The following is a 57,030-nucleotide window of genomic DNA, read 5'->3' on the forward strand; positions in this document are numbered from 1 at the left end:
TCCGTGAGAAGGATCGAGGCGTTGACCGTGTACGTCATGGCGTTTCCCTTCCAAAGTATTTCGTATCTTGGAATTTACTTTCTACTGCATGAAAGTCTAAACGGCGATGGGGGCCGCGTCAACCACGCAGTTTCACGGGCACGCGGATCTGAAGTACCTCCGCTACGCGGTCTCGCGGATCGGCGAAGCTGGATGCCCCCGCCCCACGTCGCTGACCCGCGACGCCACCGCCGCCAATTGGGGACCAATTTTTAACCCCAATTTCATAGTGAAAGTTGGTCCCCAATTCAGAAGTGCGGCGAAGCGAAGAGATATGTGAGGCACCAGACGGCGTCGCGGGCCCGTGGCGTACGTCTCGTCGCATCGTTGCGCCATACGCGGGCCCGAGCGCACAATCGAAGATGACACGGCGAGGTGCAGTGGCATCAGGTCCGCCGCCGCGTAGCGCGCCCGCGAGCCACTGAGCTCAATCAGGAACGAGACCACGAGGAAGCACGATGACATCGGTGGCGATGCTCGCTCCCCGGGGGACACGCGTGCTCCACGGGCTCGCCCTGCTCTGCTGCACCCTCGTTTTCGGGCTCACACTGACCCACGTGCTGCAGTCGCCGGGCAGCCGCACGCTGGACGGGCCCGAATGGCTCGATGTGATGCACACGTTCTACGGCGGATTCGCTGCCGTTGGCGGGGTCACGGAGGTCCTCGGGCTCGTGCTGACCGCAGTGCTCGCCGTGCTTGCGCTGTCGCGACGGCTCGTCTCCCCCGGCATCGCGTTCCTCGTTGCCGCACTCTGCCTGCTCGGGACTTTGCTCGCGTACTGGTTCGGCAATCGCCCGGTGAACGCGCTAGTCGCGGTATGGACGCCCGCGACGCTTCCCGACGATTGGAGCGCATATCGCACATCGTGGGAGGCCGCTCATGCCGTGTCGACAGGACTCAGCGCTCTCGCTCTCATCTGTGTCGCTGTCGTGCTGCTCATGCGTGCGTACCCTCGCCGCAGCTGACGCCCTCGCCCTCAACCGAGCTCAACCGAGCTGCTGTCGCGCTCCTCGTGCCTACTTGCCCCGGGGGGGGGGAAGCCCGCCAGAGATGTGCGCAATTGCGAGCAGGTGTCCCAGGTTGCACTCTGGAGCCCACGCTGCATTCAACGATGTGTGCCGGGCGTCGTCGCGACCCGACAACGGGCTGCCCGTGCCCTGCAGCAGCTTCGGCCCCCGTTGCAGGTTCGTTCTCACAGCCACCGCCCACGCGATACCGCTTACGTTTCGCGCGCCCGATGGCCGCGAGCACCGCCTCGCGCGTCTGCCACGTCGAGTGCCGTCCAGGCCAGCGCGGTGGCGCCGTCGCGCAATGCCTGTTCAGCAACGGGGCCGACGCACGCCTCGGCGAAGCCCGGCTGGTGGTTGCTGTACTCGCCGCCGACTCCGATGAACGGGTGGATCGCGTTGACGATCTGCGACACATTGCCCATGTCGGTCGAAGCGCGGTTCATGCTCGCTTCTTCGGGCGGGATCTCGAAGCGGCGCCCCACAGCTTCGGCGTTTCGTACGTAAAACGTGTTGGCCTCAGCATCCGGTCTCATCTCTTGGTACCTGCCGCTCTCGGGAGTGATCGTGAGCTCGGCCCCAGTCGCGAGCGCACCTGCCTCGAAGCAGCGCCGCACGCGCTCTTCGACGTCGAGAAGAAGATCTGTCGTATCCGCGCGCACGTACCAGCGGCCCTCGGTGCGCTCGGGAATCGCGTTCGGCGCTTCGCCCCCACGGGTCTGGATGCCGTGCACACGCACTCCGGCGGGCAGCTGCTGTCGCAGCATCCCGATTGCCGTCTGCGCGATCACGAATGCGTCGTTCGCGTTGATGCCTCGATCCGGATACGCGGCGGCGTGTGCGGACCGCCCGTCGTAGGCGACGTGCCAGTGTGCGACGGCGAAGGGCTGCGCCTCGGCGACGTCTTCGGGAGCCGGATGCGCCATGAGGGCAAAGTCCAGTTCAGTGAAGGCGCCGCGGTCGATGAGTTCGACCTTGCCTCCGCCGCCTTCTTCGGCCGGGGTGCCGATCACCTCGACAGTGATGCCTGCCTCGGCCGCCACCCGGGCGAGCCCAATCGCGCCGCCGACAGACATCGCCGCGATGAGGTTGTGTCCGCAGGCGTGGCCGAGGCCGGGCAGTGCGTCGTACTCGGCGAGGAAGCCCACGGTGAATGGGCCATCGCCGAGGGTGGCACGGAAGGCGGTGTCGAGCCCGAGATACGGATGCTCGATGGCGAAGCCATGCCGGGCGAGCACATCAGCGACGGATGCTGCGGAGCGATGTTCTTGCCACGCGGTCTCGGGGTTGTCGTGCAGTGTGTTCGACAGGCGGACGAGTTCGTCGTCGACCTCGGCGATGCCTGCCGCGATCTGCTCTTTGAGTGCGTCGCTCATCGGGTGCCCCTCCGTCATCGTCAGTGGTTGTTCCCACCGTACCCAGCTTCCGCGCGGGCGGACGGAGCAAGGGCGCGTCAACTATCGGCTCAATCAGGTGCCTGTGCCACACAAGTCGGTCGATTGCTGACCCCCCAGTTCACGGGTCACGATGACAGGTCGACCGACTCACGGGGCAATACAGAGACGGGTGTACACCGTATACCTCGACGCACGGGCGCCTCTAGCCGCGGGTGGCCAGGGTGCATAGCCTGGCAACGACGCGCGAAGTTCACGGAGACATGGTGTCCCATGCACCGCTCCAGGGTTCGCCCACGAATGAGGGAAGTCATGACAGAGCAAAATCAATGGTCGAACGGCACAGTCCGACCGACACGACGCGGAGTTCTCACCGCAAGTGCCTGGGCCGTCCCGATCATCGCCGTCGCTGCAGCAACTCCGGCGGCCGCCGCATCAGCCACTTCCGGGTTCTCCATCACAAGCTTCGACGCGGGCATCGCCGCGTATCCGGGCGCAGATTTTCTCATGCGCGCCTACATCACCACGGCGGCTGGAGATCCAGCCCCCGCTGGAACGACGATCTCGGTGTACGTGAGCGGCACGTTCGTCCTCTACACCAACTCGAATCAGGATGGTTACGCGGACCTCCCCCTTGATTATGAGAACTTCCCCCGGGACACCACCTTCTTCATCGTCCTCAATGAAAGAGACGGTAATGCGTGGACGTCTCAGACCTACGAGACGAATATGATCCTCGACAAGCTGTGAGCTGTCGACTTCAGCACGCTCGGCCCGCAGACACGTGGTGATGACTGGTGGCCCCACGAGGTTACGAAGAGTCGTGGAGCGATCATCATGTTTCTTCGCTATGCGCTCGACCTGCTGATAACAAAACACCGTCCCGCCAGCGACGACGTCTTTGTATCTGATGGCGAATACGTGACGATGGCAGCTCGAAGACGCGATGGGGGATGCAACCTGACGATGAAGCATCGGCGGCAACGGACGCCTCTAGCGCGCTCAGGTGCTCTGACTGCTAGCTCTACGCGGCCGGAGCGCCCGAAACCCGCGCTTAGTACGGTGGTTTTAGCCTCGGGAACATCGGGAAGTGTTTGACATTGCGCGTCAAGAGCGAGGCATGGAGTGATTGAGCGGTTGCGGCAATGGCAAGATCCGCAGAGTCGATTCCTCGATTTCCTGGAAGCCACCGCCGGCCGAGCCCACCGGCGATCTCGGCAATGTGCTCGTCGACGGGATGCCACATCACCGCGCTGAAGAGCATTCAGGTCTGCACTTCTTCAGACGCTTGCATTCCCGCAAGCACCTCGACACGCGTCGCCTCACTCGCATGAAAGTGACAAGTCGTGCGAGCTACGCGAAGCACGTCCGCGGCGGGGCACCCGCCTCGCAGGTCGTCAATGAGAATCGACGTATCGACAACGACAGTCATCGATCGACGGCCTCGGCCAAGCGAGCACCAGAACGCATGCGCTCAACGTCCTCCGCACCGTCGACGTCGCGATCGCTCCACGCACCTAAGGCATCCTCTATCGAACGAAGGTCGGACTCGGAATCCCGCTGCGAGCCGTACACGCTTGAGACGGCGCCGCGAATGAGCGCCGAGATCGAACGCCCGGTTCGTGCAGCCTCCTCGTTGAGAAGTCGTCGCTCCTCAGCTGTCAAAGAGATCTGCGTCCGAAGCATGATGTAATCATCCGTCACATGGACCCGTATTGAGTCGCCCTATGGCGCTTCTTCAGTCAGTGTCCCCGTCACTACCTGCGAACCAATGGTCAGCGTGTATGAAAGGTCTGCAATCGCGTCGGCTTTTGTCAGAAACTGCACGTTGAGATAGCCACCGGATATATCTGGATACCAAAGCTTTGACGTCGGTGTCGACATCATGATGCCCCCGAGAACTGCTGAGGCGTTCGGGGGCGCAGGGTCAGAGTTCGCACCTTGGTAATACACGTCAGCCCAAATCTCTAACCAGAACTGCCCCGTCGTTATGGGCGACCACCTGGCTGATGTTACGTCAATCTCCCAGGCCTCGGCTGCTGATGCCGCGGCGGCGGGAGTTGCGGCAGCGAGCGCGACCACGGGTGCCGCCCACGTACCCATACGCAAAACTGTACGCCTCGAGGGGCTCTCGGTTCGTTTCATCATCTCGTCAGTCATCGCTCATCGTCCTCGCTGTCAGGCACACGTCATGATCTGGACCTATGCCTCTCGCGACAGCCGAAGTACACCCCGAACGGGGGACAAATCATGGTCACATGTCGACGAGAACGGTAAAAAACTGGGGCCAAGAGTCACCTGTACGCCGTATATCGGTACATCAAAATAGTGCGGGCACCGGCCAAACGCCAGGTGCCCGCACACAGCGCAAAAGCGTCAGCTCTTCAGGATGCTGCCGGTCAGCGACACTTGACGGTTCACGTCCTTGTACAACAGGTAGCGGAACTTCGACGGTCCGCCCGCATAACAGGCTTGCGGGCAGAACGCGCGCAGCCACATGAAGTCGCCCTCCTGCACTTCGACCCAGTCGCCATTGAGCCGATACACGGCCTTGCCCTCGAGCACGTAGAGGCCGTGCTCCATGATGTGCGTCTCGGCGAACGGAATCGATCCGCCCGGTTCGAACGTGACAATGTTCACGTGCATGTCGTGGGCCATGTCAGCCGGGTCGACAAAACGCGTCGTGGCCCACGCGCCATCGGTGTCAGGCATGGGCGTCGGCTCGACAGCATCGTCGCTCGTGACAAACGCCGCCGGCGCAGCCACGCCAGCGAGCGGCTCGTACTCTTTGCGCACCCATTGGAACGAAGCCACATCGCCCGAGCGGTTGTGCAGCGTCCAGGAGCAGCCCGCGGGAAGATACGCGTACCCACCAGCATCCAGTGTGTGCTCGGTGCCATCGATCGTCGCCACGAGCGAGCCGCGCAGCACAAATACCACGCTCTCGACGCCGGCCTCCGGCTCGGGGCGATCGCTGCCGCCGCCCGCGCCCACCTCGACGATGAGCTGCGCGAATGTGGTCGAGAAGCCCGCGATCGGCTTCGCGAGCACCCAGGCGCGCGTGTTTTGCCACTCGGGCAGGTTGCTCGTGACAATGTCGCGCAGCACGCCGCGCGGCGTTACCTGGTACGCCTCGGTGACGATCGCGCGGTCGGTCAGCAGGTCGGTTTGGGGCGGCAGCCCGCCCTCGGGCGCGTAGTAGGTGCGGTCGCTCATACGTGGTCCTCCAAAGTGTGGTTGGTGCGCAGACCTGATCGGTTGCTCGTCAGCGGCGATAGCGACTGCGCAAGCAGGCTAGTCGCTGGAACGTAGGAGGTGCGGTTGCTCATACGTTCTCCTCAACAGCCAGTTTGGGGTGCGCGAGCTGCGTCAACTCGCGCGTGGTGGTGCCGGCAGCATCCTGAATCTCAGCGGACGTCACAGCACCACACTGCAGGCCGCGCAGCACAAAGCGGGCCAGGGCGCGGGCGGTGGCGGGTTCGTCCATGATGCCCGCGTCGGCGTGGTGCAGATAGTTGTCGAGACGGGATGCCGCCGCGGCGAAGCCCTCGCGATAGAACGCATAGCTGGCGATGAACCGCGTGGGCAGTTGCGCCGCGTGCAGATCCCAGCCCTGATAGAAGCCGCGCTCGAGTGAGCGGCGCACCAGCCGGGCGTGCAGCCGCCACGCGCTCAGCACGGCCGCGGGCTCGCCCACTGGGATGATGTTCGTCGAGCCATCGCTCAGTCGCACGCCCGTCTCGGCGACGGCGACCTGCATGACCTGTTTGGCGTAGTCGGCGGCGGGGTGCTCCATCGACTGGTGTTCGGCGGCGATCTGCAGCGCTGCGCTGTAGTCGTAGGTGCCGTAGTGCAGCGATGTGATGCGGCCCTGCGCCCGGTGCAGCAGCTGCGCGACCGGCACTGTACCGTCGGCGGCGAGGATCAGCTGCGGCGTCTCCATCTGCACCTCGAAGCGCAGGCGCCCGGCGTCAAGCCCCAGCGCGCCCTCGAGCCGCTCGCAGACCTCGACCATGGCGGTGACCTGGTCGATGGTCGTCACCTTCGGCAGCGTCAGCACGAGGCCGTCGGGCAGCGGGCTGGCCTGCGCGAGCGTGGTCACGAAGCGGTCGAGCGTCGCGAGTCCACGGTGCCGCGTCGCCGCCTCAAGACACTTGAACCGGATGCCGATGAACGGCGGCGCCTGCCCGGCGCTCACCGCGGCGGCGACGTTCGCGGCGGCTGCCTCGGCGGCAGCATCCTCAGCGGCGTCTCCGCGGTCGCCGAAGCCGTCCTCGAAGTCGATGCGCAGATCTTCGATGGGCTCGGCGGCGAGCTTGGCGTCGACGAGCGGCGCGATCTGCGCGGTCAGGTCGTCGTCGAGGCCGAGGTCGGCACAGAGGGCGGCGGTTCCTCCTGCGGCGGCGACGGCGGTCGCAGCATCCGCGCCCCACTGAGCGGGAAGCTCGGGGGTGTACCGGTCGCCCGGAACGTACACGGTGTGGATCGGCTGCCTGCTGCCGTCATCCCCGGGGTACGCGGTCTCGAGCAGGCGGTCCGTGGGCGCGAGATGCGCGTCGGCCCGGGCAATGTCGTCGGCCGTGAGCGACAACCCCGCGGGCACTCCGCCCTGCGGTGCCTCGCCGCGCGAAGGATCGATTCCGGATGCTACCATCAGCGCACCAGCTTGTAGGCCGGGGTCGTCAGGAAGTCCTCGTAGTCCTCGGAGAGGCAGATGTCGCGGATGAGCGTGCTCGCCGGCTCGTAGAACTGCGTGAACGCCTCGGCGTCGACCTCGCAGCGGAGCCGGTCGGTCTCTTCGCCGAGCAGCCGTGTCACAAGTTCTGGCGTCGCCTCGTTTCCGGTATCGGCGTAGCGCACGCGGTTGTGCAGCTGCTGCCACACCTGCGAGCGCGAGATCTCCGCGGTCGCGGCATCCTCCATCAGATTATGGATCGCCACGGCGCCATTGCCCGAGAGCCACACAGCCGTGTAGGCGACGGCCACGTAGAGGTTGAGCCGCAGCCCCTCCTCCGTCACCTCGCCTGGCGTCGATGCCACATCGAGCAGGTCGGCGGCGGTGACGTTCACATCGGGGCGCTGCCTGTCGATCTGGTTCGGCCGCTCGCCCAGTACTGCGTCGAACTCTTCGCGGCAGATCGGCACCAGATCGGGGTGCGCCACCCACGATCCGTCGAAGCCGTCCTTCGCCTCGCGGGACTTGTCGTCGCGCACCTTCGCGATCGCGGCCTCGGTCACCTCGGGGTCGCGGCGGTTCGGAATGAACGCCGCCATGCCGCCCATCGCGAAGGCGCCACGCTTGTGGCAGGTCTGCACGAGCAGCTCGGTGTAGGCGCGCATGAACGGCGCCGTCATCGCCACACTCGCGCGGTCGGGTATCACGAAATCGCTCCCGGCGTCACGGAAGTATTTGATGATGCTGAACAGGTAGTCCCAGCGCCCGGCATTCAGCCCCGAGGCGTGGTCGCGCAGTTCGTAGAGGATCTCGTCCATCTCGAACGCGGCGGGAATCGTCTCGATCAGCACGGTCGCGCGCACGGTGCCGTGCGGGATCCCCAGCTCGGCCTCGGCGAACGTGAACACGTCGTTCCACAGCCGCGCCTCAAGGTGGCTCTCCATCTTCGGCAGGTAGTAGAAGGGCCCCTGGCCGGATGCTGCCAGATACTCCGCATTGTGAAAGAAGTGCAGCCCGAAGTCGATCAGCGCGCCGACCGCGTCAGAACCGTCGACGTCGAAGTTGTCGTCGTTCATGTGCCAGCCGCGCGGGCGCACGACCACGACGGCGAGCGGCTCGTCGTCGCGCAGCGTGTACTGCTTGCCCTCGGGTGAGGTGAAGGCCAGGATGCCGCGAGCGGCGTCCTTGAGGTTGAGCTGCGAGTCGATCACATTGAGCCAGTGTGGGGTGCTGGCATCTTCGAGGTCGGCGAGCCAGACCTTGGCGCCAGAGTTGAGTGCGTTGATCGCCATCTTCGCGGGCGTTGCCGGCCCGGTGATCTCGACTCGGCGGTCACGAAGCGCTTCGGGGGCCGCGGCGACGGTCCAGTCGCCGGCCCGCACGTCGGCGGTCTCGGGCAGGAAGTCGAGTTTGCCGGTGCGTGCGACCTCTTCGCGGCGCGTGCGGCGGGCGGCCACGAGCTCGTCGCGCCGGGCTGCGAACTCGGTGTGCAGCTTCTCGACGAAGGCGAGTGCGTCGTCGGTGAGAATCTCGTCTCCGCGCGGCGCGGTTTCGGAATTTTTCGCTGTCAGTGACACGGGCCTCTACTCCTTGTGTGATTCTGCTGCTGTGACGATGGCTTCCGCGACGTCTGCCGCGACGAGCGGATCGAAGACGCTCGGAATGATGTAGCTCGCGTTCAATTCGTCCCCCTCGACGCGGTCGGCGATCGCCTGTGCGGCTGCGACCAGCATAGGTGCCGTGATGTCCGACACGCCCGCATCGAGCAAACCCCGGAACACCCCGGGGAACGCGAGAACGTTGTTGATCTGGTTGGGGAAGTCACTGCGTCCGGTCGCGACGACGGCGGCCGTGCGCGCGGCGACGACCGGGTCGATCTCGGGCACCGGGTTCGCCATCGCGAAGACGATCGCGTCGTCAGCCATGGCCGCGATGTCGTCTCCGGTCAGGATGTCCGGTGCGCTCACGCCGATGAATACGTCGCTTCCGGCAACAGCTTCTGCGAGGCTGCCTGAGAATCCGTCTGGGTTCGTCGTCTCGGCGAGCTGCCTCCGGTGCGGGTCCTCGTACGTCTCGCCCTCGTGAATCGCCCCACGGCTGCCGCACGCGATGATGTTGCGGGCGCCTTGTGCCTGCAGCAGCTGCACGATCGCGTTCCCGGCCGCCCCAACGCCCGAGACGACGATGCGCACGTCCTCGATCTTCTTGCCCACGACCCGCAGCGCGTTGGTCAGGGCGGCAAGTGTCACGATTGCTGTGCCGTGCTGGTCGTCGTGGAACACGGGGATGTCGAGTTCTTCGCGCAGCCGTGCCTCGATCTCGAAGCAGCGCGGTGCCGCGATGTCTTCGAGGTTCACTCCCCCGTACACGGGCGCGACAGCCTTCACGACCTGGATGATCTCCTCGGTGTCTTGCGTGTCGAGGCAGACGGGCCACGCGTCCACGCCGGCGAACTGCTTGAACAGCGCTGCCTTGCCCTCCATCACCGGCAGGGCGGCGGCGGGCCCGATGTTCCCGAGGCCCAGCACGGCCGATCCGTCTGTGACGACGGCGATGGTGTTGCGCTTCACGGTGAGCGCGCGGGCGTCAGCGGGGTTCTCGGCGATCGCCATGCAGACGCGGGCGACACCCGGTGTGTAGGCGCGCGAGAGGTCGTCGCGGTTGCGGATCGGCTCGCGCGGCACGACTTCGAGTTTGCCGCCGAGGTGCATCAGGAAGGTGCGGTCGCTCATCTTGCGCACGTCAACGCCGTCCAACTCGTTCAAAGCGCCCCGCACTTCGTCGGCGTGCTCGGTTCCCGACGTGTTGCAGGTCAGGTCGACGACCATGCCTGAGTGGTGCGATTCCACGACATCCAGTCCGGTGACGACAGCGCCGACGCGCGCGGCAGCCGCCGCAAGCTCGCTGGTGGCGGTGTAGTTCGCGGGAGCGTCAAGGCGCAAGGTGATCGAATTCCCGGGACCGGGGTTCGCCATGGGGTCCTCCTCTATGAGGGTCTGCTCGAAAGCTCATCGATTCTTTTCGTATTATGGATAATAATATTTGCTAGATGGAATCACAAGTCCACGCGACACGACAGGGGTCCGGATGCTGTCTCACACCGCAACACTCCGGCCCACCCATTGCGCGCACGACAGATTTCTCGCATGATGGAATGAAACATTCACGGAAGAGGGAGCAGATGCCGACCAAGCAAGCGAAACCGTCCGGAGGCGTGCAGTCTGTCGAGCGCGTGTTCGAACTTCTCGAACTCATCACAGATGCCGGGGGCGAAGTGACGCTCAGTGAACTGTCGTCATCGACCGACCTCCCCCTCCCCACGATTCACCGCCTGCTGCGCACGCTGGTCTCGCTTGGCTATGCCCGCCAGCTGCCCAACCGCCGCTACGCTCTCGGGCCCCGCCTGATCCGCCTCGGCGAAGGCGCCAACAAGCAGCTCGGCGCCCTCGCACGCCCGCAACTCGCGTCGCTCGTGGCCGACCTCGGCGAGAGCGCCAACATGGCTGTGCTCGACGGCGACATGGTTGTCTACATCGCACAGGTGCAGTCAAAGCACTCGATGCGCATGTTCACCGAGGTGGGCCGCCGCGCCCACACGCACGACACGGGCGTCGGCAAGGCAATGCTCGCGGAGCTGCCGGAGGAGCGCGTGCGCGGAATCGTCGAGCGCGCGGGTATGCCCACACCCACCGAGAACAGCATTGGTACGGTCGACGACCTTCTGGCCGAACTCGAGCGCATCCGAGAACGCGGGTACTCCATTGACGAGGGCGAGCAGGAGCTCGGGGTTCGTTGCTATGCCATGACGGTTCCGGATGCTCCGACGCCCACGGCGATCTCGGTGTCTGGCCCCAACAGTCGTGTCGACGAAGCGTTCGCCGCACGTGCGATTCCGCTGCTCACGGAAGCCGCGCAGACGATCTCCGACAATCTCACGCTCGCGTGAGTCGCGTCGCCGTCGTCACGGGCGCGGCCTCGGGCATCGGTCGGGCCTCCGCTCGCGCGCTGCTCGACGCCGGCTTCTGTGTCGCGCTCGTCGGTCGTCGCGAGCAGCCGCTCGTTGAGACAGCATCCGGAACCCCGAACGCACTGGTCATCCCGGCCGATGTCACCGATCCTGTGCAGGTCGACACCGTCTTCGAGCGCACCGTCGCCGCGTGGGGTCGGGTCGACGTGCTGTTCAACAATGCGGGGGTCTTCCCGGCGTCCGCTGCCGTCGACGACCTTGATCTCGACGAATGGAACCGCGCCCTCTCGGTCAACCTCACGGCAGTGATGCTGTGCAGTGCGGCGGCCGTGCGCACGATGAAGGCGCAGTCGCCGCAGGGCGGTCGCATCGTCAACAACGGGTCGATTTCGGCGCAGACGCCGCGCCCGCTCTCCCCCGCCTATACGGCGACGAAACACGCGGTCACCGGGCTGACGAAGTCCATCGATCTCGACGGCCGCCCCTTCGGCATCACGTGCGGGCAGATCGACATCGGCAATGCGGCCACCGACCTCACGCGCTCCATCGGTCTCTCAGACGGAGCACTTCAGCCGAATGGCGAGCGCATCGTCGAGCCGAGCTTTTCGGTTCAGGATGCTGCCAGGGCAGTCCTGCTCATGGCCGAACTGCCGCCGAACGCCACGGTGAACTCCCTCACCATCACAGCATCCGGAATGCCGTACATCGGCCGCGGCTGACGCCCGAAACGCCCCAGCGCGCTCAGACGAAGACGGCGCCCTGGTGCATCGCCTCACCGGAGAGCCGCCCGCGCGCCAGATCGCCGTTGACCACGTCGACGCAATCGACAGGCAATGGCATCTCGTCGTCTGCGCTCGTGAGACGTTGATGAACGGCCCACTCCCACACGTGGGCCCAGCGCCAAATCTGGGAGTCGCCGATATCGCCATACGGGGCGGGGAAGTCCGCACGCCGACGGCCTAAAGACCAGAGACGCACCGTCTCACGACTGACGTTCAGTCGACGAGCGATCTCACTCGTACTCACCAAATCTGGATCTATCCTCACCACGGTGACATTGATCGCGTCGAGGTCCTGGGTCAACTGCCGAACCGCCTCCGTGGCGGTCGAGCCTTGCACAGAGGCATCGATCGTCATAACGCCGAAGGTCTCTCCGACGACGGTCACATAGCTGAGTGCGTCCAGGTGGGCGTTTTGGACAGAGCTCTCGAGGTCAAAACCCTCGATGACCGCAATGATGCCGTAGATGTTCATTACCCCCCCCTCCCCAATGTTGTCATATGCCAACATATTTGTCACCAGTGATTTCGATTCGGTGCGCAACCGTGATGGCATCGTCTCGCGCGCTGCCACGTCTTCTTTGCCGTGTTGAGGCCGGTACTCGCAATGCTGATTCGACAGCCAGAAACGCCGCGTTCGGAGCACATAAGAATTCCAGCCGGATGGGCCCGTGATCCGGACTCGCGATACGTCCATCCGAATTCTTTCAGTAGAACGTCAATACACTTCCGCGCATCACGATCCCTCGGCAACCCGCCCACAGTCTCTCCGTCTCCCTCCGCAACATCGCGAAAAGACACTACTCAGACACACCGACAGCCGAGCCAGTTATCCACAAGCGGTCACGCCTCACGTCACTGGATCACGCCACATGTGACTCTCAGGGAATCCGCTCGCAAGAGCGCATCGTCGAGCCGAGCTTTTCGGTTCAGGATGCTGCCCGGGCAGTCCTGCTGATGGCCGAACTGCCGCCGAACGCCACGGTGAACTCCCTCAGCATCACAGCATCCGGAATGCCGTACATCGGCCGCGGCTTACGCCGCAGCGGCCTGGCTTCTCCCACCTGATCTGGGTGACGACGCGGCCGCGGGCGCGGCACGCGTCCTCTACGGTTCCGGTTCCGTCCGTGACGGTCCGGACGCGTCGGAGTCCGACAGGGGCACATTGTCGCCGGCGGGGTCGACGAGCACGACCTCATTGTCGTCAGCATCCACGATCTTGCCGTCGACGCAGCGATCTCCATCTTCCAGACACTCGATCACCTGAATTGGAATCTGCCGCGTCGGAGCCGCGCCGAACACCGACTGGTTCTTGGAGTTGCCCACGGTGAACACGTTGAACAACAGGTTCAGCAGCAGGGCCATCACCGCAGCCGAGCTGATGCCCGAGTCGAAGATCACCTGGAACCACGCAGGGAAGTTGCTGTAGAAGTCTTCGTTCACAACGGGGAGCACACCAAACGTGATCGCCGTCGCGACGATGATCAGGTTCATGTTGTTTTTGTAGCTGACTTTCGACAGCGTACGGATGCCGCTGGCGGTGACCGTTCCGAACAGCACGATCCCTGCGCCGCCGAGCACCGGCATCGGAATCGCGGCGACGAGTCGCCCGAGCACCGGAAGCAGACCCAGCAGCACCATGATCACGCCACCCGCGGCGACAGCCCAGCGGCTCTTGATCTTGGTGACGGCGACCAGACCGACGTTCTGTGCGAAGGCGCTCTGCGTGAACGAGTTGAACACGGGCGAGACCGCACTCGAGAGCATGTCGGCGCGCAACCCTGCGGCGATTCGCTTCGAGTCCACCTTCGATCCGGTGATCTCGGCGACGGCGATCAGGTCGGCCGTCGTCTCGGTCATGATCACGAGAATCACGATGAACATCGAGAAGATCGCCGCGGGTTCGAAGACGGGCAGGCCGAAGTGGAACGGGTTGGGGAACGCGACGATGGCGCCGTCAAAGACGCCGTCGAACGAAACCTTGCCCATGAGCGCGCCGACACCGGTCCCAAGCACGAGCGCGATCAAGATGGACAGGCGCGAAATCGTGGCGTTGCCCACTTTGCTCAGGAGCATGATGATCGCGAGGGTGATACCCGCAAGCGCCACGTTGCTCGGGTCGGCGAAGTCGGGAGCGTCTGGATCATTTCCCACGATCCAGCCGGCCGCCACGGGAACGAGAGTGAGCCCGATGGTCGTGATGATGATGCCGGTCACGAGCGGCGGGAAGAACCGGACGATCTGCGCGAAGAACGGCGCGATCACCAGGCCGATGATCGACGCGACGAGCACGGCACCGAAGACCGCTTGAATTCCGCTGCCTTGATTGAGGATCGACAGCATGGTGGCGACAGCGGCGAACGAGACTCCCTGAACCAGCGGGAGCTTCGAGCCGAAGAACGGTATGCCGACGGTCTGAAGCACCGTGGCGAGACCACCGATAAAGAGGCAGGATGCCAGCAGCACGGCGATCTCGCCGCCAGTCATTCCGGCGGCACCGCCGATGATGATCGGCACGGCGATGATGCCGCCATACATGGTGAGAACGTGCTGCAGCCCATAGGCGAACGCGCTTCCGACCGGCATCCGCTCGTCTTCGGGGCGCTGCGGGTCAATGGGGCGCTTTGTACGTGTGCGTTGTGCTCGAGACATGTGGACCTCCTCGTCCAGATGCGGGGATACGTTCGACCAGGAGTTTCGATCGAACCCACGGCTTGGTGTCGATGATCGACTGGGTTGTTTTTAATGATTAAAGAAATGAATCGGGTGCACGAATCGGCGCTCGCCTGGCGGCGGCGAGACGTGCGGTCAGTGTGCAGTTGTGAGTGAGCCGAGATGGCCCCGGAGCGGACTCCGGGGCCCACGGATCAGCAGAAGCCGGCGATGCCCTCCCAGGCCTTCTCGTTGAGCGGCGCGCCGTCGCGGAGGACGGTCGCCTCGATCAGGCCATACGGGCGGTCGGCCGCGTAGAAGACCTCGTTGGGGTTGTCGAGGCCGAACGGCGAGAGGTCGACGACGAAGTGGTGCTTGTTGGGCATCGAGAACTTCAGCTCGTCGATCTCGGGGTGGGCGTTGATCACTTTCTCGCCCATCTGGAAGAGCGTCTGCTGCAGTGCCGTCGAGTGCTTCTCGGCGAACCCTTCGAGCAGCAGTGCTTTGACGCTCTCGTACGTCGCATTCCAGTCGACGTCTGTGGTGTTGTACCGCCAGCGTGCGGCAACGTCGGTGGCGAGGATCCGATCGGTGGCCTCCGCCAGGGTCGTGTACTTGTCTTTCTCGTACCCGACGAACTCGCTGCCCGTCGACTTCAGCACGGTGAGGCTGTGCAGTCCGCCGATGACGGTGCGGTTATCCCCGTCACCCACAACGACGGCCGTGCGCATCTCGGTGCCGTTGCGCACGAACGAATGATCGTGCTCGGCTCCTCCGACAAGAATGCGATCCCACTGAGACTGCTCGGCCTCCCAGCGTCCGCCATCGACCCAGCTCCAGCCGCCGATGAAGTGGTCGGCCAGCCCGAGCAGAAACTGCTCGGGTGAGTCGATGCCCTCTTTGGCAAAGGCGAAGACCGTGTTCTTCTGCGTGTCGGTGGGCAGGCAGTGGGCGTTATTCCCCGTGCTGTGCACCTCTTCGAAGTCACCACGCAGCTGGCTGGTGACGTTGAGATCCTTGATCTCGTGGCGGTCGGTGTCGCGCTTGACGCGGACGACGTGGACCTCGGCTTTTCCGTACTGGTTCTTTCCGAGAATGGCGTTGCTCATCTCAGCTCCCTCGATATGTTGAATAGGCGAACGGACTGAGCAGAAGCGGCACGTGATAGTGCTCCTGCTCACTGTCGACGCTGAACGTCAACGAGACCTCCGGGAAGAAGGTGTCCTGGGAGATGCCGGCGAAGTAGGCGCCCGTGTCGAATCGCAGCCGGTAGGTGCCGGAGTCGAGTCGCGCGGGGCCAAGGTCTTTCACCCGCCCGTCAGCATCGGTGAAGCCCGTGGCTACCTGGCCCCAAGTCTCGCCGTTCTGGGCTTCGAGAACGACAGAGACCCCGGTGGCCGGTTGCCCGACCATCGTGTCCAGAATGTGGGTGGTCACGTGCGAGACGCTCATGCGCTCACTACTCCTTCTAATCTCAGCGTCGCGATCTCGCGCAGCTGGTGGTCGACGATCGCCCGCTCCTCCTCGGGGGTATGCCCGAGTCTGGCATTCAGTGCGGCGAGGATCTCTTCGGAGCTGCGCCCGGCAGCGCGGATGAGGAAGACACGGTCGAATTTCGCTTCGTAGACGCGGTTGCCTTCGACGAGGGCGTCCGCGATCTCCTGTGAAGAGTCGAGACCCGCCTGCTCAGAGCGAGACAGGGATGCTTCGGTGCTCTGCCCCGACGCGCGCTCACCGATGCGTGGGTGGTGCGAGAGCGCCCGCTCCAGCTCCGCGTCAGTGAAGGGCGACGCGGCTTCGGCGGCGAACGCGGTCAGCTCCTGACGGCTTGCAAATGGGCGCGCATCGATGATCGCACTGACCCATCGCTCAATGTCGAGACAGGGGCGCAGAACGTCAGCGGCCTCCTCATCGGGAAGCTGGTTGAACTGCTCGAGTTGCATCGTTGATCCTCTGGCGAATAATTCCGTAGTTTGAAATATCTATTTCATTTTCATTTATACAAGCCTGAAGCCCCGGCTCTGTCAAGGACAGGCCGGAGTGTCGTTAGGCGTCGATCCCGAGTTCCTGGCGCAATGCGGCAACGTGTCCCTCGGCGCTGACGTTGTACTCGGCACGCGAGACGACGCCTGCCTTGTCGACGACGATCGTCGAGCGCAGGACGCCGACCATCGCGGTTCCGTTGATCACCTTCTCGCCCCAGGCACCGTACTCCTTCGAAACCGACGCACCGGCGTCCGAGAGAAGCGGAAACACCAGGTCGTGGTTCTTGGCGAAGGAGGCGATGGCCTCCACCGGGTCGGCCGAAATGCCGATGACCTCGTAACCGGCACCGCGCAGAGACGCCAGGTTGTCGCGGAAGTCACACGCTTCCGTCGTGCATCCAGGCGTCTCGGCCTTCGGATAGAAGTACACGACAACGTCGCGTCCGCGAAGCTGACTCAGCGTTACGTCCTCCCCCTGCGCATTGGGCAGAGTGAAGTCGGGCGCGGTGTCACCTACGGTGAGTTGTTTCGTCATTGACATCTCCTTTATGCGTCAGCGAACGCAGTCTTATGTTGAGGGCGCCGACACGTTGAACGCCTCGGCGAGCTCGGCGATCTTGCGTGCGCGCCCCAGTCGGGGCAGGTCGCTTCCGTCACGGATGACGCAGCCGCGTGCCTCGAAGTCGGCGAGGAACCCGTTGGCCCAGCCAACATCGGTCGGCGTGGGGCTGATGACCTCGTTGATCACGGGGACCTGTTCGACGTCCAGGCACAGCTTGCCGGTCATCCCCATGCTCACCGTCGTACCCGACTGCTCACGCAACACGGGGTGGCTCGAGCCGACAGTCGGTCCGTCGATGGGTCCGGGCAGGTTGCCGCAGCGGCTGGCGACGACAAGTTTGGCACGCGGGTAGGCCATGGCCTCGCGGTCGGCAGACATCCCGGTGTCGCGACGGAAGTCACCGCTGCCGAAGGCGAGGCGGAACGCGCCCTCGGCACGTGCAATGTCCGTCGCGGTTTCGATGCCGATCGCCGATTCAACCAGCGCGATCACAGGCAGGCGCTCACCGAGGTGCTGAAAAGTGTCTTCGACCTGACGCGGCGTCTCCGTCTTGGCGAGCATGATGCCCTGTAGCCCGGGGACGTCGCGCAACGCGGCAAGGTCGTCACCCCAGAACTCGGTTGAGGCATCGTTCACGCGCACCCACGCCTCGCCGCCGCCGCTCAGCCAGTCGACAACGGCTTCGCGGGCTTCTGGCTTGCGTGAGGGGTCAACGGCGTCTTCGATGTCGAGGATGATTCCGTCGGCGGCGCTGGCATCAGCATCACTGAATACTTCGGGCTTGGTGGCGGGAACGAGCAGCCATGATCGCGCCAGCTTGGCCGGCACGGTGCGCGTCCGGCGCGATGGCGCCGCCTGCGTGCTCGCACGACTCGTGCTGACTGAGTCAACCTGAGAACTCATCCTTGAACCCACCTCGCTACTTCCACAATGTGAAAGCTTATTATTGCTTACTGAAAAGATTAGGATGCCGCGGGGTCAAAGTCAATCGCGCGAACCAGGTTCGCGCGAAAGGATGCTGTGCCGCCGCGTTCCTCCCTATAAAGGGTACGACGAGGCGTTCACGCTGCGGGCGGGAGGCACTCAGCTCTCACCGGATTCTGCAGGCGGGTATCCATACACGTTTTAATGACAGTTACTGTCATAAAGAGGTAGACTGAGGCCATGCCTCGCACGCAACTCCCCCAGTCGACCCTCGTGGAAATCTCCCGCAGGTGCGCCCTGCACGTGGCCGACCCGAACAGCACACCCGACACGAAGTCGCTTGTTGCAGCATCCGGTCTGTCTGAGCGCACCTTCTTCCGCTACTTCCCCACCAAGGCCGACTGCGTGCGCCCCCTGCTCGACGAGGGAAACCACCAGTTCGTCGACGGTGTGGCACGGCGCATCGAGGCCAGCAGCAGCGCGAGCCTGCTCGAGATGGTTGCGGACGCATTCGTGGAGTCGTTCGAAAGCGCAGGCGTGGGCGAGGATCTCTCGCTTCTGCGAGCGATCCTGTCGGTCCCCGAATTCCACCGCGTGTGGCTGTTCACCAACGACCAGATCACCGAGCGGCTCAGAGCGATCATCGCCGTGCCGCTCGATCTGCCCGCAGACTCACTCGCTGTCCACGTCGCTGCGGCGCAAGCCACGCTACTGGCGACCACGGCGCTTCATCACATGGCAGAGCATTCGCTGGATGTTGCGACAGCCTCGCGTCTTGCCGCCGATGCGCTGTCGATCAACCCGCTCGGTCAACCGATCGGGCAGCAGAAAACACCACAGTAAGAAGGAGACATCATGGATCTCACTGGGAAAGTCATTTTCGTCTCGGGCGGAGCACGCGGACTCGGAGAAGCCTACTCACGCGGCATTGTCGCGGCAGGCGGTCGGGTCGCCATCGGTGACCTTCTGGACGACGACGGCCGCGCCGTCGCCGCAGACCTCGGCGACGATGCGCACTTCGTGCATCTCGACGTCACCGACACCGCATCGTGGGAGGCCGCGATCGCCGAGGCCGAGGAGCACTTCGGCCGCCTCGACGGGCTCGTGAATAACGCGGGCGTCTCGGCCTCGGGCACGACGGTCGCGGATGAGCCACTCGAGACCTTCCAGAAGATCATCCAGATCAACCTGGTCGGCGTGCACACGGGTATGCACTTCGCCATTCCCGCGCTGCGTCGCGCCGGTGGCGGTTCGATCGTGAACATCTCGTCTGCAGCGGGTCTCATCGGTCTGGCGATGACGAGCGGATACGGTGCGGCGAAGTGGGGCGTGCGCGGCCTCTCCAAAGTGGCTGCCGTCGAGCTCGGTCGCGAGAAGATCCGCGTCAACTCGGTACACCCGGGCATGGTCCTCACACCGATGACGGAGTCGATCGGCATCACGACCGACGAGGGCGCGTTCCCGAACAACCCGTTCCAGCGCGTGGGGTCACCCGACGAGCTCGTCGGTGCCGTGCTCTACCTGCTATCGGATGCCTCGTCGTACACGACCGGCGCAGAGATCGCTGTCGACGGTGGCTGGACGGCCGGTCCGTCGATCGAGTACGTCATGGGTCAGTAACCACAGACGCGCAGTCAGTCATCACGCGACGAGCAGTGTGGCGACGGCATCCGTGTCATGAACCGTCGTCACGCTGCTCACCGTATTTCCACTCGCACGCTCGCCCGACAGATCCTTCATCCCCAGCTGCGCGATCACAATTGTTGCAAGGCACAGCAGGACGGCGACCATGCAGCCTGCGGCGACCACGAGTGTCTGTGACTTCGTCAAGATGCTTTCCCCTGTTCTCTCGTGAGCGGTTCACAATGCTGTTCCACTTAAGAGAGGGCGAAAGCCTCAACTTATGACGCGACTTTTCGCGGCGAAATAGGTTCCCAGCGATCGGCCGGAGAGAACACCAGGCGGATGCCGCGGATGCACCCTCTCGAGTCGGCGATCAGCCACCGGGAACGAGCCGCCGAGCCAGTCATCCTGCACACACGAAAAACGCCTTGGAGCAGTGCTCCAAGGCGTTTTCACAATGTCGGGGTGGCGGGATTCGAACCCACGACCTCCTCGTCCCGAACGAGGCGCGCTACCAAGCTGCGCCACACCCCGATTGGCGTCAAAGCCTCAATCATCTTAGCCGATAAAGAGGGGTGCTCGTGACACCGGGCGGCATATCCCCGTGACATCGAGCCCCGCGAGGCAGTCGCACTGGGGCTTCATTCGCTCCGTCGGTCGCTGCCCACCAGCTCGAGGGCGCCCTCGAGTTCGGCGCGCTTGCGCCGCGCAGCATCGCTGACAGCATCCGGAGGCGAAGCCGTCACGCGCTCGGTGAGCTCTTCAGCTGCCTGGGCCAACTCGGATGCTGTGACCACACCGCCCGGCTCACCCAGATGTTCGCGCATCGCCGCCGCCGACGCCGGGCTCAGCCCGCCATCGATGACCGCGAGCGAGATCGCGTGCCACCACGGAACGTCGATCACGATATCGAGCGACTCCGCCTCGACGACGCTGCACGCGTCGATTACCCGCTCGGATTCTTCGATCATCTCCCCCACCCGTGCCAACTGCTCGGCATCGCTCTGCGTGACGCCGACAAGTTCGCACGCATCGTCTCCGTCACGCGCCGCGTTCTCGGCCGCCGCAATTGCAATCACGGCGTCGGCCGCGCGGCGCAGCTGCCCCGCCTGCCACAGCAGCTGGTTAACGGCGTCGTCGGGCATCTGCTGCACGAGTTCGGAGACGCTGCCCACGGCCGTCCTGCGCCGCACACCACCCGGGCTCCCGAGGCCAGCCACGGCGGACGCCTCTGCCTGCGCATACACACGAGACACCTTGTGGGCTGCGCTCTCAAGCCGACTGAAGAGTTCCATGCCGAGATAATATCGAACACATCTTCGTAGAACAAGTATTCGACCTCAGGTTTAACCTCACGCTCTGACCCGGGTCAACTAGCATGGAGCGACAGCGAGCGAAGCGAGGAGCCGATGTCCGCACAAACCGATCCCGCCTTCAGAATCCTGGCGTTCAGCACTGACGGCGAGGCAGAGGCACGGCTCCGCTCCGCATTGCGCGACCGCATTGACGCAGCATCCCTCCCCGCGCAGGTCGTCGCCGAGAAGGGTGTCGTCACGGCCGCCGTCGACCTCATCATCGGCATGAGCGCCGCCGACGTGGATCGCGCCGCACGCTTCCTCCCTGAGGGCGCCACTGTTGCCTTCACCGTTGCCGATCTGGCCGACGCGCTCTCACCCACCGCGGGCATCGATGCGCGGTGGCTGGTCACCGATGTCAGGCCCGTCTCGAATGGCGAGCCGCCCACGGTCGGCAGACTCACGGATGCCGTCGCCCGCGCCCGCCGCAACGCTCCACGGCCCGGTGGGGACAGCCTCGGCGAGCGCGATCTCGGCGAAACGTTGGATCGGATCGTCGACGGGCTCTGCCGCTGAACGACACGGGGTGCTGGCGTCACCACACGCCGCCTATGCGCTCGCGAGCTTAGAATCCGCAATTGCGATAGCTCCCCACCGTCCTCCGGGACTGGTGGGGTTTTTCGACCGGTGCTGCCACCGTTCGCGCGAGTTGAGGGCCATCGCACCGAGGCGTGAACAATTCCAGACCCGCGAGGCTGAACGCTGCCTCACGATGCTCTGAATACCTCTTTCCCACCGCGGCGCAGAGACGTAGAGTCCGGACTATGGGCGTACACAGTGCGAGCGATTCCATCCAGACGCCGCCGGCCGGGGACCTCGACGCGGTCGACCTGTGGTGGCGCGCGGCGAACTACCTCAGCGCGGGCCAGATCTACCTGCAGAGCAATCCGCTGCTGCGGCATCCACTCGAGACAAACGACATCAAGCCGCGCCTTCTCGGGCACTGGGGAACGGCACCCGGCCTCAACCTCGTCTACGCCCATCTGAACCGCATCATCGTCCAGCGCCAGCTCGAGATGATCTACGTCTGCGGGCCCGGCCACGGCGGCGCCGCCATGATGGCGAACGCCTGGCTCGACGGCACCTACAGCGAACTCGAACCGAACGTCGGCCTCGACACCGACGGCCTCGAAACGCTGCTGCGGCAATTCTCGTACCCCGGCGGCATCCCCTCGCACGCGGCCCCCGAGGTTCCGGGGTCCATCAACGAGGGCGGCGAGCTCGGCTACTCCCTCATGCACGCCTACGGCGCAGTGCTCGACAATCCCAGCCTGACTGCGGCCTGCGTCATCGGAGACGGCGAAGCAGAAACGGGGCCGCTGGCAGCATCCTGGCGCGCCCATACGTTTATCGACCCGGCGAAAGACGGTGCGGTCCTGCCGATCCTGCACCTCAACGGGTACAAGATCGCCAGCCCCACTCCCCTGGCGCGCATCCCGCGCGACGAGCTCATTTCGTTCTTTCACGGGCAGGGATACAGCCCGCTGTTCATCGATGGCGTGGCGGAGTCACCGCACGAGGTGCATCCGCACATGGCGCAGACGCTCGATCTCGCTCTCGACCGCATCGCCGAGATCCAGGCCGAGGCACGCAGTGGCGAAGCCCCGACCCGTGAGCGCCGCTGGCCGATCATCATTCTGCGCACGCCCAAGGGCTCGACGGGCCCGAGCACAGTCGATGGCCAGCAGGTCGAGGGCACCTACCGCTCGCACCAGGTGCCGCTGCCCGAGGTGCGCGAGAACGCTGAGCATCGCGCCCAGCTCGAACAGTGGCTGCAGTCGTACGGGCCGGACGAGCTCTTCACCGACACGGGCGCGCCCAGCCCGCGCCTCGACGCGCTGCGCCCCACCGGCGACCTGCGCATGAGCGCCTCGCCGCACACCATCGGCGGCATCACGGCACCGCTCAAGCTCCCCACGTTGACGCCGTTCGCCGTCGAGGCCACGCACGACCCGGTCGGCACGGCGGGCGCCACCGGCACGTTCGCCCCGTGGCTCACCGAGCTGATCCGGCAGAATCCCGACAGCATCCGCCTGTTCGGGCCCGACGAAGTCGAGTCCAACCGTCTGAGCGACGTCTTCACCGCCACCAACCGCAGCTGGGCCGCCCGCATCCACGACACCGACACGCATCTGGCGCCGCACGGGCAGGTGATCGAGGCGCTCAGCGAGCACCTCATGCAGGGGATGCTCGAGGGCTACCTCCTCACCGGGCGCCACGGGCTGCTCACCTCGTATGAGGCGTTCACGCACATCGTCGACTCGATGTTCAACCAGCACGCCAAGTGGCTCGAGGCCTCGCGCGGCATCACCTGGCGCGCCCCGATCGCGTCGCTCAACTACCTGCTCTCGTCGCACGTGTGGCGGCAGGATCACAATGGCTTCTCGCACCAGGATCCGGGTTTTCTCAACGTCGTCGTCAACAAGAAGCCCGAGATCGTCCGCGTCTATCTGCCGCCCGACGCCAACACGCTCGTCGTCACGATGCGGCATGTGTTCGGCACGCACGGTCGCGTCAACGTGGTGGTGGCTGGCAAGCAGCCGCAGCCGGCGTGGCTCAGCCTCGATGAGGCGACCGAGCATGTGCGCGCGGGGCTCTCCATCTGGCCGTGGGCCGGGCACGAGCCGACGCTCGACATCGACGACCCCGGCAGTTCAACACCGGATGCTGTCATCGCGTGCTCCGGCGATGTTCCCACCGTCGAGGCGGTGGCCGCCGCCCAGCTGGTGCACGAGCGTTTTCCGCAGCTGACCGTGCGGCTGATCAACGTCACCGACCTCATGCGGCTGCACGAGCCCGAGCGTCATGCGCACGGCCTCCCCCATGACGAGTACGACGCGCTCTTCACCCGGGACCGCCCGGTGATCTTCGCGTTCCACGGCTACCCGTCGCTCATCCACCAGCTCACCTACAAGCGGGCGAACCACGCGCACCTGCACGTGCACGGGTTCGCAGAGCGCGGCACCACGACGACACCGTTCGACATGGTCAGCCTCAACGACCTTGACCGCTACGAGCTCGCCAGCGACGTCATGGGGCGCATCACCGACATGCCCGATCCGGATGCTGCCGAGGCAGCCATCCGCGACTGGCAGTCAGCGCGCGCCGAGGCCCGCGACTACGCGTACGCGCACGGCGAGGACCCGCCCCACATCACGAACTGGCAGTTCCGCCGCCGTTAGGACGGGAAACAGAGTGCATACCGGTCGGTGCGCACCGGAACATCGCCGCATTCCTCATCGAGTGTGCTGGCGAACGCTTCGAGCCCGTCCTCTGACAGGTCCCAGTTCTGGCGCAGTTCAGGAGTTCCGTTCCATTCCGGCACATCGTTCAGCGCGGCATGGGCACCCGCGAGCACGATGATCGATACTGTGGGTCCCCATTCCGTCACGATCACGTCAAGGTTTGCTTCGGCCACCTCCGCGGCAATGACGCGCTGATCGGCGAGCGCTTCGCCAAATCGAGACTGATCGGCGATGCGCAAGTGCCCCCACGTCTGTGCGCCGAGCGTGATGACAATTACCGAGGCAACCGCTCCGGCCGCGAAGCGAGAACGTGCTCCCCACGGGCGAGTCCTCCATTGCTCGCCGAGCGCACGAATCGCGGCGGCCACGATAATGGGCACGAAGATATACATTGCCATAGCGGCGTACCGCGGCCAGTTCGGTGTCTGCGTCGAGGTCAGCCACCATCCGCACCAGATCACGAAGCCCACGACGGCTGACAGCGCATATGCCGTCAGCTCACGATAATTGGAACCCGCATCGCTTCCTTCCGGAAATTCTTGCACCGGGCGTCGCAGCACAGCTATGCAAACAGCGGCAAGAATGGCGGTGAAGAACAGTATGGTGAGCCAAGTCGGCGAGAACCAACCATTGCCTAATGCCGCAAGCTTCTTCATCGGGGCCACGGGGTCAATGTTCTGTCCGCCTGAGCGGAAAAACCAGTAGAACTCCCTCAAGTTCGTCCAATATGTCTCGGGCCCCAGAGCGACGAGCTTCCACAACTCATATAAAGCGTTCGGAATCACGGCGACCAGAGCGCACAGCACCACTCGTAGGAGGCGTCTGATAACGCCGTCGTCCGCGAGCAAGTAGATAGCCAGCGCTATCGGAAGGGCTGCCAGCGCCCCAAGAAGCTTGGTCTGCATGGCGAGTCCGATGAGCAGTCCGGCAAGCCATGGCTTCTTGCGGAGCACCACGAACGCCCACACGAGAAGGGCGGCTGCCGGCACCTCCCCGAGAATGTCCACTGGCGATTGGATCGCAGAACCCGAATTCCAGGTGTTCCATCCCAGCGGCACGCACACGACGGCGAGCGCCGCCCACCGGCCGCCCAGTCGGTCTCCGAGACGCCACAATCCAACAACCAGAGCCGCATAGAACGCCATAATGACGAGGCGCCCGCCGATCACGGGGTCCGCGCCCAACGCGATCACCGCCGCGATCGGCAACAGCACAACCGGTCCGGTCGAAATGCGCGGATCGAACGGCGTCAGCTGGCTTCCGCTCAACGTTCCATCGCTGGTGTAACCAAGACCATTCACCAAGTTGATCGGCACAGTGAGGTTGAACGCCTCGTCTTCCCAGAGCCGCATGAAGAAGGTACCCTGCAAGACAATCCACAGCTGTGCGGCTGCGACGAGGGCGACAGCGACCCAGAACACAACTGTCATCACGCGACGCCAGCTGCTGATGGTCATGACGAGAACGCTCCCCCGCGCCGGGCCGGCGCACCGGGGCGCAGACTCACGGCCCAGACCTCACGCGCGGCGGCTGCGATGAACGCGCGCAGTCGTTTGGGCGGCAGAACCGGTGTCGACCGTTGCGGCCCCCACATCGTTCCGTGCGCAGAATCACCACGTCGAGGGATGCTCCTGACGCGGGCGTATGCAACGCGCATCCGGCTGCGCTTCTCTGCCAGTGAGAAATGCACATGGGGAACGCGTGCGTCCCGAGGCACGAGCTCGAGAAGAAAACGGAGCGCTTCGGGACGGTAAATGCGCAGAGGCGTATTCACGTCAGGCACACGAGACCCAACAACAAGCGCCACTGCTAAGCCCACCAACGCAGTGATCGCTTTTCGATACCACGGGTCAGTACGGCCATGGCGCACGCCGTGAAGAACGTCGACGCCGCGCTGTTCATGAGCGTCAAGCAGTCGTGGAAAATCTGAGGCGAGAAACTGACCGTCCCCATCGACGTGCAGAATCACATCGGGGTTCAGCTCGAGCCCTGCTCTGTACGCGGCGAGTGCTGTGGGGCCGTGACCTTGGTTGCGCACCGAGGTGATGCCGATCAATTCCGGCATGTCCTTGCCCAAGCGTGTCAGCACGTCAGCGGTCTGGTCCGTTGACCGGTCATTGACCACGACGACGGAGAGCCGCTCGACGACGGGAGAGACGTACGAAACGATCTCGGTGAGAAAACCGTCGAGCCCGTCTGCTTCGTTGTACGCCGGCATGACGATGGCAACGTGTCTGCGCGGCACGAACTCCCCTTGTAATCAATGTGTACGGATAGTAGTAGCGTAGTCGAGCCATGACACAACACTCGCGCCTCCGCCGTCTGATTGGGCTGAGCTCCCGATTTTTGACGATAGGGGCCATCTCGACCCTGATCGAGATCGCGGCGTTCAACATTCTCTTCTACGGGCTGCACGTCGACGGTGTCTGGGCGAAGATTTTCGCGTCGCTGATCGCGCTCGTGAACGCATACTTCGGCAATCGCGAGTGGACGTTCAAGAACCGCGGCAAGCACAGCCGTGCGCTCGAGGTCGCTCTCTTCATCATCGTCAACGGCATCTGCACGCTGCTGGGCGCCGGCATCGTCGGCGCCGGGCTGTGGGCGTTCCCCGATTCCGGCCCCGTTGTGGTGAACATCATCAACCTTTTCAGCATCGGCGTCGTCGTCGCGCTGCGCTTCCTGCTGTACCACTACGTGGTGTTCCGTGGCGACCGCCCCAGCCGAACAGCCATGGCCGAGCCAGAGACCGACAACTCCTAATTCGCCCGGCGACCGTTCTTCACCTGACGGCCCAGACCGGCGTATTCCCACCCGGCGTCTGCCCAGGCATCGGCATCCAAGCAATTGCGCGCGTCGACGACGATCGGAGTGCGCACAACACGGTGGACCGTCGCGGGGTCGAGGTCTTTGTACTCCGGCCATTCCGTGACCACGACGACGGCGTCCGCATCGGCGAGCGCCTCCTCCGTCGACCCGTACACGAGTTGAGGATGCAGCTGTCGCGCGTTCTTCATCGCCTGCGGGTCTGTGGCGACAACGTTCGCGCCGAGCCCGTTCAGCCGCACAGCGACATCCAGGGCGGGCGAGTCCCTCACGTCGTCGCTGTTCGGTTTGAACGCGAGCCCGAGAACGGCGACCTTCTTCTGGAAGACGCTGCCACCCAGCTCCTCGGTGACCAGCTCAACCACTCGCTCACGGCGGCGCAGGTTGATCGCGTCAACCTCCTTCAAGAACGCGACCGACTCTCCGCGACCCAGCTCTTCCGCACGCGCGGTGAACGCACGAATGTCCTTCGGAAGGCAACCGCCCCCGAAGCCGACGCCGGCGTTCAAGAACTTCCGGCCGATCCGCTTGTCGTATCCGATCGCGTCTGCGAGCTTCGTGACGTCTGCACCGGTGACCTCCGCGATCTCCGCCATCGCGTTGATGAACGAGATCTTTGTGGCGAGGAATGCGTTCGCCGACACTTTCACGAGCTCCGCCGTGGCGAAGTCGGTAACGATCACCGGGCTGCCCGCCTCGATCGCCGTGGCGTACACCTCGTTCAGTTTCTCCACGGCGTACTCGTCGCCATCCGTGACACCGTAGACGAGGCGGTCCGGTTCAATCGTGTCTTTCACCGCGAAGCCCTCGCGCAGAAACTCCGGGTTCCACACAAGATGCGCGCCGCGAGCCTCAACGGCCTCACGGAACCTCTCGGCCGTGCCCACGGGGACCGTCGACTTGCCGACAACGAGGTCGCCCTCGGTCACTTGCGGCAGCACATCAGAGAACGCACGGTCGACAAAAGACATATCCGCACTCGAGCTCCCGGCGCTCTGCGGTGTCCCCACGGCAATGAAATGCACTTCAGCCTCCCGCGCGTCTGCCATCTCGGTGCTGAATCTGAGTCGGCGCGCGTCAATACCGGTCACCAATGATTCGGGAAGGTCAGGTTCGAAAATCGGCGATCGCCCCCGAGAGAGTGCGTTGACTTTCGCCGTGTCAACGTCGATTCCCACCACGTCGTGTCCGACCGAGGCAAGCGAGGCGGCGTGCACAGACCCGAGGTAGCCACAACCGATGACTGAGATCTTCATAATGACCTCAGCGTAACGGGAGGTTTCTGCAGAGTCGCCGTGGACTCTTCACCACGGCGATTCGATATCCACCGGTGCTTCGCGATGAAGCTCGATCAGTCCCTCAACCAAGAGCGTGTCCACGGCCCGCTGCGTCACCTCACATGTGTCGGCGACGCCCGGCCGCCGTGCGCCGCCAAATCAACCGCTGTCCTCAGCACCGACATCCGAGAAAAAGACAGAACGAGGCTCAGCGGCAATGCGAGCAGTAGATGCCCTCGCCCAAAATCCCGTGTTAATACATCAACAACGTTCGTGAGCCTTCCTCAGATACAGATCGTCGAGTTCTAAACGCGTTTGTACAGCGCGAAACCAGATCAACGATCGTTTACTCTCCAGCCTCAAAAACTCCAGGCGAGAATTTCCGCGAGCGTAATGGGCGCCGAGGGCAGAGCGTATGCGACGCCAAAATCGAACCTGCGCGTGCTCAGAGTCTGCGGCTGACTTCTTCGACTCTGAAGCAGATGAACTGGGCGCTCGGAAAAGTGCCCGCGCTGATGATTCCCTTCCTCATACCGTTTCCAGTGACTTCTCGAGCACCTTCGCATTTGGCACAAGCGGACTTGGCCGCAGCGCTTTCGACCGCACCTAGAGTTTTCGCACAAGACATTCGATGCTCCAACTGTTTGCGTTCCCTCACCTTTTGCCTTTGCGCGTTGCTGATGAGACTGCATGCGCGCAGCTACCTGAAAATTCCTTGTAAAGATCGCCTCGTGAAAACGTCAGACTCCCTCCAGTGAAATTTGTGGCCAATTCGGGGGAACATCTTTATAAAGTTCTGTTCGCTCATGAAAAACTCACGAATCTGAAGCGAGCACGCCCCCAGATTCCTGCAGGTAGCACGTACCGCACAGAGACTCATAGGTGACGGCTTGACCGTCGATTGCCACCTGGTCGCCATCAAAGATGAAGCGGTCACCGACGCGTCGGCCGTTGAACAGTGCCTTGCGGCCGCAGCGGCAGATCGTCTTCAGCTCTTCGAGCGAGTGCGCCACCTCGAGGAGCCGGCGACTGCCGGGGAAAGCGCGCGTGCGGAAGTCTGTGCGGATTCCATAGGCGAGGACCGGGATGTCTTCGAGCAGGGCGATTCGCAGCATCCCGTCGACTTGTTCTTCGGTCAGAAACTGCGCTTCGTCGAGCAGGAGGCAGCTCACGTCTTTGTTCGCGCGCTCGATGTACTCAGCGCGGATCGACTGAAACTGCGCATACGTGTCGTCGTCCGGCGTGATCAGATAGTCGACTTCGCGCGTGACCCCGAGTCGGCTTTCAATGTGCCGGTCGCCCTTGGTATCGACAGCCGGCTTGGACAGCAGCACATGCTGACCGCGTTCTTCGTAGTTGAACGCTGCTTGCAGAAGCGCCGTGCTCTTGCCGGAGTTCATTGCTCCGTAGCGGAAGTACAGTTTGGCCACAGAACGAGTTTAGACGGAGCCAAGCCGTCCGCCACGCGGGCGGATGAGCGGCTTGCAACGGCCCGTGACGAACCCGAGCAGCCGTTCGACGGGTCCGGTTCCGACGTACCGCCACCAGGCCCAGCCGACGGCGATCATGACGGGCACGATAATCGCCCAGCCGAGGTAGTTGTTGTCGGGCGGGCGGCCGTATTGCACGTTGAATCCCGCGATGAGGGCGACGTGCAGAAGATACAGGCTCAGGGCGACCTGCCCGCAGCCGCGCAGCGGCACGAAGACGGCATCGACGACACGCTTTCCTGCGCCCTGTTTCAACGTCGCCAGCAGCACAATGATGACGTAGGCGAGGAAGACGAGCCCAACGTCATGGAGCGTGTCTCGGTAATCGCCGGAGACGGATTCGCGGAGCCCGAAAAACTGCTCGGATAGCGGTCGCACGAGCCAGGCAACCGGTGCGATAGCGAGCATGCTCCAGAGAAGCTTGTCACGGCGCAGCCCGTGGTGCAGGAGTAGAGCACCGAGCAAGAAGAAGGGGAGAAGATTCGTGAGGCGGTAGTGGGGGCTTGTCGCGAGCCACGAAGAGAGTTCGCGGACGGTGTCGCCACTGGTATATACCCAGATTTGCTGCTTGGCCCAGGCGTTGATCGGCGCGCTGGCGATAGCGACGATCAGAGCAATCGCTGCCACCCAGCGAGAGCGAAGCATGACGACGGCAGCGCCGACGATCAAGAGCACGCCGAGGTGCGACAGGATGATGGCGACCCACGAGCCCCAGGTGACCATCCAAACTCCAAGCGCGATCAAGACAAGCCCACGAATCACCTGCTGAATGTAGGTGAGCCCAAGACTGTCTGAATTACGCGCGACAATCTGCGCGGCCATGCCCATGACGAGCGCGAACAAGGGCGAGGCAAGATCGTTGATGTTACCAATGAGAAAGCCGAGCGGACGCGGCTCATGCGGCAGGAACACATTCGCGTGAGCGATGAGCATCGCAACGATTGCGACGCCACGAAGGACGTCTGGGATGACGAGACGAACGATATTCAAACCATGTTGCCCATTCGCTTGTGCAACATCGCCCGCCGCGTCTTTACCCGTCACGCGCCCAGCATAGCGGGGAACAGCAGAGCCGCTCCTATCGCGATCGTGCTATCTCTCGAGTTGCGATAGGTAGGCTCCGTAACCGCTTTTCGCGTACGTTGCCGAGTGCGCAGAGAGTTGCTCGTCGGTGATCCATTCCTGGCGCCACGCGACCTCTTCAATGCAGCCGATCTTGTGCCCTTGGCGTTCTTCGATCACTCTGACGTACTCAGAAGCCTGCATCATCGAGTTGATCGTTCCGGTGTCGAGCCATGCTGTTCCCCGCTCCAGCACCTGCACCTGCAGCTCGCCTGAGTTCAGATAGTGCTCATTAATCGACGAGATCTCCAGTTCGCCGCGAGCGCTCGGCGTGATTGATCGGGCGATGTCGACGACACGACTGTCGTAAAAATAGAGCCCGGGAACGGCATAGTTGCTCTTGGGCACCGCGGGCTTCTCTTCGATGCTGACCGCTCGGTTCTCAGCGTCGAATTCGACGACTCCATACGCTGTGGGGTTCGCGACGTGGTAGGCGAAGATGAGCGCACCCGAGATGTCGTTGTGCCCGTTCAGTGAGCTTCCCAGTCCTGTGCCATGGAAGACGTTGTCACCAAGCACCAAGGCAACGCTTTCATCCTCAATGAAATCTTCACCAATCAAAAACGCCTGCGCCAGACCATCTGGCGAAGGCTGCACCGCATACTGCAGGCTGATTCCGAGCGCTGCTCCGTCGCCAAGAAGAGATTCGAACTGGGCCCGATGCTCCGGTGCGGTGATGATCAGAATCTCGCGGATCCCAGCCATCATCAGCGTCGACAGCGGATAGTAGATCATCGGCTTGTCGTAAATGGGCATCAGTTGCTTCGAAATACCTCGGGTGATCGGCCACAGCCTCGTGCCCGATCCTCCCGCAAGAATGATTCCGCGCATCAGCTTTGCCCTTCCGTGGCGCGTGCATAAAACGCCGTGGCGGTATCCCACGTCGGTAAAAGATTGTCGCGTCTCGCTTCGCTGAGCGATGGCGCATTGATGTCTTTGGGCGACAGCCGAAGCTGGTCCCGGCCGAACGGAAGGTCGAGGGCAATGTCGGGGTCGAGCGGCGATATGCCGTGTTCGCGTTCGGGATTGTACGTGTCTGACACCAGATACGAGACGGTCGCGCCCTCGGTGAGCGCAACGAAGCAGTGTCCAAGGCCTTCCGAAAGAAATACGGCGTTTCGGCGTTCGTTGTCCAGATGCACCGAATCCCACTCGCCAAACGTCGGGGAACCCACGCGAATATCGACGATGAAGTCAATGACCGACCCTTGTGACACCGTTACGTATTTTGCCTGGCTCGGAGGAACATCGGCAAAATGGATGCCGCGCACAGTGCCCTTCGCGGACACCGACGTATTCGCCTGTTTCACCTCGAACGATCGACCAGTTCGCTCTTCCAATTTGTCGAAGCGGTACCATTCGAGGAAGACACCACGGTCGTCTTCGAACGACTTCGGTGCAATTACATAACTGTCGGGGATAGCCAATTCTCGAATCTCCACGCACACAGCTTACGTGCCTGCACATGGCGAGAATTCAGCATTGCGACACCAGTCGGAGGTACATACACGTGAAGATCCTCATCACTGGCGCTAATGGCATGCTCGGGACCGACCTGCGGGATTGCCTGGCCCACCACGATGTCACCTCGGCCGATCGCCATACGCTCGATGTGACGGATGCTGTCGCTGTACGCCAGGCGGTCGCCGGTCACGACGTTGTGATCAATGCCGCGGCGTTCACCAACGTTGACGCGGCAGAGGAGAACGAAGACGTCGCGTACCAAGTCAATGCCGAAGGGGCACGTTTTCTCGCCGAGGCGTGCAAAAGCTCAGGCGCTCGCCTCGTGCAGATCTCTACCGACTATGTGTTCGACGGAGCCTCCACTACGCCGTACTCCGAAGAGGACGAGCTCCATCCACTTTCGAGCTATGGCAGGTCGAAAGCCGCAGGTGAACGGTTTGTGCGTGATTTGTATCCCGAAGGCAGCATCGTTGTTCGCACAGCGTGGCTGTATGGCAAGGCAGGACCCAACTTTGCGGCGACGATGCTGACGCTCGCCGGAAAGCGGGAGACCGTCGACGTGGTCACCGATCAACGAGGCCAACCGACGTGGACTCGAGACGTCGCCAATCACATTCGACAGCTGCTCGAGCAGAACGCGGCTCCGGGAATTTACCACGGCACTAATGCCGGCGATACGACCTGGTTTGAATTCGCTCGGGCGGTTTACGATGAATGTGGGCTGGACCCAGACCGCATCCTTCCCACGGACAGCGCGAACTTTGTGCGTGTCGCACCTCGACCGCGAAACTCGGTGCTCGGTCATGGAGCATGGAACACCATCAGCCTCGACCCCATGCGGCCCTGGCGCGATGCGCTGCACGACGCCGTGCTAACGGGGGTGTTCGACCGTCAACGTCGACGCCTTCAGAGCGATGCGACCGACGTAAGCTGATCTCGTGTCACACATTCTTGTCACCGGCGGTGCCGGATTTATCGGTTCAAACTTTGTTCATCATGTCCTGGACAACACGGTTCATCACGTCACCGTACTCGACAAGCTCACCTACGCGGCGAACACTGCCTCACTCGAAGGCCTACCCGCATCCCGTTTCACCCTCGTCCAGGGTGATATTGCGGATGCTGACCTGGTCGACGATCTCGTCGCCGGCCACGACGCCGTCGTGCACTACGCAGCCGAGAGCCACAACGACAACTCGCTCGATGACCCGCGGCCGTTCCTCGAGAGCAACGTCATCGGCACGTACACGTTGCTGGAGGCTGCTCGCCGACACGGCACGCGCTTTCACCACATCTCTACTGACGAGGTCTATGGCGACCTCGCCCTCGACGACCCGAATCGGTTCACCGAGTCGACGGCGTACAACCCGTCGAGCCCGTACTCGTCGACGAAGGCCGCCAGCGATCTTCTCGTGCGCGCGTGGGTGCGTTCGTTCGGCGTCGACGCGACGATCAGCAACTGCTCGAACAATTACGGCCCGTACCAGCATGTCGAGAAGTTCATTCCGCGGCAGATCACCAACGTGCTGACCGGTGTGCGACCGAAGCTCTATGGTGCCGGAGCCAACGTGCGCGACTGGATTCACGCCGACGACCACTCGTCGGCCGTGCTGACGATTCTGGAGCACGGTCGTATCGGCGAGACGTATCTGATCGGAGCCGACGGCGAGATGAATAACCGCGAGGTTGTCGAGATGATCCTGGGGCAACTCGGCCAGCCCACCGATGCCTACGACCTCGTCACCGACCGTGTCGGACACGACCTGCGCTACGCGATCGACTCGACGAAACTGCGCAGCGAGCTGAGCTGGGAACCCCGGTACACGAACTTCGCCGAGGGGCTCGCGGCGACGATCGCCTGGTATCAGAGCAACCGCGACTGGTGGGAGCCGCAGAAGGACGCCGCGGAAGCCCGCTACGCGGCGCAGGGCCGGTAGCGGGCGTCCGTCACAGGTTGCGACTCACACGGCGGAGACTAGCGGGGCGCGAAGCGCCGACCGGGTCGGGAGGACGATCGAGAGGATCCCGAGCAAGAGTGTGCTGCCCGCCAGCATCCCGTACACGATCGGCGGGAACACCGGGATCGGCTGCCCCGTGAGCCCGAACGCAATGCCGATAAGCGGCGGCAGCGTGATGACGGTGCCAAGCACGACCGCGAGAACGGAGATCAGGCCGGATTCGAGGAACGTCATCACCGTGACCTGGCCGGGCGTCGCACCGAGGCGGCGCAGCAGCGCGAACTCGTCGCGCCGCTCGGTCGTGGCCATCACCAGCGTGTTCACCACGGCGAGCGCGATGAAACCCAGGATGACCAGCAGTGCGATGACGGAGGCCCACGACTGCTGGGCAGCATCCCCCGCCCCGGCGGCGCCCAGATCTGAGGCGTCGGTGAGACTCAGCCCGAGCGCGGTGATCTCGCCGGCGACCGCGTCGCCCGTGCCGGAAACCAGTAGGTGGTCCGCCAGACCCGTTGTCGTGTGCGGGCGGAGAGCATCGGCGTCGATCGTCACGGCGCCGAATCCGAGGCCGCGGTCGTAGATGGCGACGACCCGGGCGGTCAGCGGAGTGCCGTCGCCGAGGGTGAGGTCGACGGAGTCGCCCACGTGCGCGCCGAGCTCGAAGGCCTGGTTGCTGCCCAACGCCACAGTGTCAGGATCCGCGAGCTTCGCCAGGGATCCGTCGGTGACAGCGAGGTCGAGTGTTTTACCGGATGCTGCCGGGTCAATGCCCTGGATCGGCTTCGGTTGGACCATGGAGAACTCGCTGTCGGGGTCTCCCGTTGCGACGATGACGTTCGAGCGGATGACGGGTGTGACAGCATCCACGCCGTCGATGGCCGCCACCTGCGTTCCGAGCTCGGGGGCGATGCCGCCCGCAGGAGAGGTGACGATGTAGTCGGCGGTGGTGCCCTCGGCGTGCTGTGTGGCGGCTTCGGCCGACACCGTCGCAGGAACGAACAGCTGCACGATCGCGAGCGTGATGCCGAGCGCGAGCGGGATGATCGCGGTGGAGAGCCGGCGGGTGAAGCTGCGGGCGTTCGCATCGGCGAGCACACCCGGCGCGACGCGGAGGCGACGCAGCACGGGACCGGCAAAGGTGAGCGACCATTCGACGATGCGCGGACCAATGAGGGCGGCTCCGACGGTGATCAGAAGAGCAGCGGATGCCGGGCCGGCCAGCGCCGCCTCGCCGCGGATCACCAGGGGCAGCAGCGAGGCGACAACCCCCGTGATGATGAGACTGAGCCCCGTGATGACGCGGCCACGGTTGAGCTGCGGCGTCTCGATGCGTGACTGCACGAGTGCTTCGATGGGCGGGGCCTTGGACGGGCCGCGCGCGCTGACGATCGCGGCGAGCGCTGCTGTTCCGACCGTGAGCGCGACAGCGGCGATGCCGGCCAGCGGGCTGAACGCGAGGGCGAAGTCGGCAGGAATGACACCGCCGACCGCGAACTGGTCGGCGAGCAGCTGCGCGAGGGCATAACCCGGGAGGGCACCGATCACGGCGGCGATCGTCGAAACGAGTGCTGTCTCGCGGACGATGATGCCCCGCAGCTGGCGCGGGCTGGTGCCGACCGCGCGCAGGAGGGCGAAGTCGCGGCGCCGCTGCGCAATGGAGAGCGAGAGGGTGCTGGCGACCACGAACATGGCGATGATGAGCGCCACCCCGGCCAGCGATCCGCTCAGCGCAATGAGGTTCGTGCGTGCGTTGACGCCGGCGAGCGACTCGACGTCGCCGCGGGCTGCACCCACGTACGTGACGACGCCCGGCACACGGTCGGCGATCGCGGCCGAGAGCGCAGCGGCATCCGTTCCCTCGTCGGCGATGACACCGATCAGAGCGACGCTGCCCGCGTGCGGCCAAAGCGCGCCGATGGCTTGCGGGCTCAGGTAAGCGAGGGATGCTGCGTCTGCGCTGCCGATGAGGTCGACGATGCCGCTGACGGTGTAGGTGGCGGGCACTCCCCCGTGGGCGAGCTCGATGCGATCGCCCGGTTCGGCGCCGAGCGAGGAGTCGACGACGACCTGGTCTGCAGCCGCGGGGCTCTCGCCCGCCGTGAGCGCGGAGGGGGTGAGAGCAGCCGCTGCCCACGGGTGAGCGCTGATCTTTATGCCGTCACCAGCGGTCAGGGGGACCTCGACATCGGCGATGGCGCGATTCACGCCCGGCACCGCGGCAACGGCGTCGACCGTGTCGTCGTCGAGCAGGGCGCGTTCGGAGAACGGAACGGGAACGTCTTCGGGAACTGGCTTGGACTGCGGGGCACCGACGACGACGTCTGCCCCGGCGAGGCGTTCAACGGGGACGCCGCCGCGGAGTCCAGACTCGACGAGAACGCCGAGTGCTGTGCTGAGGGCGGAGGCAAGAAGCACGGCGACGATGACGCCGGCGAAGCTGCGGCGGTGGTGCGCGATGGAAGCGCGAGCAAGAGTCCACATGGTCACTCCCCCAACTGCGCCATGTGCGCGGTGATGCGTGCAATGTCAGGATCATCGATGTGCCCGGCAAGCTGCCCGTCTGACAGGAAGACGACGCGGTCGGCGTATGAGGCGGCGACCGGGTCGTGCGTCACCATCACGACGGTCTGCTGTAGGTCGGTGGCTGCGTGCCGAAGCTGACCGAGCACCTGGCGGGCAGAGCGCGAGTCGAGGGCACCGGTCGGCTCGTCGGCGAACACGGCGGCGGGGCGGGTGACCAGCGCGCGTGCGATGGCGGCGCGCTGCTGCTGCCCTCCAGAGAGCTGCTGGGGCCGGCGCTCGACGAGGTCGGCGATGCCGACGGACTGCACAACGTGGTCGAACCAGGCTGAATTGACCGGATGCTGTCCCAGCAGCAGCGGAAGTGTGATGTTCTGTGCGATCGAGAGCTGCGGCAGCAGGTTGTACGACTGGAACACGAAGCCGATGTGGTCGCGGCGAAAACGCGTGAGCTGGCGTTCGGGCAGTCCAGAGATCCGGATGCTGCCGAGCGCGACGGATCCCGACGTCGGCACGTCGAGCCCGGCGGCGAGGTGCATGAGTGTGCTCTTGCCCGAGCCGGACGGGCCCATGATGGCAGTGAATGAGGCGGTGGGGATCTGCAGCGAGACGCCGGCGAGGGCGGTGACGGATGCTGTTCCGCTGCCGTATGTCTTGACGACGTTCTCAAGGTGAACGGCGGGCGGTGGCGGTGTGGCGGAACCGATTGTGGGGCTGATTGATGGGGTCTGTAAGGTCATACTCCGACGCTACGAATCCGCCGCCACGTGCACACGGGTGCTGACCAGAGACTTGATGGTGGGGCCAGCACTACCGACAGCAGAGCGCCAGTCAGCGAAGATGGGGGTATGCCCACAGCATCCGCCACCGCCTTTCGGCCACGTTGGCGCGCCTTCGCATTCATCGGCATCGAAGCCGGCTGGTGGCTTGTCGGCCTCTTCTACGCGTGTGCAGTACTCGCCGTCGCGCCGTTTCTGCTGTTCGGCATCGGCTGGTACGCGGTGCCCACCCTCGTGGAATGGCTCGACTCTCTCGCGAACGGCGGCCGCACTCGCGCCGCCGGATTCGCCCGAACGCGAGCGCCCGAACATCAACCTCCGGTGCACCGCGACCTGACGTTCCGCGATCGCATGGCCCTGGTTACGACCCCGGAGTTTCAGCGCAACGCCACGTGGCTGCTCGCGCACCTGTTCCTGATGCCGATCATCGTCGCCCTCGGCATCGGCCTGCCACTCGTCGCCATCAACAGCTCGCTCGCGATCGTGTACTGGTGGGCGGCCCCACTCGACGACCCCGCGATCGCCATGTTCCCCATCACGAGCTGGCCGCTGGCACTCGCGTCGCTTGCGATCGGTATCGTCGCCGGGGTTCTCGGCTGGGTCATTCTGCCGGGGCTCGGGCGACGAACCGCGAGCAGTACGCTGTCACTTCTCTGGCCCGACCGCGTGCCCGAAATGGAGCAGCGCATCGAGTCGCTGTCGCGCAGCCGGGCCGCCGCACTCGACGCCCACGCGAGTGAACTGCGGCGCATTGAGCGCGAGCTGCACGACGGCGCACAGAACAGGCTCGTCGGCGTCGTGATGATGATCGGGTTGGCACAGCGGACGATGACGGATGACCCGGAAACAGCCGCCGCCCATTTGGAGCGGGCGCAGGCGGCAGCATCCGATGCTCTCACCGGTCTGCGGGAGATGGTGCACGATATCTATCCGCCGATCCTCGACGAGCAAGGGCTGGCGGGAGCCGCATCGACGCTCACCAGTCGCATGAGCGTGCCGACGTCGCTGGATGTGGCGGAGCTGCGCCGCGCCCCGGCCGCGGTGGAATCGGCCGCGTACTTCGTGCTTGCCGAAGCACTCACGAACGCGGCGAAGTATGCCGAAGCCTCGCACGTTGCGGTCACGCTGAGCACGCAATCCGGGTCGCCGGAAGACATCCTTGTCGTGCGCGTGCACGATGATGGGCGCGGCGGTGCCATCGTCGGAGGAACGGGTTCCGGGCTGGCGGGCGTCGCGCGTCGCGCCGAGTCGCTCGGAGGTACGCTCACGATGTCGAGCCCGGTTGGAGGGCCCACCGAGATGAAAGTCGAGTTGCCGTGCGGATTCTGATTGCCGAAGACGATGCCCTGCTGCGGGCCGGACTGACGATGCTTCTCGAGGGCGAGGGGATCGAGGTCGCTGCCGCCGCGGACAACGCCGACGATGTGCTGGCCGCGTTTGACGCGCAGGAGGTCGACGGCGCGGTGCTCGATGTGCGGATGCCGCCGACGTTCACGAATGAAGGGCTGAGGGCAGCGCTCGAGATGCGGGAGCGGCGACCGGGCTTTCCCGTGCTCGTGCTTTCCGCGTATGTCGAGGACAGCTACGCGGCAAAACTTCTCGGTGAGGGAGCGTCAGGCGTCGGGTATCTGCTGAAGGAACGCGTCGGCGATGTCGGCGAGTTCGTTGGCGCTCTGCGTCGCGTCGTTGAGGGCGGCACGGCGATGGACCCGGAAGTGATCGCGCAGCTCGTGAGCCGCCGGCACGCCGACGACCCGGTGCAGCGGCTCACTCCGCGTGAGCGAGAGGTGCTGAGCCTTGTGGCGCAGGGCATGGGAAACGCCGCCATCTCAGAACAGCTCGTGGTCTCTGAAGCGGCTGTCGGCAAGCACATCGGCAACATCTTCTCGAAGCTCGACCTCGCGCCCGACGACACGGGGCACCGCCGCGTACTGGCGACGCTCGCGTACCTGCGGTCGTGACTTCAGCGGCCGATGTTGAGCGCCTCTGACGTCTCGCTCAGCACCTCGTCTGCGCGCTCCGCGACTTCGTTGAGCGTGGTGCCGTAGGTGGGGATCATCTCACGCAGCGCGGGCTCCCATTCGTCGGCCTTCGCCGGGAAGCAGCGCTTGAGGATGTTCAGCATGATCGGCACCGCCGTCGATGCCCCCGGGGACGCCCCGAGCAGACCCGAGATCGACCCGTCGGCACTCGCGATGACCTCGGTGCCGAACTGCAGAACGCCGCCCTTGTCGGCATCCTTCTTCATCACCTGCGCGCGCTGACCGGCCGTGATGAGGTACCAATCCTTCTGCTTCGCGGTCGGCATGAACTCCGTGAGCGACTCGAACCGCTTGCTCTTGCTGGCCATGAGCTCACCGAGCAGGTACTTGATGAGGTCGGGGTTGTCTTTCGCCACAGCCAGCATCGGGATGAGGTTGTGCGGGCGCACCTGCGTGACGAGATCCCAAATGTGCCCGTTCTTCAAGAACTTGGGGCTGAATCCGGCGTACGGCCCGAACAGCAGGCTGGGCGTGCCGTCGACCATGCGGGCGTCGAGGTGCGGCACCGACATCGGCGGAGCACCGACCGCGGCCTGACTGTACACCTTCGCCTTGTGCTGCTCGACGATCTTCTGGTTGTCGGTGCGCAAGAACTGGCCCGAGATCGGGAAGACGCCGTAGCCCTTGATCTCTGGAATGCCCGACTTCTGCAGCAGCTTGAGCGCCCAGCCGCCCGCGCCGACGAAGACGAAGCGCGCTCGCATCTGCCCTGGCGTGCTGCCGACGCGATGCTTGTATTTCACCAGCCAGGTGCCGTCTTTCTGCTTCTTCAGCGACTTCACCTCGGTGTTGAGATTGAGGTTGGCACCGGATGCTGTCGCCGCATCGAACAGCTGATGCGTCAGCGACCCGAAGTCGACGTCTGTGCCCGCCGGCTGCCAGGTGGCGGCGAATGGCTGGTCTTCTTTGAGCCGCTTCTTCATGAGCAGCGGCGCCCACTTGTTGATGACCTTCGGGTCGTCAGAGAACTCGATGCCCTCGAACAGCGGCTGCTTCTTCAGCAGCTCGCAACGCCGCTTGAGGTACTCGACGCTCTTCTCGCCCCGCACGAACGTCATGTGCGGCGTGGCATTGATGAACGTGTTGGGGTCGGTGATGAGCCCCTTCTCGACGAGGTGGCTCCAGTACTGACGGCTCACCTGAAACTGCTCGTTGATGCCGACGGCCTTCGCGGCGTCGATCGAGCCGTCTTTCGCCTGCGGCATGTAGTTGAGCTCGCACAGCGCCGAGTGCCCGGTGCCCGCGTTGTTCCAGGGGTTCGACGACTCCTGGGCCACGTCGCCGAGCCGCTCGAAGATCTCGATCTTCCAGGTGGGCTCAAGCTGTGAAATCAGGGACGCAAGTGTGGCGCTCATGATGCCGCCCCCGATGAGGGCGACATCGACCGGCTGGGAAGACGTCATGGCTTCCATTCTAAGGCGACTGGGCATGTGCTCCGGACCTCGGCAGAACACACCCCTCCTGCGCCGCGGTACCCGGCGGTCGGGCGCACCAGAACGCGACGCCCCGACCCGCGAGAACACACCGTCTCTTGGCACCTCGACGCCGATGCTCGGATCAGCGGCGGACAGCATCCCGACTGCGACGCACATGGCTGCGGGCGTGGTCGACCGCACTGTTCAGATCGCTGAACAGGTGATTGCGGTGCCGCAGCGAGGCCACAACCCCCACGCGAATCGCGAGCTCACGATGTTCAGGCGGGATGCCCTTGATGAGCACAGTGATTCCGCGGCGCTCGAGCGTGTGAACCAGCTCGGTGAGCACCTGGGCGCCCGTGGCATCGAGCACCTGCAGCTGTGAGAGCCGCAGGATGACCACCGAGGGGCCGTGCACGCCATTCACCTGAGCGAGCGCGCGCTCGGCGGCGCCGAAGAACAGGGCGCCCTCGAGCCGAAACAGCGCGATGCTCTCATCGTCGCTCTCGCCCGGAGCCGGCAGCTCTTCACGATGGACTCGTGCCGACTTTGCCAGACGCCGCAGCGTGAAGAAGGCCGCGGCCAGAATGCCGACTCCGACCGCGTAGATCAGATCGACGCTCACGGTCACGAGCGCCGTAAGGGTGAAGACGAGTGCGTCAGAGCGGGTGGAGCCGAGGATCGTGCGCACCGTCGTGAACGAGATCATCCGCACCGCCGTCACCATCAGAACGCCCGAGAGCGCGGCGAGCGGAATCGTCGACACGACGGCGCTGGCCACGTAGACCACCAGCAGCAGAACGAGCGTATGCACGATCGACGCCAGTCGCGTCTTGGCCCCAGAACGGATGCTGACGGCCGTGCGCGCGATCGCCCCGGTCGCCGGCATGCCACCGAAGAGCCCCGAGGCGAGAGAGGCGAGCCCTTGACCGACCAGCTCGCGATCGGCGTTGTACGGACCGGTGTCCGAAATGGATGCTGCCACGCGAGCAGCCAGTAGAGACTCGATCGCGGCGAGCGCCGCAACGGTGAACGCCGGCCCGACGAGCGCGAGAACCATCGCGCTGTCCCAGACGGGCAGCGTCGGGGCCGGAAGCGACGCCGGGAGCTCGCCGATCGTGGCGACCGGAAGCTGGAAGACGGCAGCGCCGACGGTCACAATGATGATCGCGATGATCGAACCGGGAAGCGCCCGATGGATCTTCGGCGTGACGATCATGATCGCCGCGACAAGTGCCGCGATGATCAGGGGCCACCACACCGTCGCCGGGTCAATGTCCCCGGCGGATTCGACGGCGGCGATGAAGGCGTTGGTGCTCGGGCCGGGCGCCGCGCCCAGAGCGGCGGGAACCTGCTGCAGAAAGATGATGACGGCGATGCCGAGAGTGAAACCTTCGATGACCGGCCACGGGATGAACGCGACGGCACCGCCGAGCCTGAGCGCTCCGGCGGCGAGCACGATCAGCCCGGCGAGGAGGCAGACGAACGCGAGCGCTTCGACGCCGTGGGTGGCGATGACGGGCCCCAGCACGACGACCATAGCACCGGTGGGCCCGGACACCTGCACGTTCGATCCGCCGAAGACCGCGGCGACGACACCCGCGATGATCGCGGTGATCAAGCCGCTCTCGGCACCCGCGCCGGAGCTCACGCCGAAGGCGAGGGCCAGCGGAAGAGCGACGATCCCGACCGTGACACCGGCCAACAGGTCGCGCCGCCACGATCGCGGAACTTCCCGGTAGTCGCTGGCCCGAGGCAACAGGGCACGCAGCGACCGGGCTGCGTGTGCGAGCCTGCTCATTGTGAGTGAGCTGCGGGAGCGTCCGTCAGTTCGACCGACGACATCAGCTGCTGCTGGTTCTGGCGCAGCACCTCCGTCAGCAGCTCGCGGGCAACGCGGAGAAAGTCGGCGACCTGCGGAAAGGCGATCCGGTAGAACACCAGACTGCCGCGCCGCTCCGCAACCACGAGGTGGTGCCGACGCAAGACCGAGAGGTGCTGCGACAGATGCGAGGCCTCCAGCCCCGTGTCTGCCAGCAGTTCAGACACCGACATCTCCTGCTGGGCACACAGCAGCTCGAGAACGCGCACGCGAACCGGGTGCGACAGCCCCTTGAAGAGGTTCGCCTTCACCTCGTACAGCGGTTTCTGTGCGTCCCACCCTGAATCCACTATTCTCACCAGCATCCTTCATGATTTGATGAATCCATCATATGACAGGATCGTGAAAGCACGAAAACGCGACCGGACGCTCCGCGTTTGTCGGAAACATCACTCCCGATGCGCCCGGCGGCGGCACGACGTTCACTCCCCCGCACAGGTCAGTTGCCCGTGCCACTCCGCGCACCTATATTCGTCTCACTGGCCACCACGCCGACGCGATCACGTGACGATGCGCAGATCGCAACGAACAGACCGAGGCGTACACAAGCAGGCAGACAGAAAGGGTCGACGATGACCACCTCCTTTCGAGGCGCAACCGTTCTCATAACCGGCGCCGGAAGCGGCATCGGCCGGCTCATGGCCCTCGGCGCGGCCGAGCGCGGGGCACACGTTGTCATCTGGGATCTCGCAGCGGGCGCCGCCGAGGCGGTCTGCACCGAGATCGTGGCGAAAGGCGGCGAGGCACAGTGGGCGGCGGTCGATGTCTCAAACACGGATGCTGTCGCCGCGGCAGCATCCTCGACCCCACCGGTCGACGTGCTCGTCAACAATGCGGGCATCGTGACCGGTCAGCATCTTCTTGACGCGACGGACGACGCCATCAAGCGCACGTTCGATGTCAATACGCTCGCGCTGTTCTGGGTGACGCGGGCGTTCCTCCCCGGCATGATCGAGCGACAACGCGGCACGGTTGTCACGGTGTCGAGTGCGGCGTCGCTCGTGGGCGTGGCGAAGCAGACTGACTACGCGGCGAGCAAGTTCGCCGCGCGGGGCTTTGCCGAGTCGCTCAAGGCCGAGCTGCGCACTCTCGGCAGTCCCGTGCGGTCGATGGTGGCGTGCCCGTATTACATTGACACCGGCATGTTCGCGGGGGTGCAGACGCGCTTTCCGCGCATCCTGCCGATCATGACGCCCGAGTACGTGGTGCGGCGCATTCTCGACGGCATTGAGGGTGGCCGGACGGAACTGCTGATGCCGCGCTTCACGAAGCTCGTCAATCCGGCGCGCATCCTGCCGGTTCCGGCGTTCGATGCGTTGATGAACTTCTTTGGCGTCAACAGCACGATGGATCACTTCGTCGGCAGAAAGTCTCCGTCGCCGGTCGCTGAGGCTGCCGACCAGGACTGATGAGGCGGCGTCAGCGCTCCGTGCCCGCGCCCGCTACTTGCAGCGGGCAACCTCAACCGGGGTCTCCCGCACCATGGGCGTGTGCCAGAATTCGAGTGGTGCGGCGTCAGCATCCGTCTTGCCTGACAGTGTGTAGCTGATCACCGTCTGCTGGCCGGGGTCTGTCGTGACCGAGATCTTCGCCACGTTACGACCCAAATGCTCGCCCTGGTAGTTCGGCTTCTTCGACTTTCCGTTCACCATGACATCGGTGATCGTCTGCCCGACGGGCGCATACAGCACAACGTCAGTGGCGATGCGGCCGTGGTCGTAGTAGGGGCCTTGAATGTACCCGGGCAGGTCGTCTGCCTTCGCGGGGTCGAGCACATTCGACAGGGTCACCGTCGTCGCGGTCGACGTGGCATCGGCCGCGCACGACTGCTCGGCGCCGATGGCAACGTCCATGTAATAGTCCATCTTCGAACCCGTGGTGTCGTTGATGTACACACCGGCGACGTTCGTCTCGTCGTTGCTCTCGGGCAGCGTCCCGGCCACGCGCGTGTCAGCGAACAGCGCGTTCTCGGCCTCGTCAGAGCTTGAGTAGAGCAGGCGGCCCTGATCGATCACGATCGTGAGCTGGCTGATGAGCTCCTTGATGTCGAGGTCGCCCTGCGTCAGTGCGTCGAAGATCGACCCTGCCGCGGCGGCGAAGAACAGGTCCTGCACGTCCGGGTCTTCGTAGCGAAAGTAGGTTTCGTTCAACAGCAGCGATACCGCGTTGTCGGGCGTGAGTGTGTCACCGGTCTCGAGCTCGATGGGCCCCGTGGCCTTCAGCAGATAGCTCAGGGCGACGGGGTCGAGCGACACGACACCGTCGATCGGGGTGTCGCTGTACGTACCCCACCACGCGGTCGCGATATCGGCGGTGGTCGGGAAGTTCGGCGTCAGCGTCATGTCCATCATGTAGCGACCGATCTTGTCACCGTAGAGCTTCAGCGTCTCGTCATCGATGTCGGTGATGAGCTCGGGGCCACCGTTCGAGAAGTCGCGGCTCGATGCCTGGTCGGCGATCGTGATGGCGCCGTCTGTGACGTTGACAAGAAGAATGGATGCTGGGTTGCCACCGGTCCCCCGCGACTCTGCGTTGTTTTGGAAGAGCATGAGGTAGTTGCGCGGGCCGTCGGCACCGAGCGCGGCGGGCAGCACGTCCGTCGCCTGCTTCGCGGCACCCAGCAGGTCGGCGACCTCGTTCAGCTTGGGCTCAATCTTGTCCATGGCGGAGGTGATCTGGTCGACAAGGCCGTCCCGGTCGAGAGAGTCGAGGCGTTTTTGGGATGCTGTCGTGGTCTCCAGTGCGCCCGTCACCGTGTCGCCGAGCGCAGAGATCTGGTCAACGTCGATCCTGCCGTCGACCGGCTTGAGGTCATCGAGCGAGAACTGCGAGAGCGGCTTGACGACCTTCGTTGCGAGAGCGTCCGCGACCTCTGCCGTGGTGCGCACGGCCACGAGGCTGTTTCCGAGCACGGGCACGCTTTCGCCGATGTCCCACAGGAAGCCGCCGGTGTCGCTGCGGGCCTGCTGGGTGTACTTCTCGAGGTCGGCCACGGAACTCTTGGCGGCTTCGATGTCGCCCGAGGTCACGTGTTCTTGGATCGTCGAGACCAGAGGCAGCGCTTTGTTGAGGCTGTCGCGCACGGCGAGCGCCTGTTTCACAACGAGGAGACCGCAGATCGCGATGGCAACGAGCGCCAAGACGAGCACGCTGATGAGAGGAACCCACAGAACAGCCCGTTTATACAACGGCTTCGTCACGGCTCGGCTTCCCACCGCTCTCCTCTTGTCCATGTGCTATGGCACCCTCAGACAGCATATGGGCTTCCTGCTGAGAGATTCTCAGCTGAGCGCGTACGTCCCGACTGCGGTAACGCCCTGGTGCCCACTGGCGGCGACGTCCCCGTGTCAACGAGGAACAACCGAGTGTCACCCGGACCCCGCTGCCCGGGCCCTCCGCGCCATCCTCCGTTCGTGACGGTGTGGAAGAATAACGCCGATGACTGACGAAAACTTCATTGACGTGATCGCTCTCGCGGTCGACGCAGACCCTGACAACCTCGCGTTGCGCGAGGACTTCATCACTCTCTTGCTGTCGGAAGACCCAGATCGCGCCGCTGAAGAAGTCGATGAGTTCGCCGCACGCGGCGGCGATGCCCAGAAGGTGGGGCTGCTGCGGGCGCGCACGATGGCTGCCCGCCTGCGTGGCCCGTCGGCCACCCCAGCGGAAAAACCGCCGCAGGCCGCACCACAATCGTCGCCATCGACACTTTCGACGCCCGAGCAGTCCGAAGCCGAGTCCGAGCAGGCGGATTCCGAGCACTCGAACTCGAGATACTCAGAATCCGAGCTGTCAGAAGCCACGCACTCCATTCGATTTGAACGGGAGCGTTCCACCGCGGGTTCCGTATGGGGAGCTGAACGCCCACGAGTGACGCTCAACGATGTCGCCGGGCTCGCTGATGTCAAGCAGCACCTCGACCAGACATTCCTCGCCCCGCTGCGCAACCCCGAGATGGCGGCGGCATTCGGGCAGACCCCGGGCGGATCCCTCCTCATGTACGGCCCTCCCGGCTGCGGCAAGACCTTCATCGCTCGCGCGATCGCCGGCGATCTGGGGGCGAGCTTCATCCATGTGACTCTCGCCGACCTGCTCAGCAAATGGCTCGGCGAGAGCGAACGCGCAATTCAGAGCGTGTTCCGCGACGCTCGCGCCAGTTCGCCATGCGTGATCTTCTTCGACGAGTTCGACGCCCTCGGCGGGCGCCGTTCGTCGGGCGGCGGCAGTTCACAGGCCATGCGCTCGATCCTCACACAGCTGCTCGAAGAGCTTGACGGAGTGCGCAGCACCAACGACGGCGTGTACTTCCTCGCCGCGACGAACCGGCCGTGGGACATCGACGGGGCTTTACGTCGCCCCGGGCGCATCGACAAGACTGTGTTGGTGCTCCCACCGGATGCTGTGGCGCGCGCCGCCATGATTCAGATGGCGCTCGAGGGTAAGCCGGCCGACGACGTCGACGCTGTCGAGGTGGCGGCAGCGACGGATGGGTTCTCGGGTGCGGATCTGGCTCATTTGACAACGACTGCTCTGCAGAAGGCGATGAGCGAGTCGATGAGTACAGGGAACCTCGTGCCCGTCACGACGGAGAGTCTGACGACGATCGCGAAAACCATCACACCGTCGACGACGACCTGGTTCGATCAGGTCGCACCGGTGCTTGAGTACGGTGTCGACGACGGCACATTTGACCAACTACGGGCCTATCGAGTCGCGCGGGGGATGCGATGAACAACGAGACGACATACATCGACCGCGACCGCGAGCTCGCATGGGACCTGTTCGAGGCGCAGCCGACGAACCCGAAGATCGAAGAGCTCGCGTACCGGGTGCTCGCTGATCAGCCCTGGCGTACCGGCATGGTGATCCTCCTCGCCGACCACTACAGCGCCCTGCGCCGTGTCGACGATGCCCGCGAGAAATACGAAGAGGTGATGGGGCGGCGTGACCAGTACTTCGCGAACGCCGCTGCCGCGCTGCGCGACCTCGAGCTCAGCGCGCGAAACCAGGCCCGGGCGCTCGAACTCGCGATCCTCGCCGTCGAAGAGGACCCTGAGCTCTGGTTCAACCACATGCAGCTCGGCCACGCGATGGCTGTCTGCGGCGACTTCGAGGCCGGCTGGGGCCTCATGGACGACGCTGTCGCCATGTGCGGCCGGACGATGCCCGACATGCTGGGAACGGCGCTCGCGGCGCAGATCACGCGTCTTGCCGAGGGTTTTGCTCCGCCAGAGCGGCAGATTCCAATTGCGCAGGCGGCGATGGAAGCTGATCCCGCGAACGTGTGGGCGGCCGAGATGCTCGGCTGGTCGTACCTGCTTCAGTATCGCTTTGACGATGCCGAAGATCTTGCTCGGCGGTTGCTCCGTGAAGACCCGCAGAACGAGCTGATGCAGACTCTGCTCGGCTTGACCCGCAAGTTCCGTACGATCGTGCATGAGAACGAGCTGCCTCCTGAGAAGGTGCGGGCAGCCGGACTCATCGAGTCGGCGTGGCGGCAGCAGAACGACTTGGAGCGCGGCCTCGACCTCGAGTCCGCTCTCGTCGCTCTCGACAGGGTGACTCCGGATGCTGTGCGCGAGACGCTCCGCGAACCGGCCGACCCGGATGAAACCGCGAACCTGACCCGCCCGCTTCGGACCATCACGCGGTGGCATGACGGGCAGGCTCCCGGAACCGGTGCGGTGTGGGGTCTCGACGAGCCTTTCCGGTTTATGACTGCAGGCGAGCTGAACGAGCTCGACGCCGCGATTGACGCTGACCTTGCGGCTTTTCCGGAGTGGCCGGAGGACGAGATGTGGGATCAGGTCATGACGGACGACCGCGGTGCGTATCTTGCGATTGTCGCCTACGGCCGGCTCGTCCGACGCTCACGAGGCGAGGAAGACGTCGTGATTGCCGACAGCCTGGCCGACTGGGTGTGGGACCGTGTTGCGGCGTTCGGAGGCCGCGACCCGCGGCCCAAGCGTCCGGCCTTCGTCTCACACGTCTAAGAACAGCATCGACCGCACCATCGCGTCGATACGTCGGCCGCGTGCGCAGGAGCAGTCGTGGGCCGACCCCGCATAGACGGGTCGGCCCACGGAGTAGTCCATCGCCAGGGGACGATTCAATGCATCTGCATCATGTGTGTTTGACCCAGTACGACGGCGTTCCCTGCTGAGAGTTATTGTCTGTATAGCGGTCGCCTTCGAGCACACTCGTGATGGCGGCCCGAGGCACGACATGCACGGGAGAACTAGGTGGATTTTCGGCTGTCGAGAAGTTCAGCCACAGAGGTACCGTCGCTCCGGGTTCCAGAGCCCCGGGGCGATTCACCACAGCCCGAAAACGCTCACCACCCTCGAGCCAAAATCACACGCCCCCACCAAAGCCGCTCGGTGGATTCTGGCTAAGCAGTGGCGTCGACAGCGCCGCTGTATCAGGCGATGCAGGCGAAGCATCCGCCCTGACGCCCTCCAAACGAGTAAATGTACTGAAAGCTGGTTCCGAAGTGGCGGCGGGGAAAGTACCGATAGGAGTAAGTATCAACGGTTCGTTGCTTGATGCCTGCAAGCTAGGCACCGCATCGCCAATGGCTCTCTCTGGTCGGGGCAATCCCTGCTCAGAACAGTTGCAGTTCGCGCTCCAGCTCGACCGTTATCCAACAGGCCATGACAAGCGCACGTTGAAGTAGTCAACGACGTTACGAGCCCACTCGCGCCATAAGCGGTTCAGCGCGGCCAGTGCTTGCCACGGCAAATGCCCGTGAAATCTCGGTCGGCACTAATGGCTAATGCCTCAGTCTCCTATGCCGCCGGGCAGGCACGAGCGCGACCGTCTGCGAAACGATTCGCGCCCCGTTTGCTCTTCTAGACACAAAAGCAGACTTCTGCGCGATTCGTGAAGCTGGGGCCGCACCAGCGACCCCAGCTCCGCGTCACGGTGGATGTGAGCACCTACACAGCAGGGCGACTAAGCAACGTAATCTCCGATGAGCGCTTTGTCGTGCTTGTACGGTGCGTCGAGTGCGTGAGCATCAATGCCCAGCCCTTCCGATACTGCACGAATCTGGTCGCCGTGGTCCTCGGCGATTTGCATGGCTTCAAGATTCTCGCGCAGTCGTTCCGGGCGCGTCGCCCCAAACAAGACTGATGCCACCTGTGGGTTTGTGAGGCACCACGCAAGCGAAAATTGTGCTGGGGTGATGTCGAGCTTGCGCGCTGCTTCGGCGATCTTTGGCACCATGTTCTTTATCTGTTCCCGTATGCCGCCAACGTCGATACCAATGTGTCGCTCGGGCTTGAGAATGCCGGCGAGGATTCCACCTTCCATCGTGTCTGAAGCGTGAATGCTCATACCTGTCTGCTCAATCACTTGGCGGTACTGTTCCTCGACGACGTTGCGTCGCACGAGAGAGTACTTCAGCTGCGCGAGCACGGGTCCTGCGAGTCCGTGCGACGACGCATATTCATACGCGGTCAGAAGGTCTTCAGGTACCCAGTTGAGTGCACCCCAGCTCCGGGCGCGTCCGCTGCCCACAACTGCCGAGATCTCATCGACGAGCTTCTCGACGCTCATTCCGGGGCGCGGATGCTCAATGATAAGGGTGTCTACGTACTCTTCGTCGATTCGGCGGAGCATTCGATCTGTTTGATCGCTCAACGATTCTTCAGGATATCCGAAGTACCAGAGCTTCTCAGCAAGCTGATAGTCAGTACGCTTCACACCGGTTTCACGAATGAGGCGGCTGAAGATCATCTCGGTGTGAGGTGAGTTCCGGTAGTAGGCAACGTCGAAGAATGTAATGCCTCTGTCGAGTGCTGTGCGGACAAGTTCGGTGCCAGCTTCGAAGCTAAGTCGTGAGTACGTGTACCAAGACCCGAGAGAGAGGCGGGAAACTTCTACTTCGCTGGTTCCGAGTCGTGCAGTATTCATATGCTGTTCTTCTCCTATTTCTGTTGGGCTGCGTGTAGTTTTGCGACGAATCGTTCTGTTCGTTCTGATTGCGGCGCGAGGAAGATTTGCTGCGGGGCGCCAGCTTCGACGACCTGGCCCTGATCCATGACCACAACTGTGTCGGACATCTCTTGTGCAAGATTCATTTCGTGCGTAACGATCGCCATCGTCATCCCGTCAGCTGCCAGGCCACGGATCACATCAAGCACCTCGTTCACCAGTTCCGGATCAAGTGCGCTGGTGGGCTCGTCGAAGAGCATGATCTCTGGCCGCAGTGCGAGCGCCCGAGCTATTGCTACGCGTTGCTGTTGTCCTCCTGATAACTCGGCAGGATAGTGATTCGCATGCGAAGCAAGCCCGACGCGCCCCAGTTCCGCGCGGGCGAGCTCACTAGCCTCAGTCTTGGGCATATGCCGCACCTGTGTCGGCCCTTCCAACACATTTTCGAGTGCAGTCATGTGCGGAAAGAGGTTGAAGTGCTGGAACACCATGCCAAAAGCACGTCGCTGCCGAACAATGTCACGCTCACGTAACCGCATAAGCTTGCCCTTTACCGTCTCGATGCCGAGCAGTTCTCCGTTGTGGCGGATCTCGCCGCCGTCAACCTCCTCAAGTTGATTGAGGCAGCGCAGAAGTGTCGATTTGCCCGAGCCGGACGGGCCGATGACACTGAGAACCTCCCCGCGACGGAGGGTGAGATCGACACCTCTCAGCACTGCAACATCGTGGAATTTCTTAATCAATCCGCGTACCGTGACGACTGGTTCGTTCATGCGGGCTCCTCCAAAGACTGAACTTTGCTGCGACGTACGAAACCTCGCGAAAAGTGTTTCTCGAGTGCGCTTTGACCGAGCATCGCGATACTCGTGAGAAACAAGTACCAGAGGCAGGCCACGAGCAGCATCGGGATAGTTTGGTATGTACGTCCATACACGAGCTGGACCGAGGTAAGCAGTTCCGTAAAGCCGATCACCGAAACGAGCGAGGTGTTCTTGAACAGTGTGATGAGTTCATTGCTCAACGGTGGGATGATCACGCGGATAGCCTGCGGCATGATGATTCGGCGCATTGACTGTGCCCGCGTCATACCGATCGCTCCACCTGCCTCATGCTGACCCTTTGAGACCGAGAGAATGCCACCTCGGTAAATTTCGCCAACGTGTGCCGCTTGGATGAGGGTGAGTCCGATGAGCGCTGCGGTGAATTTAGTGATCACATCATTCGTTTTCACGCTTATAAGGGTGACGTCAGTGTATGGAATACCGAGAGTTAGCTCAGGCACGAGGGCACCGAGGAAGAATACGAACAGGAGCACCACGAGAGCCGGAATTGCGCGCATAAGCCAAACGAAAACGGTTCCGGCCGCCCGAAGGGCGGGGTTCTCTGACATTCGCAGTACAGCGACGACCCCGCCGGCGATCAGCCCGCATACCGCCGACAGCACGGTCAACCAGATCGTATAGAAGACTCCGCTCAGGATCTCGGGGTCGAAGATGTATGCCCCGACAACGTTCCACTGCCATCCAGGGGTGGTAACCATGAAGTCTATTGCCCCGGCGACCACGATGACCCCGACGATGCCCCAGATCCACCAGGACAGGCGCCGACGACCAATGTGCGGAGTAGTTAGTTCGGTGCTCGGCAAAGTGGGGCGTTGAGCGTCAGTGACCCTAGTCATCAGTACTCCGACCCGTTGATCTCTATGGCGTCGAGAGCGAGGTTCTCGCTCCCCCAAAGTTCGAGAATTTCTTGATATGTACCGTCGTCGACCATGCTTTGTAGCGATGCGTGGACAGCTTTGGCCATTTCTGGTCGATCAGCGGCGATCGCGACACCATACGGGGCATACCACATAAGGTCACCGACGAGCTCGAACTGTCCCGGTGTCTGGGCAAGGAGAACGTTGATCGGAGAGATGTCGGACCAAGCAACCTCTGCCTGTTGCGACTGCACCGCGAGCACTGCGGCCTGCACTGTATCGTACGGCTGCACATCGATCGGGTCCTCGCCTGCATCAACGCATTTGTCGTTCTCTTCTTCGGCCCGTGTCTGCTGAATCGAGCTGATTGTGACCGCGAGCGAATGCCCGCACAGGTCGTCGACGCCCGTAATATCGCTCGGAGCCTGGGCATTGCCGAGCAATGCCGTGCCGCCTTTTAGGATGTCCACGAACGAAGCGGTCTCGCGGCGTTCTGCAAAGTCCCCAGATGCTAACGCCGCGTCGTAACGTCCGGACTCGACGCCGGGCATGACGCCCCCGCCCGAGACTTGCTCGATCTGCAGTTCAAGTCCCAACCGGTGTGTGTACTCTGCGGTGATATCAGCGACGAGTCCGATGATCGAATCGCCGCCTTCGGGTAGAAACTGAAGAGGCGCGACTTGTCCCGACCCAGCGGCGATCCAAGTGCCATCCTCTTCTTCAGGCACAAGGTCCTTGAACTCGCCGAACTCTCCAGTTGGTTGTCGGATCTCTGTAGGAAGTGCTTGTCCTTCGGTACCGCCTGCAACGTCATCGCCGGTTTCGTCGCTCCCGGCCGTGGATGAGCAACCGGCGAGTGCTAGTGCGGCCGTGGCCGCAAATGCTGCGATCTTCACTGATCTGTTGAAAGTCATCGGGTTCTCCTTTGCAGCCCTAATAAGACAATTCAAAGTATTCAAGGCTTTGACTATTTAGTCAAGCATTTGTTTTGTTATGATTATTTCAGTTTCAGCCCGCCTAACGGCGCCGACTGCCTCCCGATGTACGATCAGGGGGAATCCGAGAAGGGTGACGGCATGTGGATCGACGACGCTGGGGACTCACGCGATGACGCAGTGCTCCCGGACTGGTGGTTCACCCACTTCGCATACGGGCAGCTTGCAAACCACTTCCCCGGAGTCGATGCGGACGCTTCGCGTTTGGTAATGCGAATGCGGCGTGCGACAGGAACCATCGGCGAGTACGCTCGAGCCGATGGCATCTCACGCAACTCGCTGCTGTCCACTGCTGGACAGCGAATCATGCTCACCCTTACGGTGTGCGGCTCGCTCACGCAGTCGAAAATTGCGGACCTTTCTGGTATGAGCCGTGCTGCAGTGTCATCAGTTGTACGAACGCTGATAGCCGACGGAATGATCAGCAGGACTCGCTCTCCCCGTGATGGCCGCTCAGTCGTGCATTCGGTCACAGAGCTCGGCGAGTCAACATATCAACAAGTATTTCTTGAGCGGAACCGTCGCGAATCTGAGCTACTTCAATCGCTCACCCTCGACGACCAGGCGCGCCTCATGGCGATCCTCGAAAAGCTCATGCACGTCGCTGCTACTGAGAATGAACGCAGCATCACTAGACCGCCAACCGATCCCGACAAATGATTCGTCCGCAATGTTCGTCGTTCATTGTCGGTAACGAGCGCTATCGCTTTGATTCAGGTGAGTCTCCGGTTGGGATCAAGCGCAACTCAACTTTTGACTGGACATTAAGTCGTTTCCTGCCCGGCCAGGCTAAGGCTCCAAGAATCGACCCAATGCCCGTCGCAGAGGGCATACTCGACATGCCAGTGAGGCGTGGCGAGAGCGATTAGCACCTATCTTCTCATTCATTAGGTGTTTCCGCCTTCGCGATGACCTTCGAACGCGCATGGAGCGTAGTGCCGGATGGCAGCGGTAGTCCAAAGAGTTGGTGTGCCTTCTCGCGACTTCATGGGTACTCGAATTCACTACTTCAGGCATACAGACAATCATGACCAGCTCCGCGCACCAGCGCTACCAGGACGCTCTTCACGCCAACGCAGTTGGAAGATGAACGCTACGCGGACATACTGTTCGCCGGAAAAAAGCCGACACCGGCGATTGCGGTAGGTCCAGGTAATTAACGACCGGTTTGGCCGCGAAAGCGTCTGGCACGGAAACTCTCTGGAGCGCGTTTTGCGGAAAACTGTTTCGCGGTCCTGCTCAACATCGGCGTTCGCCCTCCACGAAGGTGGCTATCACCTCTGTTTCTCCGACTTCTTCGGCGCTTGCTTCGAGAATATTGTTACTGAGCACGGTCATATCTGCGTATTTTCCAGCGGCCAAAGATCCGATTTGGTCTTCTCGGCGCGCTGCCCAGGCACCGTTTATCGTGTATGCCTTAAGCGCGTCTGTTATGTTTAGCGCTTCGTCGGGTGCAACGTGGTTTCCGGAAGCTGATTTCCGGTCCATCATAGTTTGAATTCCGCGAAGTGGCGTGCCAGGCAGTGGCCTATCGGTTGATCCGACCAGCCTGATCCCAGCCTCGATAAGTGACTTTCCTCGATAAAGTTGACGGCCTCGTGTTTTGCCCATGATCTGTTGAAAGTCATCGCCGGAGTATGTGATGAAGCATGGTTGGGTACCGATAGCGATGGAAAGCTTGCGTAGACGGTCGATGTGGTCAGGTCTGATCACCGCACCGTGTTCTATGCGGTGTCGGCGGTTTGGATCAGGAGAAATTCGTTGGGCCTCTTCGAAGGCGCTCAGCGCGCTATCGATTGCTCGGTCGCCGATGGCATGTGCGGCAATATCCCATCCGGAACGGTGCGCGTCGATCAAACGCTGTGTCAAAGCACCTTCATCTTCAGCGAGGTCACCGCATGTGTCGGTCCCTTCGTAGGGTTGGGTGAATGCTGCGCTGCGTGCCATCATCCCGCCGTCGAACCACATCTTGGATGGCCCTAACCACAAGTGATCACCGCCGAATCCTTGAAGAAGACCGAGGTCTAGGACCGAGACTGCGTGGTCGTCACTATGAGCTTTCACCGAATGTAGGTAGTCAACGCAGGGCATGAGCTGAACCCGGATTCCGAGTTCGTCTCTTTCCTCGAGGTTGATGTAGGCTCGCGCATCAATTTCGGATTGCGAGCACAGGCCGCGTCCGATTCCGGCATCGATACACGTCGTGATTCCTTCGGAGAGTGCGTGCTTAGCGCTGGCTTTCACCGCTCTTTCTATTTTCGAAACCCTGTAAGGCTCTACAAGGTTGCGAAAAGCGTCTTGCATTTTCTCGAATACAAGCCCGTCATTGCGTTTGATCTGTTCTCGCGCATCTGCATTGTCAACCAGAGACAACGCGGCGTTGTTTGCCACGAGGGCGTGGCTGGAAACGTGTCGGAGCAGGACAGGTGTTGACGGTGCTACATGATCCAGCTCAGCCATTGTGATGTGACGGCCGATATTGCGCTGGTCGTATCCCCAGATTTCGAGCCATTCAGAGCGCCCCTGCTTTTCCAGGGCATTTGAGATTCGGGTAAGCACGGCCTCGATCGATCGGTCAGTGGAAACACTAGTTTCCTGCAGTAGAAGGCCGGTTGAAGCGAGGTGAGTGTGACCATCGATCAGACCTGGCACTATGCATCCGTTTTCGAACGCGTGAGTCTCGCGCGCACCAAGCCCGTTAAGTTCCTCGTCAAACCCAACGATACGGCCCTTCCATACGCCCATCTGTCGTGCGAGAGGTCTCGACGGTTCTAAGGTCACGATGTCGCCGGTAAAAATACTGTCAAGCAGCATGCGTAGTTCTCGCTTCCAATCCTTGAATCGACGTGGTGCCCGTTGGTTATGAGAGTGCTTCCATGATTCGGACCGCTGTCTGATTGATGCCTTCGGTCTCACGCAGGTGAGAGAGCGTGAAGCGCCGATCGGCAGCGGTCCGGTTCTGGCCCATTTTCAGTTTGACCTGAGCGTTATCAAGACCGATCTCGAAACCGACGAGCATCGGCAACAGCCGATCGAAACGCTCTTCCGCAGCAGCTGTGAGCTTCCACGCGGGTTGCCCGGTATGTGTCGCGAATAACTGCTCCCGCTCCTCGATCAGCCGGTACAGATGATCGCCTAGTTCCGCTCGAGAGAGAGATCGGCAGACGTCATCGACCTCGGCCACCCCGTAGTTGAAAGTAGGTAGACCGACGTCTTGATACAGCGCAGGGCTGATGTATTGCTGCGGACCGTGGATCACCACGGTGATCCGGGGCGCATCAGCAATCACCTGCGAGATCGGGTCGACTATGGGCATGTGAAAGATGAGTTTCGGCTGATCAGTTTCTTGGTCGATCAGCTCTACGGGCATATGTGCGACTTGCACGGGAGTGTGAGTAATGATTGTCGACAACGTGTTC

General features: G+C 63.3%; 54 protein-coding genes and 1 tRNA gene (2 of these 55 running past the window's edge). 17 read left to right on the forward strand and 38 right to left on the reverse strand.

Annotated elements, in window-relative coordinates; genetic code table 11:
• Positions 1 to 38, reverse strand: the beginning of a protein-coding gene (locus tag OK352_RS10055) for a hydroxypyruvate isomerase family protein (RefSeq protein ID WP_265141339.1). Its footprint begins 754 nt before the window's first position; the window shows 38 of its 792 coding nt (coding positions 1-38); it begins with the start codon at positions 36 to 38; the stop codon falls past the left edge of the window.
• A gap of 459 nt (positions 39 to 497) precedes the next feature.
• On the opposite strand from OK352_RS10055, the gene OK352_RS10060 reads away from it, so the two are divergent.
• A complete protein-coding gene (locus OK352_RS10060) occupies positions 498 to 1,004 on the forward strand; it encodes a hypothetical protein (RefSeq protein ID WP_265141340.1) in 507 nt (168 codons plus the stop codon).
• A 254-nt stretch (positions 1,005 to 1,258) separates the two neighbouring features.
• On the opposite strand, the gene OK352_RS10065 is transcribed toward OK352_RS10060, so the two are convergent.
• A complete protein-coding gene (locus OK352_RS10065; RefSeq protein WP_265141341.1) occupies positions 1,259 to 2,422 on the reverse strand; it encodes a M20 family metallopeptidase in 1,164 nt (387 codons plus the stop codon).
• Positions 2,423 to 2,752: 330 nt separating this feature from the next.
• Between OK352_RS10065 and OK352_RS10070 the strand changes: the two genes are divergently transcribed.
• Positions 2,753 to 3,190, forward strand: a complete 438-nt coding sequence (locus OK352_RS10070) for a hypothetical protein (protein ID WP_265141342.1) — start codon at positions 2,753 to 2,755, stop codon at positions 3,188 to 3,190.
• A gap of 678 nt (positions 3,191 to 3,868) precedes the next feature.
• On the opposite strand, the gene OK352_RS10075 is transcribed toward OK352_RS10070, so the two are convergent.
• The 6 genes from OK352_RS10075 to OK352_RS10100 form a co-directional block, all read right to left on the reverse strand.
• Entirely contained in the window at positions 3,869 to 4,126 is a 258-nt protein-coding gene (locus OK352_RS10075) for a ribbon-helix-helix protein, CopG family (protein ID WP_265141343.1), read from the reverse strand.
• A gap of 39 nt (positions 4,127 to 4,165) precedes the next feature.
• Complete coding sequence (locus OK352_RS10080; RefSeq protein ID WP_265141344.1) at positions 4,166 to 4,543, reverse strand: hypothetical protein; 378 nt, start codon at positions 4,541 to 4,543, stop codon at positions 4,166 to 4,168.
• 273 nt (positions 4,544 to 4,816) lie between these two features.
• On the reverse strand, positions 4,817 to 5,656 hold the full coding sequence (locus tag OK352_RS10085) for a bifunctional allantoicase/(S)-ureidoglycine aminohydrolase (RefSeq protein ID WP_265141345.1): 840 nt from the start codon (positions 5,654 to 5,656) through the stop codon (positions 4,817 to 4,819).
• A gap of 109 nt (positions 5,657 to 5,765) precedes the next feature.
• The gene (locus OK352_RS10090; protein WP_265141346.1) at positions 5,766 to 7,094 is read right to left on the reverse strand and encodes a DUF6986 family protein; all 1,329 of its coding nucleotides are present in this window, start codon (positions 7,092 to 7,094) and stop codon (positions 5,766 to 5,768) included.
• Complete coding sequence (gene aceB, locus OK352_RS10095) at positions 7,094 to 8,692, reverse strand: malate synthase A (protein WP_265141347.1); 1,599 nt, start codon at positions 8,690 to 8,692, stop codon at positions 7,094 to 7,096. Before aceB ends, OK352_RS10090 begins: the two co-directional genes overlap by 1 nt.
• Before the next feature lie 6 nt (positions 8,693 to 8,698).
• Positions 8,699 to 10,090 (reverse strand): NAD(P)-dependent malic enzyme, encoded by a 1,392-nt coding sequence (locus OK352_RS10100; RefSeq protein ID WP_265141348.1) that lies wholly within the window; start codon positions 10,088 to 10,090, stop codon positions 8,699 to 8,701.
• Positions 10,091 to 10,296: 206 nt separating this feature from the next.
• Here OK352_RS10100 and OK352_RS10105 point away from each other — a divergent pair, with 206 nt between their 5' ends.
• Together OK352_RS10105 and OK352_RS10110 are read left to right on the forward strand one after the other, a co-directional pair.
• Positions 10,297 to 11,061, forward strand: a complete 765-nt coding sequence (locus OK352_RS10105; protein ID WP_265141349.1) for an IclR family transcriptional regulator — start codon at positions 10,297 to 10,299, stop codon at positions 11,059 to 11,061.
• Positions 11,058 to 11,801, forward strand: coding sequence for an SDR family oxidoreductase (locus tag OK352_RS10110; RefSeq protein WP_265141350.1), 744 nt, complete (start codon positions 11,058 to 11,060; stop codon positions 11,799 to 11,801). The genes OK352_RS10105 and OK352_RS10110 overlap by 4 nt, the downstream gene beginning before the upstream one ends.
• Positions 11,802 to 11,823: 22 nt before the next feature.
• Here OK352_RS10110 and OK352_RS10115 read toward each other — a convergent pair whose 3' ends face one another.
• The 8 genes from OK352_RS10115 to OK352_RS10150 all read right to left on the reverse strand — a co-directional run bounded on the left by OK352_RS10115 (position 11,824) and on the right by OK352_RS10150 (position 17,963).
• Positions 11,824 to 12,336, reverse strand: a complete 513-nt coding sequence (locus tag OK352_RS10115) for a helix-turn-helix domain-containing protein (protein WP_265141351.1) — start codon at positions 12,334 to 12,336, stop codon at positions 11,824 to 11,826.
• 454 nt (positions 12,337 to 12,790) lie between these two features.
• Positions 12,791 to 12,925 (reverse strand): hypothetical protein, encoded by a 135-nt coding sequence (locus OK352_RS10120; protein WP_265141352.1) that lies wholly within the window; start codon positions 12,923 to 12,925, stop codon positions 12,791 to 12,793.
• A gap of 43 nt (positions 12,926 to 12,968) precedes the next feature.
• The gene (locus tag OK352_RS10125) at positions 12,969 to 14,513 is read right to left on the reverse strand and encodes a nucleobase:cation symporter-2 family protein (protein ID WP_265141353.1); all 1,545 of its coding nucleotides are present in this window, start codon (positions 14,511 to 14,513) and stop codon (positions 12,969 to 12,971) included.
• A gap of 215 nt (positions 14,514 to 14,728) precedes the next feature.
• Complete coding sequence (pucL, locus tag OK352_RS10130; RefSeq protein ID WP_265141354.1) at positions 14,729 to 15,622, reverse strand: factor-independent urate hydroxylase; 894 nt, start codon at positions 15,620 to 15,622, stop codon at positions 14,729 to 14,731.
• A 1-nt stretch (position 15,623) separates the two neighbouring features.
• Positions 15,624 to 15,965 (reverse strand): hydroxyisourate hydrolase, encoded by a 342-nt coding sequence (uraH, locus tag OK352_RS10135; RefSeq protein WP_265141355.1) that lies wholly within the window; start codon positions 15,963 to 15,965, stop codon positions 15,624 to 15,626.
• Positions 15,962 to 16,456, reverse strand: coding sequence for a 2-oxo-4-hydroxy-4-carboxy-5-ureidoimidazoline decarboxylase (gene uraD / locus OK352_RS10140; protein ID WP_265141356.1), 495 nt, complete (start codon positions 16,454 to 16,456; stop codon positions 15,962 to 15,964). Before uraD ends, uraH begins: the two co-directional genes overlap by 4 nt.
• 103 nt (positions 16,457 to 16,559) lie before the next feature.
• Positions 16,560 to 17,033 carry a thioredoxin-dependent thiol peroxidase gene (bcp, locus tag OK352_RS10145; protein WP_265141357.1) on the reverse strand — a complete coding sequence of 158 codons (474 nt, stop codon included), beginning with the start codon at positions 17,031 to 17,033 and terminating at the stop codon, positions 16,560 to 16,562.
• A 33-nt stretch (positions 17,034 to 17,066) separates the two neighbouring features.
• Positions 17,067 to 17,963, reverse strand: coding sequence for an HpcH/HpaI aldolase/citrate lyase family protein (locus OK352_RS10150; protein ID WP_265141358.1), 897 nt, complete (start codon positions 17,961 to 17,963; stop codon positions 17,067 to 17,069).
• 261 nt (positions 17,964 to 18,224) lie between these two features.
• Here OK352_RS10150 and OK352_RS10155 point away from each other — a divergent pair, with 261 nt between their 5' ends.
• Both OK352_RS10155 and OK352_RS10160 read left to right on the forward strand, forming a co-directional pair.
• Positions 18,225 to 18,827, forward strand: coding sequence for a TetR/AcrR family transcriptional regulator (locus OK352_RS10155; protein ID WP_265141359.1), 603 nt, complete (start codon positions 18,225 to 18,227; stop codon positions 18,825 to 18,827).
• Positions 18,828 to 18,839: 12 nt separating this feature from the next.
• Complete coding sequence (locus OK352_RS10160; RefSeq protein ID WP_265141360.1) at positions 18,840 to 19,604, forward strand: SDR family oxidoreductase; 765 nt, start codon at positions 18,840 to 18,842, stop codon at positions 19,602 to 19,604.
• Between the two features lie 21 nt (positions 19,605 to 19,625).
• Here OK352_RS10160 and OK352_RS10165 read toward each other — a convergent pair whose 3' ends face one another.
• The 3 genes from OK352_RS10165 to OK352_RS10175 all read right to left on the reverse strand — a co-directional run bounded on the left by OK352_RS10165 (position 19,626) and on the right by OK352_RS10175 (position 20,902).
• Positions 19,626 to 19,814 (reverse strand): hypothetical protein, encoded by a 189-nt coding sequence (locus tag OK352_RS10165; RefSeq protein ID WP_265141361.1) that lies wholly within the window; start codon positions 19,812 to 19,814, stop codon positions 19,626 to 19,628.
• Between the two features lie 253 nt (positions 19,815 to 20,067).
• Positions 20,068 to 20,141 (reverse strand) — tRNA-Pro (locus OK352_RS10170).
• 107 nt (positions 20,142 to 20,248) lie between these two features.
• Entirely contained in the window at positions 20,249 to 20,902 is a 654-nt protein-coding gene (locus tag OK352_RS10175) for a hypothetical protein (protein ID WP_265141362.1), read from the reverse strand.
• 114 nt (positions 20,903 to 21,016) lie between these two features.
• Between OK352_RS10175 and OK352_RS10180 the strand changes: the two genes are divergently transcribed.
• The gene (locus tag OK352_RS10180; protein WP_265141363.1) at positions 21,017 to 21,478 is read left to right on the forward strand and encodes a hypothetical protein; all 462 of its coding nucleotides are present in this window, start codon (positions 21,017 to 21,019) and stop codon (positions 21,476 to 21,478) included.
• A 248-nt stretch (positions 21,479 to 21,726) separates the two neighbouring features.
• Positions 21,727 to 24,144: a phosphoketolase family protein gene (locus OK352_RS10185; protein WP_265141364.1), complete on the forward strand. Its 2,418-nt coding sequence runs from the start codon at positions 21,727 to 21,729 to the stop codon at positions 24,142 to 24,144.
• Here OK352_RS10185 and OK352_RS10190 read toward each other — a convergent pair.
• Both OK352_RS10190 and OK352_RS10195 read right to left on the reverse strand, forming a co-directional pair.
• On the reverse strand, positions 24,141 to 25,664 hold the full coding sequence (locus tag OK352_RS10190) for a glycosyltransferase family 39 protein (protein WP_265141365.1): 1,524 nt from the start codon (positions 25,662 to 25,664) through the stop codon (positions 24,141 to 24,143). The genes OK352_RS10185 and OK352_RS10190 overlap by 4 nt on opposite strands.
• The gene (locus tag OK352_RS10195) at positions 25,661 to 26,452 is read right to left on the reverse strand and encodes a glycosyltransferase family 2 protein (protein WP_265141366.1); all 792 of its coding nucleotides are present in this window, start codon (positions 26,450 to 26,452) and stop codon (positions 25,661 to 25,663) included. Before OK352_RS10195 ends, OK352_RS10190 begins: the two co-directional genes overlap by 4 nt.
• A gap of 50 nt (positions 26,453 to 26,502) precedes the next feature.
• On the opposite strand from OK352_RS10195, the gene OK352_RS10200 reads away from it, so the two are divergent.
• Positions 26,503 to 26,967: a GtrA family protein gene (locus OK352_RS10200; RefSeq protein ID WP_265141367.1), complete on the forward strand. Its 465-nt coding sequence runs from the start codon at positions 26,503 to 26,505 to the stop codon at positions 26,965 to 26,967.
• On the opposite strand, the gene OK352_RS10205 is transcribed toward OK352_RS10200, so the two are convergent.
• The 5 genes from OK352_RS10205 to OK352_RS10225 form a co-directional block, all read right to left on the reverse strand.
• Positions 26,964 to 28,286, reverse strand: coding sequence for a UDP-glucose dehydrogenase family protein (locus OK352_RS10205; RefSeq protein WP_265141368.1), 1,323 nt, complete (start codon positions 28,284 to 28,286; stop codon positions 26,964 to 26,966). The two genes, OK352_RS10200 and OK352_RS10205, sit on opposite strands and share 4 nt — an antisense overlap.
• Before the next feature lie 836 nt (positions 28,287 to 29,122).
• Entirely contained in the window at positions 29,123 to 29,737 is a 615-nt protein-coding gene (locus tag OK352_RS10210; RefSeq protein WP_265141369.1) for a thymidine kinase, read from the reverse strand.
• 9 nt (positions 29,738 to 29,746) lie between these two features.
• Positions 29,747 to 30,841: a heparan-alpha-glucosaminide N-acetyltransferase domain-containing protein gene (locus OK352_RS10215; protein ID WP_265141370.1), complete on the reverse strand. Its 1,095-nt coding sequence runs from the start codon at positions 30,839 to 30,841 to the stop codon at positions 29,747 to 29,749.
• A gap of 48 nt (positions 30,842 to 30,889) precedes the next feature.
• Positions 30,890 to 31,750 (reverse strand): glucose-1-phosphate thymidylyltransferase RfbA, encoded by an 861-nt coding sequence (gene rfbA / locus OK352_RS10220; protein ID WP_265141371.1) that lies wholly within the window; start codon positions 31,748 to 31,750, stop codon positions 30,890 to 30,892.
• Positions 31,750 to 32,361 (reverse strand): dTDP-4-dehydrorhamnose 3,5-epimerase family protein, encoded by a 612-nt coding sequence (locus OK352_RS10225; protein ID WP_265141372.1) that lies wholly within the window; start codon positions 32,359 to 32,361, stop codon positions 31,750 to 31,752. Before OK352_RS10225 ends, rfbA begins: the two co-directional genes overlap by 1 nt.
• Before the next feature lie 68 nt (positions 32,362 to 32,429).
• Here OK352_RS10225 and rfbD point away from each other — a divergent pair, with 68 nt between their 5' ends.
• Complete coding sequence (gene rfbD / locus OK352_RS10230; protein ID WP_372338093.1) at positions 32,430 to 33,317, forward strand: dTDP-4-dehydrorhamnose reductase; 888 nt, start codon at positions 32,430 to 32,432, stop codon at positions 33,315 to 33,317.
• Positions 33,318 to 33,321: 4 nt separating this feature from the next.
• Complete coding sequence (rfbB, locus tag OK352_RS10235) at positions 33,322 to 34,320, forward strand: dTDP-glucose 4,6-dehydratase (protein WP_265141374.1); 999 nt, start codon at positions 33,322 to 33,324, stop codon at positions 34,318 to 34,320.
• 24 nt (positions 34,321 to 34,344) lie between these two features.
• Here rfbB and OK352_RS10240 read toward each other — a convergent pair whose 3' ends face one another.
• Positions 34,345 to 36,822 carry an ABC transporter permease gene (locus tag OK352_RS10240; protein WP_265141375.1) on the reverse strand — a complete coding sequence of 826 codons (2,478 nt, stop codon included), beginning with the start codon at positions 36,820 to 36,822 and terminating at the stop codon, positions 34,345 to 34,347.
• A gap of 2 nt (positions 36,823 to 36,824) precedes the next feature.
• Complete coding sequence (locus OK352_RS10245; RefSeq protein WP_265141376.1) at positions 36,825 to 37,601, reverse strand: ABC transporter ATP-binding protein; 777 nt, start codon at positions 37,599 to 37,601, stop codon at positions 36,825 to 36,827.
• 108 nt (positions 37,602 to 37,709) lie between these two features.
• On the opposite strand from OK352_RS10245, the gene OK352_RS10250 reads away from it, so the two are divergent.
• Positions 37,710 to 38,969, forward strand: a complete 1,260-nt coding sequence (locus OK352_RS10250; protein ID WP_265141377.1) for a sensor histidine kinase — start codon at positions 37,710 to 37,712, stop codon at positions 38,967 to 38,969.
• A complete protein-coding gene (locus OK352_RS10255; protein WP_265141378.1) occupies positions 38,957 to 39,601 on the forward strand; it encodes a response regulator in 645 nt (214 codons plus the stop codon). Before OK352_RS10250 ends, OK352_RS10255 begins: the two co-directional genes overlap by 13 nt.
• Positions 39,602 to 39,603: 2 nt before the next feature.
• Here OK352_RS10255 and OK352_RS10260 read toward each other — a convergent pair whose 3' ends face one another.
• The 3 genes from OK352_RS10260 to OK352_RS10270 all read right to left on the reverse strand — a co-directional run bounded on the left by OK352_RS10260 (position 39,604) and on the right by OK352_RS10270 (position 43,269).
• A complete protein-coding gene (locus OK352_RS10260) occupies positions 39,604 to 41,094 on the reverse strand; it encodes a malate:quinone oxidoreductase (RefSeq protein ID WP_372338099.1) in 1,491 nt (496 codons plus the stop codon).
• A 145-nt stretch (positions 41,095 to 41,239) separates the two neighbouring features.
• Positions 41,240 to 42,898: a SulP family inorganic anion transporter gene (locus OK352_RS10265; protein ID WP_265141381.1), complete on the reverse strand. Its 1,659-nt coding sequence runs from the start codon at positions 42,896 to 42,898 to the stop codon at positions 41,240 to 41,242.
• Positions 42,895 to 43,269 carry an ArsR/SmtB family transcription factor gene (locus OK352_RS10270; protein WP_265141523.1) on the reverse strand — a complete coding sequence of 125 codons (375 nt, stop codon included), beginning with the start codon at positions 43,267 to 43,269 and terminating at the stop codon, positions 42,895 to 42,897. Before OK352_RS10270 ends, OK352_RS10265 begins: the two co-directional genes overlap by 4 nt.
• A gap of 282 nt (positions 43,270 to 43,551) precedes the next feature.
• On the opposite strand from OK352_RS10270, the gene OK352_RS10275 reads away from it, so the two are divergent.
• On the forward strand, positions 43,552 to 44,388 hold the full coding sequence (locus OK352_RS10275; protein WP_265141382.1) for an SDR family oxidoreductase: 837 nt from the start codon (positions 43,552 to 43,554) through the stop codon (positions 44,386 to 44,388).
• 33 nt (positions 44,389 to 44,421) lie between these two features.
• On the opposite strand, the gene OK352_RS10280 is transcribed toward OK352_RS10275, so the two are convergent.
• Positions 44,422 to 46,212 carry a DUF4012 domain-containing protein gene (locus OK352_RS10280; protein WP_265141383.1) on the reverse strand — a complete coding sequence of 597 codons (1,791 nt, stop codon included), beginning with the start codon at positions 46,210 to 46,212 and terminating at the stop codon, positions 44,422 to 44,424.
• A 205-nt stretch (positions 46,213 to 46,417) separates the two neighbouring features.
• Between OK352_RS10280 and OK352_RS10285 the strand changes: the two genes are divergently transcribed.
• Positions 46,418 to 47,710, forward strand: coding sequence for an ATP-binding protein (locus OK352_RS10285; protein ID WP_265141384.1), 1,293 nt, complete (start codon positions 46,418 to 46,420; stop codon positions 47,708 to 47,710).
• Positions 47,707 to 48,972, forward strand: coding sequence for a tetratricopeptide repeat protein (locus OK352_RS10290; RefSeq protein ID WP_265141385.1), 1,266 nt, complete (start codon positions 47,707 to 47,709; stop codon positions 48,970 to 48,972). Before OK352_RS10285 ends, OK352_RS10290 begins: the two co-directional genes overlap by 4 nt.
• 961 nt (positions 48,973 to 49,933) lie before the next feature.
• Here the strand turns inward: OK352_RS10290 and OK352_RS10295 are convergent.
• From OK352_RS10295 to OK352_RS10310, 4 genes are read right to left on the reverse strand one after another with little or no spacing between them, the layout of a single operon-like run.
• Positions 49,934 to 50,896: an aldo/keto reductase gene (locus OK352_RS10295; protein ID WP_265141386.1), complete on the reverse strand. Its 963-nt coding sequence runs from the start codon at positions 50,894 to 50,896 to the stop codon at positions 49,934 to 49,936.
• Between the two features lie 14 nt (positions 50,897 to 50,910).
• Entirely contained in the window at positions 50,911 to 51,690 is a 780-nt protein-coding gene (locus OK352_RS10300) for an amino acid ABC transporter ATP-binding protein (RefSeq protein ID WP_265141387.1), read from the reverse strand.
• Positions 51,687 to 52,595 carry an amino acid ABC transporter permease gene (locus tag OK352_RS10305; RefSeq protein ID WP_265141388.1) on the reverse strand — a complete coding sequence of 303 codons (909 nt, stop codon included), beginning with the start codon at positions 52,593 to 52,595 and terminating at the stop codon, positions 51,687 to 51,689. The genes OK352_RS10300 and OK352_RS10305 overlap by 4 nt, the downstream gene beginning before the upstream one ends.
• Positions 52,595 to 53,575, reverse strand: coding sequence for an ABC transporter substrate-binding protein (locus OK352_RS10310; protein WP_265141389.1), 981 nt, complete (start codon positions 53,573 to 53,575; stop codon positions 52,595 to 52,597). The genes OK352_RS10305 and OK352_RS10310 overlap by 1 nt, the downstream gene beginning before the upstream one ends.
• A 117-nt stretch (positions 53,576 to 53,692) precedes the next feature.
• Between OK352_RS10310 and OK352_RS10315 the strand changes: the two genes are divergently transcribed.
• A complete protein-coding gene (locus tag OK352_RS10315) occupies positions 53,693 to 54,271 on the forward strand; it encodes a MarR family winged helix-turn-helix transcriptional regulator (RefSeq protein ID WP_265141390.1) in 579 nt (192 codons plus the stop codon).
• Positions 54,272 to 54,850: 579 nt separating this feature from the next.
• On the opposite strand, the gene OK352_RS10320 is transcribed toward OK352_RS10315, so the two are convergent.
• Entirely contained in the window at positions 54,851 to 56,425 is a 1,575-nt protein-coding gene (locus OK352_RS10320) for an amidohydrolase (RefSeq protein ID WP_265141391.1), read from the reverse strand.
• Between the two features lie 46 nt (positions 56,426 to 56,471).
• A protein-coding gene (locus OK352_RS10325; protein ID WP_265141392.1) for an FMN-binding negative transcriptional regulator crosses the window boundary here: on the reverse strand, positions 56,472 to 57,030 show its 3' portion. The gene runs 65 nt beyond the window's last position; 559 of the gene's 624 nt are visible here — the last part of the coding sequence; its start codon lies off the right edge, out of view; it ends in the stop codon at positions 56,472 to 56,474.

The organism is Microbacterium sp. MPKO10, from assembly GCF_026107415.2.
Taxonomy (GTDB): Bacteria; Actinomycetota; Actinomycetes; order Actinomycetales; family Microbacteriaceae; genus Paramicrobacterium.

Coding starts and splice junctions, on each gene's coding strand:
- OK352_RS10060 (WP_265141340.1), top strand. CDS start 498: ATGACATCGGTGGCGATGCTCGCTCCCCGGGGGACACGCGTGCTCCAC.
- OK352_RS10065 (WP_265141341.1), bottom strand. CDS start 2,422: ATGAGCGACGCACTCAAAGAGCAGATCGCGGCAGGCATCGCCGAGGTC.
- OK352_RS10070 (WP_265141342.1), top strand. CDS start 2,753: ATGACAGAGCAAAATCAATGGTCGAACGGCACAGTCCGACCGACACGA.
- OK352_RS10075 (WP_265141343.1), bottom strand. CDS start 4,126: ATGCTTCGGACGCAGATCTCTTTGACAGCTGAGGAGCGACGACTTCTC.
- OK352_RS10080 (WP_265141344.1), bottom strand. CDS start 4,543: ATGGGTACGTGGGCGGCACCCGTGGTCGCGCTCGCTGCCGCAACTCCC.
- OK352_RS10085 (WP_265141345.1), bottom strand. CDS start 5,656: ATGAGCGACCGCACCTACTACGCGCCCGAGGGCGGGCTGCCGCCCCAA.
- OK352_RS10090 (WP_265141346.1), bottom strand. CDS start 7,094: ATGGTAGCATCCGGAATCGATCCTTCGCGCGGCGAGGCACCGCAGGGC.
- OK352_RS10100 (WP_265141348.1), bottom strand. CDS start 10,090: ATGGCGAACCCCGGTCCCGGGAATTCGATCACCTTGCGCCTTGACGCT.
- OK352_RS10105 (WP_265141349.1), top strand. CDS start 10,297: ATGCCGACCAAGCAAGCGAAACCGTCCGGAGGCGTGCAGTCTGTCGAG.
- OK352_RS10115 (WP_265141351.1), bottom strand. CDS start 12,336: ATGAACATCTACGGCATCATTGCGGTCATCGAGGGTTTTGACCTCGAG.
- OK352_RS10125 (WP_265141353.1), bottom strand. CDS start 14,513: ATGTCTCGAGCACAACGCACACGTACAAAGCGCCCCATTGACCCGCAG.
- pucL (WP_265141354.1), bottom strand. CDS start 15,622: ATGAGCAACGCCATTCTCGGAAAGAACCAGTACGGAAAAGCCGAGGTC.
- uraH (WP_265141355.1), bottom strand. CDS start 15,965: ATGAGCGTCTCGCACGTGACCACCCACATTCTGGACACGATGGTCGGG.
- uraD (WP_265141356.1), bottom strand. CDS start 16,456: ATGCAACTCGAGCAGTTCAACCAGCTTCCCGATGAGGAGGCCGCTGAC.
- bcp (WP_265141357.1), bottom strand. CDS start 17,033: ATGACGAAACAACTCACCGTAGGTGACACCGCGCCCGACTTCACTCTG.
- OK352_RS10150 (WP_265141358.1), bottom strand. CDS start 17,963: ATGAGTTCTCAGGTTGACTCAGTCAGCACGAGTCGTGCGAGCACGCAG.
- OK352_RS10155 (WP_265141359.1), top strand. CDS start 18,225: ATGCCTCGCACGCAACTCCCCCAGTCGACCCTCGTGGAAATCTCCCGC.
- OK352_RS10160 (WP_265141360.1), top strand. CDS start 18,840: ATGGATCTCACTGGGAAAGTCATTTTCGTCTCGGGCGGAGCACGCGGA.
- OK352_RS10175 (WP_265141362.1), bottom strand. CDS start 20,902: ATGGAACTCTTCAGTCGGCTTGAGAGCGCAGCCCACAAGGTGTCTCGT.
- OK352_RS10180 (WP_265141363.1), top strand. CDS start 21,017: ATGTCCGCACAAACCGATCCCGCCTTCAGAATCCTGGCGTTCAGCACT.
- OK352_RS10185 (WP_265141364.1), top strand. CDS start 21,727: ATGGGCGTACACAGTGCGAGCGATTCCATCCAGACGCCGCCGGCCGGG.
- OK352_RS10190 (WP_265141365.1), bottom strand. CDS start 25,664: ATGACCATCAGCAGCTGGCGTCGCGTGATGACAGTTGTGTTCTGGGTC.
- OK352_RS10200 (WP_265141367.1), top strand. CDS start 26,503: ATGACACAACACTCGCGCCTCCGCCGTCTGATTGGGCTGAGCTCCCGA.
- OK352_RS10205 (WP_265141368.1), bottom strand. CDS start 28,286: ATGAAGATCTCAGTCATCGGTTGTGGCTACCTCGGGTCTGTGCACGCC.
- rfbA (WP_265141371.1), bottom strand. CDS start 31,750: ATGCGCGGAATCATTCTTGCGGGAGGATCGGGCACGAGGCTGTGGCCG.
- OK352_RS10240 (WP_265141375.1), bottom strand. CDS start 36,822: ATGTGGACTCTTGCTCGCGCTTCCATCGCGCACCACCGCCGCAGCTTC.
- OK352_RS10245 (WP_265141376.1), bottom strand. CDS start 37,601: ATGACCTTACAGACCCCATCAATCAGCCCCACAATCGGTTCCGCCACA.
- OK352_RS10250 (WP_265141377.1), top strand. CDS start 37,710: ATGCCCACAGCATCCGCCACCGCCTTTCGGCCACGTTGGCGCGCCTTC.
- OK352_RS10260 (WP_372338099.1), bottom strand. CDS start 41,094: ATGGAAGCCATGACGTCTTCCCAGCCGGTCGATGTCGCCCTCATCGGG.
- OK352_RS10265 (WP_265141381.1), bottom strand. CDS start 42,898: ATGAGCAGGCTCGCACACGCAGCCCGGTCGCTGCGTGCCCTGTTGCCT.
- OK352_RS10275 (WP_265141382.1), top strand. CDS start 43,552: ATGACCACCTCCTTTCGAGGCGCAACCGTTCTCATAACCGGCGCCGGA.
- OK352_RS10280 (WP_265141383.1), bottom strand. CDS start 46,212: ATGGACAAGAGGAGAGCGGTGGGAAGCCGAGCCGTGACGAAGCCGTTG.
- OK352_RS10285 (WP_265141384.1), top strand. CDS start 46,418: ATGACTGACGAAAACTTCATTGACGTGATCGCTCTCGCGGTCGACGCA.
- OK352_RS10290 (WP_265141385.1), top strand. CDS start 47,707: ATGAACAACGAGACGACATACATCGACCGCGACCGCGAGCTCGCATGG.
- OK352_RS10295 (WP_265141386.1), bottom strand. CDS start 50,896: ATGAATACTGCACGACTCGGAACCAGCGAAGTAGAAGTTTCCCGCCTC.
- OK352_RS10300 (WP_265141387.1), bottom strand. CDS start 51,690: ATGAACGAACCAGTCGTCACGGTACGCGGATTGATTAAGAAATTCCAC.
- OK352_RS10305 (WP_265141388.1), bottom strand. CDS start 52,595: ATGACTAGGGTCACTGACGCTCAACGCCCCACTTTGCCGAGCACCGAA.
- OK352_RS10315 (WP_265141390.1), top strand. CDS start 53,693: ATGTGGATCGACGACGCTGGGGACTCACGCGATGACGCAGTGCTCCCG.
- OK352_RS10320 (WP_265141391.1), bottom strand. CDS start 56,425: ATGCTGCTTGACAGTATTTTTACCGGCGACATCGTGACCTTAGAACCG.